Genomic DNA, 57,671 nt, shown 5'->3' with positions numbered 1-57,671 from the left:
CTTGGAACCATTCCTGCTTGAAAAGGGTTATATTCACATCATTTTTAGGCGCCGGATTCCCGCTTTGCACTTCTTCCGTAAAGGGAATCCACTGCGCATCCTCCGACACATACAATCCGGAGCTTGCAGCCGATACGGACAATACCTTCTCCGGATATAAAGCCATATAATCCACCGCAACCATCGAGCCCAGCGATAAGCCGATCAAATGCACCTTAGACAATTCGAGCCTTTGTATGAGCTGCGCCAAATCATCTACGTGGCGAAAAAAACGGCGGGGATCCGGCATCGCCGATTTGCCATACCCTCGCAAATCATAGCGAATGACGCGATAATGCTGCGCAAGCGCCTCTATTTGCGAATCCCACATTCTCAAATCGAAGGAGTGGGCATGCAGCAGGATAACCGTCTCGCCCGAGCCGCTCTCCTCGTAATAAAGCTGCGTTCCATTAATAGCTAATACACCCGCGTTATGTTTCATTCCAATTCCCCTTTTAAAAAGCTTATAACCCAATGCCTTCGGATGGAATGCTGTTTTTTAATGAATAATGTCCTTTTTTTAAGAAAACGGACTATGATGGGGTTCATTATAGTTCACTTGCCGTATCGAGATGCATAAATTCCAAGTAAAACAAAAAAACTTCATCGCGAGATGAAGGAATCGTCGCGATGAAGCTTCAAAGTGGAAGTGCCGTTGCTTTAAGAAAACCGATCTGGCGAGAAGGATTGATTGTAAGCGGACGTCTGCTTGTCCTCGATATAATCTGCTGCCAGCTTGGCGGTTGCCGGACTGAGCAAAATGCCGTTGCGGTAATGTCCGACAGCAAGCACGACACGGCTCGATTCCGCTATCCGCCCTATTAAGGGAAATCCATCCTGCGTAGCGGGACGAAGGCCGGCCCAGCTGTGAAACGGCGTTTTGTCCGCCAAAAACGGAAACAGCTGCTTATTCCAATTTTTCAGCCGCCCGATTCCTTTCTCCGTGACCGTCGTATCATAGCCGGCAACGTCCTCCGACGCGCCGCATACGAGCGTCGAGTTTGCTTTGCCTACCAAATAGCCCTGATTGCAGAAAACCATATGCGAAACGGGCTGCGCCTCTACTTCATAAGCGCAAATTTGTCCGCGAATAGGATAAACCGGAATGTTCATATGGAATGTCTCTGCAAGCTGCTGCGCCCAGGCGCCGGAGCAAATCAACAGCTGATCGCCGTTAAAAAAACGCCCGTCCGCCGCGCGGACGACAGCCTCGCGCTGCCATTCGACGATTTCAAGCTCATCCAAATGCTCATAGATTTGTACGCCGATATTTCTGCACGCCTGCTCAAGCGCGCTCACGTAATGGGGAGCATAAATATGGCTTTCCTCCGGCGTATATAAGGCTGCCTGAGCATCCCGCGTGAGCAGCGGCTCCCTGCTAAAGAGCGCGTCTCCCTCCAATATGCTGCCGGAAGAGCCGTATTGCCGCTGCCATAGCAGCCTGCCCTCCAGCGCCAGCAAATCAGCCTCATGATAGGCGATATAGAGACTGCCGGAGCTTGTATACTCGAAGTCCTGCTTAGAAACTTGCCTGATCGTCTGCTGCCATTCCGGATATAGATGCAGGCTTTCCAAGCAAAGCTGGAAAAAATCATCCGGCCCTTCTACATTTTCAGAATAAGGGGCGAGCATCCCGGCAGCAGCGCCGGAAGCCTGACCGCCGCAGCGCTTTGTTTCGAGAACAGTGACCTGACAGCCCCGGCTCTGCAGTTCAAAGGCGCATGATAAGCCGATAATGCCTCCGCCCATAACCATGATTTTCTCTCTCGTCACCGTTCCATCTCTCCCGTAAATCAGGTTATTTCAATTTGAATTGCTCAAGACCGCTGCTTGCCGAAGCGTAACGCTTCTTCGTAATTCTGCCCGATAAATAGGAAAGCCGCCCGGCTTCAATAGCGAGGCTCATCGCCTTCGCCATCCTTACCGGATCCTTCGCCTTCGCTACCGGCGTATTCATCAGCACGCCGCTTACCCCAAGCTCCATCGCCTGTGTTACATCGCTTGCAGAGCCAAGACCGGCATCGACAATGATCGGAACCCCGGCCTCCTCGACGATTAGTCCGAGATTGTACGGATTAAGGATGCCAAGACCTGTGCCGATCGGCGCCGCTCCCGGCATGACGGCTGCCGCTCCCGCTTCCTCAAGCCGCTTGCAGATGACAGGGTCATCCGACGTATAAGGAAGCACCGTAAAACCTTCCTTAACTAATATTTCCGTAGCCTTCAGCGTTTCGATCGGGTCCGGCAGCAGCGTCCGTTCATTTACGCTAATCTCGACCTTAATCCAATCGCTGAGTCCTGAAGCACGCGCCAAGCGGGCGATACGAACGGCCTCGTCTGCTGTCCGCGCACCCGATGTATTCGGAAGATAGATATACTTGTCATCCTCCAAATGCTGAAGGATCGAATCGTCCTCCGTAGAAGCCAAATTAATCCGCCTGATCGCGAACGTCAGCACCTGCGCCCCCGAAGCCTTGATCGCTTCCTTCTGGACGAACGGGTTAGGAAACAGTCCTGTACCGATAAAAAAACGGGAAGAAAGCGTGTGGCCGCCAATTTGTAAAACATCTGTTTTCATACAATCAGCCCCCTCCTACAAAATGAACCAATTCAATACGCATATTCGGATGAACAGGCGTGTCTGCCCATTGCTCCGCAGTCAGCACCTGGCCGTCCGCTTCCGCCACAACCGGCTTGCCCGTAAGTCCCAGCCGTTCAATGACGTCTTGAATCGTATTTACTTGATCCAGCTGCTGCTGTTCACCGTTGATGATAAGCTCCATAAGATCACTTTCCTCTCTCCAGCTTCCTGATGAACGCTTCGCAGGTACCCTTCACGTCCGCGCTGCCTACGATTTCGCTAACCGCGCATATCCTGCTTGCCCCTGCTTCGATGACTTCATCGACATTGTGCAGCTTGATGCCGCCGATCGCTACGAATGGAATTTTCACAGCTTGTGCGACCTCACGGACATAAGCAATCGTTACCGGATCAACAACGTCCACTTTAGTAGCCGTTGGATAGATGGGGCCTACGCCAATATAATCCGCTCCCTGCTGCTCAGCGAGCAGCGCTTCCTCAAGCGCATGGGTAGAAATACCGATTATTTTGCTGCCGACAATTTTTCGGGCTTCCGACAGCGGTACATCCCCTTGGCCCAAATGAATGCCGTCCGCATCCGCTTCCATCGCAATATCGATATAATCGTTGACGATGAAGGTTACTCCGTATTTTCTGGTCAGCTCTCTAAGCGCTTTAGCCTTGGCCAGCACCTCAGCTTTATCGCTCGTTTTGTCGCGCAGCTGAATAATATCCACGCCGCCCTTGATCGCTTCCTCCATCACTTCAATAAGATTCCGTCCCGGATGGAATTGCTCACCTGTTATCGCGTATAAACGAAAATCTTTCATCTCTCATCAAACCTCCGTTTTAAAGCCCGATATAACGGGCGTATAAAGTTTTGGCGCGTACGAAATCATCGGTACCCTGCACGAGCACACGCCCATCCGCGAACAGCACGAGCCGCTCGCCCTCGGGCAGCTCAGCTTTAAGAAGAAACGGATTCAAATTCACCTTTACCGCTACCGGTTCCAGCCGCTGCCGCCAGACTTCAAGATCAAGCGTTCCGCTGCCCGCAATTTGGATCGTTTCCCGACCGCATAAGGATAGCACGGTGTTCTCCCCGCTCAAATCAAGAGCCGGGTACTGCTTCAGCTGACAGCACGGACAGCTCTTGTCCGGTTCGCCCAGCTTCATCTCATAGTATTGATTTTGCCAAAGATCAAACGTGACTAAGCTTTTTCTTCTTTGCTTATCGTCATCCACCAAATATTTGAGCGCTTCAACCGCCTGATAGGAGCCGACCATATCAACAACCGGCGCAATCACTCCGATCATATCGCAGGTTTGACCGCCGGCATCCCCTGTTTTTATGAAACAGCGCAAGCAGGGCGTCTCGCCGGGAACGAAGATCGCGCTCATGCCCCGCGAGCTGACAGCGCCGCCGTACGTAAACGGAATTCCAAGCTTGAAACAAGCGTCGTTTAACAGAAAGCGGGTATGGAAATTGTCCGTGCCGTCCAGCACCAGATCCATTCCTTCGAGCAATGCTTCGATATTATGGGCGGTTACGTCGGCAACGATCGCTTCCAAGCGAACGGAGGAATTAATTTTTTTAAGCTTCTTCTCGGCTGCTACGACCTTCGGATATACATGCTGTACATCCTCCTCATCGTAAAGCATTTGCCGCTGCAAATTGCTTTTTTCCACATAATCTCGATCTACAAACCGTACGTGTCCAACTCCTGCGCGCACCATATGGTTAGCCAGCACCGTTCCCAGCGCTCCCATCCCTACGATACAGACCGCGCTGTCTATCAGCTTACGCTGTCCTGCCTCGCCAATCGGCGCAAAAAGCATTTGTCTTGAATATCTTTCCTCCATTTGCCGCTCCTTTCCGCGCGCTTGTTCGCTTATTTATAGGTTGCGGAAGGCATCCTCCGCCTTGATTTCTTTCTTCAATTGACCGTGCTCAGTCAGCCAGCTGATCACCGATCTCCACGATTCCTCGGATTGTGAGCCAAACGTCTCCGAACCCGCATCCATCAGCGGCAGCAGCGTGTCCAGGCTTTGCTTCTCGATTGCTGCATCAAGCGGGAAATTTGCATCTTGTTTTTCAAGCAGCGTATTCAATGCTTTATCCGGGTTATTAACAGTGTATTGCTGGCCTTTGGCAGCCGCCTCGATAAATTTCTTAATGGCTGCATTTTTGCTTTCAAGCCCCGTCTCGCTTGCGGTAAGCACAAGCTCATAATAATCGGGAACGCCGTAAACGGAAGGATCAAACGATGAGAGCTTCACGCCCTCCTTCTCGAGCAGCGGCTTCTCATGATTAACATAGCCGCCGATAATCGCATCGACCTTGCCCGTCATCATCGCCGGAATGAGATCCCAGCCAATGTCTACGTAATTAAGCTTGGATGAATCTCCGCCATCGGACTCCACCATCGTGTTGACAATAAGCTGATCGAGCGGAATGGACGGATAGCCGATTTTTTTGCCGATCAGATCCTTCGGGCTTTGAATGCCCGCCGCTTCAAGCGTCATTAGGCGATTAAGCGGATGACGCACAATAGACGCCACCGAAACTACCGGAATATCCTCGGCGCGGGATATCGCAACCTGCATCTGATAGCTGAGCGCGAGATCCGCTTTGCCGGTTGCCACTAATTTTAACGCATCATTCGTATCCGCGGGCGTTTTCAAATTTACCTTCAAGCCTGCTTCTTTAAAATACCCCTGCTCCTCCGCCGCATAAAGGAAGGAGTGTACGGCATTCGGATACCAGTCGAGCAGCACCGTAAGCTCCGTCTCGGCTTCCTTGCTGTTATTTGTATCCGCTGCTTGCTGCTTGGAGCCGCAGCCCGCCATCATCGTCAGAACTAGTACAAGAGCGACTGCTAACATCAAATTCTTTTTCCAATTTTGTAAGCTCATTTGTTTGTTATTCCTCTCTTATTTGCATTTATTATGCAGTATTCGATTCCTTATTGGCGGCGGGCAAGACTGATCCGCTCTATCCACTGCGCCGCCAGAAACAGCAATATGCCCATTGCGGACAGCAGCAGCACGCCGGAAAATACCGCCTCGCCCCGGAGCATGCTCGACGCCCGCTTCGTATATATGCCAAGGCCGGCCTCGCCGCCCAGCCATTCTCCGAGCGTGGCGCCGCCGACGCTAATCGTTGCGGCCATCTTGAGGCCCGTAAAAAAGCCGGGCAGCGCCGACGGCATTTTCCATTTCAGAAACAAGTCCCGCTTGCGGGCCCCCATCGACCGCATGATCTCGCCAATGCCGGCATCAGCCGAGCGGAAGCCGTCTGCCGTGTTTACCGCAATGGGAAAGAAGGTGAACAGGATGACGACGGCAACCTTGCTCCATATTTCATAGCCGAACCACATGACCATTATCGGCGATAAAGCAATAATCGGTATCGTCTGGGACGCGACAATGAACGGGTAGACCGTCTTCCTTGCCAGACCCGAGCCTTCGATCCAGACTGCGGCCAGCGTTCCGAATAGGATGGAAATGCCGAGCCCTAGCAAAGACTCTCCCAAAGTGACGACAAAGTGCTTACCCAGCAGAAGCCGATTATCCCAGGTGGAAATCAGCACGTCAGACAGCTTCGGAATAATATAATGCGGAATGGCCAAAAAGACCGTCGCAGCCTCCCACAGCACTGCAAGCAGCAGCACGAACAAAAACACAGGCATGCTTGCCCACAATCGCCCTTTCATCGGTCCGCTCCTTCCAAGCTGCCCGTGCCTCGCCCAAGCAGCTCCAGCGCCTGCCGTTTCAAAGAAATAAAGGACTCCTCCAGCACATGCTGATACGTCCTTGGCCTTGGCAGGTCGATCTTCAGCTCCTGCAATGCGGTAACCGGCGCCTTCGCCGCTATGAGCACGCGATCGGACAGCAGCAGCGCCTCATCGATATCATGTGTAATAAAAAGAATCGTTTTACGGTGCTGCTCCCAAACTTGAAGCAGCCATTCCTGCATGCTGACCCGCGTCATCGCATCGAGAGCGCTGAACGGCTCGTCCAGCAGCAGCAGTTCTCCGCCGCCCAAAATAGAGCGGAGAAACGACACCCGTTGGCGCATGCCGCCCGACAGCTCATGCGGACGCTTCGCCTCGGTCCCTTCAAGCCCGAAGTCCGGAAGCAGCTCAAGCACCTGTCTTCTTGCTACCCGCTTTGGCGTGCCGGCTAGCTCAAGGCCAAGCGCGGCATTATCAAGCACACTCCGCCATGGCATAAGACTGTCTCGCTGCGGCATATAACCGATGCGTCCCGGACGTATATTCCGCGCCCCAGTATGTGCTTCTCCTCCGGAACCAAACTTGATCGTCCCCGCCTGCGGGGACAGCAGGCCTGCCAGCAGCCGGAACAGCGTCGTTTTCCCCATTCCACTTGGAGCCAGAAACGAAACAAATTGTCCGGCTTGAATGTCGAATTCAAGTCCTGTGAACAATGGCAGCTCATCCTTAAAAGCATAAGTCAGACCGCTGACAGACAAAGCAAGCGGAGGGCCGCCCGGCTTTACATCGCTCAAATCGGCCACTCCTCTTGCCGGTAAGCCATATCCCAGAACATATATTCAAATTTGGACGTCGTCACAAACAACTCCTCCAGCCGCGCAAGCTCCCGCTCCGGCAAGCCTTCAGAGAGCCGGTTCATGAGGCCGATGGTCCACTCTGTAAGCTCGCCAAACTCCTCGGAGCTGTACATCAGAATCCATTCGCGGTAGAGCGGATGCTCCAGCGAGCCCGGATGGCTGGCAAACGCCGATCCGATTTCCCGGTAGCTCCACATGCAGGGAAGCAGAGCGGCAACCACCTCGGCGAGCGAGCCCTGCGCGGCATCCAGCATGTATTTCGTATAAGCAATCGTCGTCGGAGCAGGCTGCGTCGCCTCCAGCTCTTCCCGGGCAATGCCGAAGCGCTCGGCATATTGCCGGTGCAGCTCCATCTCCACATTCAGTGTCGAATGCAGCAGCTCCGCGAATTTGCCCATCGTCTCCAGATCATAGGCTTTAATGCTGCCTATCGCAAACATTTTGGCATAATCGATTAAGTACACATAATCTTGCTTCATATAATAAATGAACCGTTCAAGCTCCAGCGTTCCATCTCTCAGCCCGGTCAAAAACGGATGTCCATGACAATTTTCCCATACCTGCTGCACCGACCGGTACAGCCTATCGCTAAAACGCTCCACTGATCATTCCGCCCTCTCTGCATCATGGTCCTGACGTTTTTTTTCGCAGTCCGGCTTTGCTTGATTACACCAATCGGCAATAAAGCCGATCATGACTTTGACGTAATCGACAAGCTCCCGCATATCGATGCTCTCATTCACGGCATGAGCATGCTGCAGCTGCCCCGGCCCGTATATGACCGTTGGAATGCCGGCCCGTCCCAGCCAGCCCGCATCGGTAACGGTCGCACTCATACCGACGGCCGGAGCTGTTCCCAGCTGCTGAAGGTGGACAGAGGCAAGCGTCTTAAGCCCGTCTCCATCTTCATCCAGCGTAAGCGACGGAAAGATCTCGCCCCGCTCCTCAAGCATTGAACGTCCTCCCCAGCGGAAGGCCGGCGGGTGCTGGCGCATCCACGGGTCAGCTTCCGCTACCTTCAGCAAATGACTCTCGATTTCGGCAGCCACCGTTTCGTAATCCTCATCGGGATAAAAATGAACCGTGATCCACAATGCGCAGCGGTCCGCTATGAACGCCGCATGCCGGCCTCCTTCAATGACAGCCGGATTAATCGTATTCGAGCCCGGCGAAAAACCAGGATAGGATTTGGTCACTGCCCAGTGGCGCTCCAGCTCCTGAAGGCCTTCAATCAGCTTGACCATTTTCTCGATCGCACTGGCGCCCTGAATACCTCCGCCCGCATGAATCATCCGCGACCTGAGACCATCATGGTAAGTGACCGGACTTTGCACCGTCACCCATCCGGTAATGACCCCGCCCTGTCCCTGAATAGCGAGCTCGCTCGTATCGGCAACGACGGCAAAATCCGCGCTGCAGCCCCGTTCGGTGCAGGCTCTTGTTCCTGCCTCGCCAGCCTCCTCGCCAATGACCGATTGAAACAGCAGATCTCCCTTCAGCTCCACGCCCGCATCCGTCAGCAGCTTGACCGCAAACAGCAGAGCGGCCAATCCGCCTTTCATATCTGCCGTTCCGCGCCCGTAGGCTCTGCCTTCCTCTAAGCTAAGCTTGAACGGATCACGCTGCCATTCCCCATCGTCACCAACCTCGGCTACATCGATGTGGCCATTTAGCAGCAGGCTCCGGTAAGACTCCCGCTGCGTACCCGGCCTAATCGCGGTAACGTTCGGATCGCCGGGATACACCTCCCACAGCTCCGTCTCGAAGCCGCTTGCCTGCAGCTGCTTCTCGACAAACCGCTGCGCTTCAAGCGTATTTCGCGCCGGAGGGCTCACTGTTGGAAAGGCGATCAGCTGTGCCAGCAGGGTGAACAGCTCGCCTTGTCTTTCCTCAGCCTGCTGCTGCAGCTGGGCAATTAAAGCTTGCGGCATAAATATAATATCCTCCTTTTGGTACAAAGCAGGCTAGAGCAATAGAAAAAACCATTCGAGCATACACGAATGGTTACGATTCGATACGTTCTCTACGCCAGCATTACCTGGTTCAGATTAACGGTCAGGGACAGCAGGTCCCTATCTCAGCCGGACTTCATCCAGCACCCGAATTCTATATTAAGCTAAATCTACTATAACTTATGCCTATCTAATTGGCAACACGTAATTGATAATGCTTCTCACAATAATTTCCTGTTTGCGGCTTGCTGCAATCGGCTGTAAATGACTCCCGCCGCTTCGTTTATTTCATATTGCATAAATAACTATAATATTGTATATTTATGCAATAAAATAAACACTCGGGAGGCTCGTCATGATTCAATTGGAAAAATCTTTAACAGCATCTTTATTGAAAAAAGCGGAAAATTCGGTCTTAAATACGGCACACCGTCCCAGCCTCGTGATGGAGCGCGGTGAAGGGATGTATTTGTGGGATACGGATGGAAAACGCTACTTGGACTTTGTTGGCGGCTGGGCGGTCGCCAGCTTGGGGCATTCCCCTGCTGCCGTTCAGAAGGCCTTATCGCGTCAGGCTTCAACGCTCGTTCATGCCAGCCCCGGTTACTATAACCGGCCTATGATTGAATTCGCGGATCTGCTGACGAACGTAAGCAACATGGACAAAGCTTTCTTCGCCAGCAGCGGCGCGGAGGCGAACGAAAGCGCCATAAAGCTCGCAAGAAAGCATGGCGCGGTCAACCTGAACGGGGCGCATGAGATTATTACCTTAACGAATAGCTTTCACGGGCGCTCGCTGGCGACGATGTCAGCGACCGGTAAGGCGAAGTGGAAGGAGCTTTTTGCTCCCAAGGTAGACGGCTTTAAGCATGTCCCGATTAATGACCTTGATGCCTGCTTCGCTGCGGTCAACAATCATACATGCGCAATTATGGTTGAGCTCATACAGGGTGAGGGCGGCGTTCATGCTGTGGATGAATCCTATTTATATGGCCTTCGCAAAATATGCGATATGTACGGCATGCTGCTTATTTTCGATGAAATTCAGACAGGAATGGGGAGAACAGGCAAGCTCTTCGCTTACGAGTATTACAGTATTGAACCGGATGTCTTGACGCTTGGCAAAGGAATCGGCGGCGGCTTTCCGCTATCGGCCATGCTGACGAAAAGCAAATACGATCTGTTCGAGCCGGGCGATCAAGGCGGAACCTACACGGGAGCGCCGCTCGCAATGGCTGTAGGCTGTGCTGTGCTTAAGGAGCTGCTGGAGCAAAATCTGGCAGGCAACGCCAAGACGCAAGGGCAGTATTTGGAGAGCGGCCTGCACGAGCTTGCCCGCGACTTCCCGATTTCAGCCATTCGGGGCAAAGGACTGCTGCTCGCGTTCGACGTACCGGAAGGAGCAGGCTCGGAGCTGGCCGCTATTTGCCTGCGCGAGGGCTTGCTCATCAACTCGCCAAATCCAACAACGGTTCGTCTAGCACCTCCTTTAATCGTGACGCAGAAGGACACCGATGACATGCTTAGCATTTTGCGCCGCGCTTTAGGCCAGCTGCAAACCGCTTAAAACCATCAGACTTCGTAAATTAAGTATTAGACTGACCCCAATAATAGAAACAGCGGCAGCCAGGGACGTGAAAATAAAGTCCTAGACTGCCGCTGTTTTATTGAACTCCCTCGTTCTTCGTAAACGCAATAAAGAAATGATTTAATCAATGTTGTTTATAAACTCAACAATATCGTTATAAAATTTTTCTTTGTCTTGCCCCTTAAGACCATGGCCTGAAGTTGAATATTCCTTGATAATTAATTTTGGGCACATACTCTTATAACGCTCGATATCAGAGTCAGTAACTAGTGAACCTTCAAGTAGACCTCGTGCAACTAAAACAGGTATATCAAAATTCCCTTCAATATTGATTTGCCGCGATTCTCTTTGTATCCCTCTAACAGCTGTCGGTCTAATTTGCTCCGATCGGTTATATGGAACTAGATAGTTATTTATGTAATCTTCCGGCCACTCTTTATCCATTGCTCTGTGCTCTGGTGGGTAGTCTCCAACCATAATGGATTTAACTTTTGACCTTTGAAAGATCAGAGCTATTTACTGAGTCAAAATAATGTATAGTTAACTCACCATTTTTCGCATGCTTGGACATATACATAGAATTCCTCCTCTTTAACTATTCTGCATAAACCTATTTCTGCTAATCTAAAGTAACTGCATTACAGTTGGAAAATATAGCAACCCCATTATTGCAGTCAACAACCCAATAACTCGAATATTTTAGTCTGCCCTACCTTTAGCTTAATAAAAAGAAGGAGCAGCTGCCGCGGCAAACTGCTCCTTATGATCTGAAGTTCTTCGATATCTTAGCTGGAACATGAATCGTTCCTTGTTCGACTAGCTTTAACATATTTAAGCTGGGCCACAATGATGACGCTAATAATTACCAGAAGGAACCACGAGCTGATCTTACTGAAACTAACCAACTGCCAGGTTTGGTGCTGGTCAGGGTATTTCCAAGCATCGAAAAATGTGGATATATTCTCCGCTAACCAGATGAAAAAACCTACAATGATGAAAGCAAGCGTTAAGGGCATTCGATAAGTTGTAATACGTACCCGATATATGATCCATGTTTTCCAGAAGACAATAAACACAATCGCGGTCAGCCACCAACGAAAATCGGGAATAAAGTGATGTGTAAAAAAGTTGAAATAGATGGCTCCTCCTAGCAGCGCTGAAGGCACGAGTCCAGGCCAGCCGGTCATGTCCATACGCAGTCTCCGCCATACCTGACACATAAAACTTGCTACACTTGCATACATAAATCCGCTATAGAGCGGGACGCCGAGAAACTTCGTATATCCAGGCTCAGGATATGACCATGATCCCATCCGTACCTTATATAACTCCAGCAACAAACCAATAACGTGAAACATACAGATTACTTTGATTTCATCACGTGACTCTAATCCGCTGCGGTACATGAAGTATTGAACTCCAAGCATTGTAAGTAAAATGGCATCATAACGATGAATCCAAGGTACCACTATTACGTTAGAGAGAGCTAAAGTTCCAAAGATTGCAACAGGAAATATACAACTCATCGCCTGATGATAGCCAAAATGCAGTAGTTGTATGATTGGTTTCAAGTATTTTTATTTCCTCCTCCAGAATCGAAGATAGTAGATAGCTTTAATAGCTACTATTCCATTTTAGTCAATAAAATTAAATACATAAAGTGAAAAAATGTAATCGTTTTTTCATCTTATTCAATGTTTCAAGGTTGTCCGCAGCATCTTTTAATACTAATTCATCTATGATATTTGCTGCTTTAGCTTAATAAAAAATAATGAGCAGCTGCCGTGGCAAACTGCTCCTGTTGATGAACTAAAGTGCCTGAGGGAGTTCAACGCCCACCTATCGAAATTACCCCCATACTCCTACGATGATAACTCCTAGCGTAACTAAAATTGATGTAAGTAACCTTCTTGTACCTTGTTTTTCTTGGAGAATAATTATTCCCATGACCGTACCAAATACTGTTCCTATTTCCCTCATAGGAGCGAGCTGAGCTACAGGTGCAAGTGATAAGGCAAACAAGAACAATAGATAACCAGCGGGTGCTATAATCCCACCTAACAACATTATCTTCCAGTTTACGTTTAGTTCTTTTCGTATGCCTTTGGATTTAAAAGTTGCCCATGAAAGAGCTAGTAAATTTCCTATATTTATTGCTTCGTTTAAAACTACAGGTGAAACATAGTTTAATGCAACCTTATCAATAACAATGTAACTAGCGATGCATATCCCCACTGCCAATGCCAACAAAGGTGCCTTTAATGATGATGATGATGATTCATTACTCTTGAATTTTATGTTACTCAGCAACACGATTCCTATGACAATACAGGTTACACCTATCCATCCAAATGTAGTTAACTTTTCGTTAAGTAAAGTCACTCCTAAAAGTGGTACTAATAAAGGGCTAGTTCCTCTCATAATTGGATAAACCTGTGACAAGTCACCTACTGAATATGTAGCAGCGAGTAATTTGATATACAGTCCGTGCAGGAACATGGAAGCAAGTAATGCCCAACAACCAGTAATAGTTATGCTGCTATCCCATTCAACTATAGCCCACGGCAAAAATACTATAATTGCGACAAGTTGACAAAACCAAAGAAAAACATTTTTATTTATGCTTCTTTTAGTATAAAGGTTCCAAATTGAATGAAGGCAACCAGAACCGAGTACGAGTATTACAGCTAAACTAAACACTAGCTCTGCACCTTCCAATATCAGACTGACTAATTCAACATTTTACCATAGATCAGCACTACCTATAATTTGGATACTATTGAAAATCGTCGATCAACGAGAGTCCATTGATGATCCGCATCCGACTATCTTGCAGAAAATCGCGGGTCCAATCGTCTGGCTGACGTAAATCCCAGCTCCGGTACATACCGACGAATACAATAATTTCGCGAAGCCTAAGGAAGAGCGACAACTGATCCTTCCAGCCTTCGGGCAGCCGTCGGCCATCCTCTGTATAGCCTCGTTCGAAATGCTCAATGAAGTGTTCGTACTGCACCTTCCGTTCGGACTTCGAATCTTCTCCGAATACATAAAGCAAATAATAGAGTTGAATGGCAATATCCTCGGCATACCAACTATATTGGCATTCGTCGAAGTCGAAGAGTGTGATTTCACCTGTTTCATCGACCGTAAAATTGCCTACATTGATATCCCCGTGAATCAGACCGAAATTATCCGGAGTAATAGGCAGACTAGCCAATCGCTCTTTAAGTTCATCAAGTGCACGCAGGATTGGTGCATGCTCGGGCGGAATATACTTTCGGGCGCGTAAGAGGTATTCGTTGCGCTCCCACGAGTGTCTTCTGGCCAAAGGTTCGTAACGTTTGGTCAGTTTATGAAGATGGCTGGTCATTCGTCCGCATTGCTCATAGAGCAGGGGATTACCTAGGCATTCCGGGTATCCGATTTTACGGCCGGGAGCGTGTCTGAAGGAGGTCGCGTAGAAATCGACCATCTTTCCGGAGACACATTCGACGTCTCTTCCTTGAGCTGAAGGGATTGGTTCTGAGACTGACATTCCATTCTCCGCCAGATAACGGATCCATTCTAATTCGGCTTCAAGACCTTCCTGGGTACGCAGGGTGCTAGGCGTGAAACGGAGAATATATTTGCATCCTTCGCGAGTGTAGGAATAGATAAAATTTTGAAATCCTCCAATGAAGGACAGCTCCTCTTGTCTTACACCGAAACGCGCGGCACCTTCTATGGCGTGCTCGTCCAGGAACAATAATTTAATTTGTGGGTCCATGGGTTCTCCTTGGTAATTGAGTCGTGATCGAATAATTTATCTCTCGAAAGAACTTTTCCCAAATTCCCGCCTGTTACCTTAAGTTTTCCGTTAGTGCAACTATATACTGAATCTAACATTTACAAATCATCAACATGTTACCATCTGGATCTTTAAAATTAAACCAATGACCATTCTCTATATCGGTGACAAGTTCAATTTTACGGTCTTTCATGAATTGGTAAGCCTGATGTATATCGTCAGTGTTAAAATGGAAGGCAGGATTTCTAAAGTATGAATCTCCATTGTATATATTGCTGTCTAAGACAAGATTTAACCCATTATTATCCAATGGTATACAACAAAGATGGCCAGCGATAATATCAAACGTAGGTTCCAGACCAAGAATGGAACAATACCATTCCCTTGCTTCTCTAATGTTACTCACCGGGATAAAAACGGCTCCAACTTTACTTAAAATAATACTCACATTTTTCACTCCCCTTTATTATCGTAGTACCAAGATTTAAGATATATTGCACCAAAATATTTGGTAAAATAAGGGTATTCATTTATTGCTTTAAGCTGCCCGTTAGCGCAGCGAGGCTGCCGTTCCATGTCGGCAGCCTCGTCTTGGTGATTGTTAAGCTTGAGAATAGGCAGCCGATCAACTTAGGCCGGCTTCCCTTCACATCTTTATTAAGCTCTCGTTATACGTTAGTTTAATCCTCCAACTCCTGAATGTAATCCATTTCGAAGGGGAAAATAATTTTTAAAAATTGGGAGGGCAACTAATCCGTGAGAAAACAAATTTCCGTCTTTATTTTGTCGTTATTCTTAATTACCATAAATCCATTGCGAACATCAGCTGACTCAATAATGTATAAACCTCGGCAGGATTCAACAGAACTTCAACTTCAGGATATGCTTATGCTCCTATTAAGTCCAGCAGTCGACGATTCAGTAAACAATTACTACCGAAAATTTCTTAAGGAATCTCCACTTGTTTATCCGTATCAAAGCAACATAGTGCGAATAGAGAGAACAAACGGATTTCGTGGATTCATTTTCTTGATAACAGTGGAGGTTATGCCTGTTGTAGGACCCCGGAATTGATGATTACTACATGTTTTCTTTTATTCATTTCAAAAACCTCACTTCCTATTTTGGATATTTCTACAATACCGCAAAGGAAAAATTATGTATAGTGAAAGCGCTTGTCTTACTACTCAAAACTCCCTTTTAATTTTAACAACTCACAAAAATAAGTTAGGTTATGAAGGCATCTTACTGTTCGCATATGCAGCCGCGCCGATCATACCAGCTTGTCCACCTAATTTCGCTTGTTCTATCTTACAAGCATGGGAAGAAAGCTTTAAAGCATGATTTCCAACAGTATCACGTACTGAATTTAGCAAGCGGTCACCAGCTGCCGACATTCCACCACCAACTATAACTACTTCTGGATTTAATAGGTTGATTACATTCGAAAGACCAAATCCAAGAATCTTTCCTGTTTCATGCATAACCTCAATTGCAAGTGAATCTCCCAGATCGTATGCCTCTGAAATCATATGGGCAGTAATTGCCGTCTGATCGTCTCCTACCCATTGCAAAATGATACTTGACCGACCTTCCTCAAGCTTGTCTGTTAAGGTTTTAACCATTCCTATCGCAGAAACGTATCTCCCTAGACAGCCTGAGCTTCCACAACGACAAGGACGTCCTTCCCGGTACATATTCATATGCCCAATTTCGCCCGCACTAGATGTTGTACCGTAGAACACTTTTCCATCATTTACAATACCCGATCCTAAACCGGTACCTAACGTGATCAATACCAAGTTTTTGTAACCAGCGCCTGCACCAAACAGCCATTCACCATACATATTTACCCGCACATCATTGTCGATAAAAACAGGAAAGTCAAAATCACTTTTCATTTGATTCACAACATGAATATTTTCCCAATCTGGAAAGTTTGGTGAAAATATTGATAGACCTTCATCTGGATTAAGTAAACCAGGGATTCCCATACCCATGCACTTAATAGAAGTTTGATTGATTCCTTCGAATGCCATCATCTCTTGAACAATTTCCTTAATTCTGTTTAACACATGAGTAGGTCCTTTTGCTGCTTCCGTGGGGTCACTTCTTTCGTGAATTCTTTGAAACTCCGTATTGAAAATTGCGGACTTAATATTTGTTCCACCAAGGTCAATTCCAATAACATATTTACTCATAACTATCACCTCTCTCATATATTTTAAAATATTGTAAATTACTTGATTATTAAAATGAATGGACTTATGAGACTTTTATCATGGAAGTTTATCACATCGAATTTTACTACTGTAATCTCCCTTTAGTTCAACAAAGGACTAGTTAGTATTTATTTACTACAGCGCCCAAAGTTACTCCTCTCACGTATGGCTGGCCGCTTAGCATTTGAAGTTCTTTCGCTGTCCCTGTTACTACCACACCCAAAATACGAATATCACTCTCATCAGGTTTGGCTTTATCCTTTTTTAAATAATTGTAGATTCGGTTGAACTCATAATCATACTGTCCATTCAGTTGAACTCCCTGTTCCAAGGCATCCAGGAATTTCTTTTCCGTCACCTCTGTCGGATCCGGATGGAAGATACCAAAGCCTTTAACCCAATCTTCGTATTCGGGTATTGCATAACTCTTAGTTCCATTTCCGTCTATATAGGGATCATAAAATTCTTTGTTGTCATACGTATCCACCCAATACCAGGTCTGGGTTAACCCGGGAGGAGTTATCTTTTTCACTTCGCTTAACGAATAATCTTTGTCGAAAGATACTGCCATTTCCACCAGCTTGTCTTGATCCATTTCCTGAAGCAAGGGAAGATCGATAAGGATTTTGCCGTTATAATTCACCTTTGGAATGTAGAACAACATTTTTCTCTGCCCGTTTAAACCGTTATAGCTGCGTGTATACTCATAGCCTTGTTTTTCCATGGCCGCATCAGGTATTGAAACAGTCTGCATGGTACTTCCCGCCAAGGTAGTAAAAGAAAAAAAGGGAACAACTTGATAATTATTTTTTTTATTTGACCAAGGTATCGGTACGCCTTCAATCACTTTAGCTGTATAAAACTGATAGGTACCGTGCAAAAAGCCGCTTTCGCCGACATGTCCTGTTTCCACTTGATTAGGTCCACTGATCAGCTTCATGATTTGCTCATTGTTCATGGCACGGCTATAACTCCAGCTGGTCAAATGGAGATTGCCGATCATTACGCCGAAAAGAACGATTACAGATACAAGCAGCGAAATGACAGCCGTGCGAATCGTCGATTTCAACTTCGCTTTCTTGATAATTTTAGTTAAATTCATCGTATCTTCCTCTTTGTGCGGTCCGTTCATCTAACTTCACTCCCATACCTTTTTTTGAACTGCTGTCTTGCCTGGTATAACGCCGCTTTGACATGTTCCATTCGCATCCCCAGCAGCTTCGCTATTTCCTTGTACGGAAGTTCCATCTCATACTTCATGATGAGAAGCTGTTTATGAAGCGGTGCAAGCTGGCTGAGAACAACTTCCACTTCTTCTTTCTTTTCCTGTTGCAGCAGAGAGTCTTCAGGCAGCTTAGAATCTGGTAATTCCATAGTATCGATCGGAACCGTAATCCATTTTTTTCGGCGGCAGAGATCGTAATAGCGGTTAACAGCCACTTTATACAGCCATGCGCTGAACTTCCCGTTTTCTATTGAGTCTATGTATAGAAAAGCTTTATACACGGTCTCCTGCAAGATATCCTCCGCATCGGATGGAGAAGCGCCTAGTCGAATGAGGTAATTCCGGATTTCATTCAGCTTTGGCTGCAGTAGTTCGTAGATCTGTCCGGCGTCCATGCTTCACCACCTTTCATAGGTATAACGGGCAGAAATCTGAAATGTTAACAGTCCTACAAAAAATCGAGCAAAAAAATTAGGCTGCCGATTCACGCACCGTCGGCAGCCTTGTATTATTTTCTTCCACCAACCCGGCGCAGAGACATGCACGGAAGAGGATTTATTTTTACAATTTAGAAAGCTAGAAAAAAATGAAGTGATACAACAGCAACAGAAGCATGAAGTAAAACATTCATCCAAACCTTTCGGGATACCTTTAAATCTTGAACCAACATTATGATCGACCATATGAAAATAATTAAAAAAGCGATTTGAACTAGAATACTAGGCATTATATAAGTACCTCCCACACTTGTCTTAGTTCAATATATTATGAACATGCGGGAATCGTGCTTCTTTCTCTCTACTATTTTAGCTATATTTAATCGGTTTTCTAATGCCAAACGGTCATGATCGCCTAGCCGCGGCAGCCTCCCTGTTCCCAGCTATCCAGAGCTTCTTCAACATCAAACGTTTCCATTCGACTGGGCAAATACGTCCATATTTCATTACTGTCTATTGCTCTGTATAAGTCCTCTGTGTGCTCACGTTGTAGCGGAACTAGTTGAACTCTCTCACCTTCCAACATACCTACTTCTACTTTCAAAAACTGGCTCTCCCTTCAATGATCGTTTTCAATTTTACTGCCCGAGGGCCTCCGATCATCCGCAGCAATCTCGTGGTTTTGTGTTATTGAACTAAGCAGCATTTCTTTTTCATCTTTATACATTTTCGCCGCACTTTGTCGCTCTTTTGGTTCCACCAAAGAGGTCAACCTGAACCTCATCACCAGTAAAGACTACTTTTCCTTGCATTCCTCTTATAAAGAAGCTTACAGTGTCCTCATGCTTGGAGAAGGGACATATTTCGAACATAAACCAATGATCGTCCGATAGATATAGTTTCCCATCCTGGATAATCACTTTGATGGTTGCACCTGGCTCTTCGTGTATTCGATATTCTCCCGCGTAAGACTCATATTGCTTATAGTCCATATCAATCACTGCATAGCGCTCCGGCAGTTCAACCTTCTCTCCTAAAGTGATTCTAGCTATTGCATTCGCTATGAAGCCAGGCTGAGTAGCGGGCACCACATTGGTAAGAACAATTATGGTCAGCTCCTCATTGACGTATCGTCTATACTCCGATGCGAATCCATTAATACCGCCGCCATGGCCTATTACTTTTCTCGACACGTTATTGATATCTTCGTGATATACAAACACCCCATACCCATAAGTATCTTGATGGGCTGTTACCATGCTCTCGTAGGATTGCTTGCTCAATATCTTATTCGAATGAAGAGCCTGATCCCATAGGAATAGATCCTCTGTTGTAGAATACATGGCTCCTGCACCGGAAGGCACAGACATATCAATATATTCAGCGTTAAGAACTTCTCCCCACACCTCATAACCGGAAGCTCTATTCTTCAGCACTCTTCGATGATTATCTTGGCAGGATTGACTCATACCCAGCACATGCAGAATTGTTTCTTCTAAACTAGACGCGAAAGTACGACCCATAACCACTTCAATAATCTGACTTAATAGCAGATATCCCGAGTTACTGTATTCAAACTTCCCCCCAGGTTCAAAGTTAAGCGGCAGATCCTTAAACGCATGGATTGTATCATCAAGCGTAGTAGGGAGCTTCATACTTTTCTTGTAGTCAATAAAGCTTGTAAAGCTGGGAATTCCTGAGGAGTGGTTCAGCAAATGATGAATTGTTATTTTTTCGCCATTGGGGTAATCAGGCAAGTAATTAATAATAGGGTCCGTGATCTGCAGCAAATTCATCTCTTGAAGGCGCAATATGATGGCAGCAGTAAATTGTTTCGTTATCGAACCGATACGGAAGATGGTTTGTGGTGTATTCGACACATTTTTTTCTATGTCAGCCATGCCGTATGCTCTATTAAAAATGATTTTTCCCTCATAGGCAACAAGAACAGATCCACTTAAAGATTCCGCTTCTGACAGTGCACTGCAATAATCGTTTATTTCCTTCTCCAAAGCTTCGAATAACATCAAGATTCCGGGCATTTGATCATCTCCAATACGCGAATTATTCACTACACTAGACTTTCATTCCCAAATTTACCCTTTATCAATACTTCAACAGCCCTATTTAAATTCCTTTGTTTATTCAACTCCACCTGAGATACTCAAGAAATTCGAGTCGATTTCCAAATGGATCTTTTAGATAAAAACGTTTGATGCCTTCATCGTTACGTGCATCATCATCAATTATTTGGGTATTCATTTGAAGTAAGTATTCCTTTAGGCTATCTAAATTTTGAACATGAAATGCTGGGTGAGCTTTGGTTGCGGGTACAAAATCTTTTTGAACCCCAATATGAACTTGATGATTACCACATTGAAACCAAACGCCACCACGTTTTTTTAAATTTTCAGGTTTCGGTACTTCCGTCCAGCCTAACAACTCTTTAAAAAACGTTCTGGCCTCTGCCTCACAACCTTCTGGTGCCGCTAATTGAACATGATCAACTCCAATAAAACTAAATGACATGTTAAACCCTCCTTCATTATAATTCCACCAGATAAAACTCTGTTTCATTACATAAACACAATAATATATCAAATAGTTTCAAAAATATACCACCTATATCTGCATTATCCTGCCGGTTAGCCATCCATGCCGCTTACGCGACACCACAGATTATGGAAGTAATTGCGTTCTTCCATGGGAGCTTAATGACGCATCGTTAGTCTAAGACAACTTTTATTTTTCAGTCTAATACTTTATTTTCTTTCCCAATAGAATACCCTAGCTCTGAATCATAGGTAATGATTATAAAGGATGTCAATTTAACTATTTCACAAATATCGTAAGGGAGACCATAATAGAAGAAAATGGAAAGGCGATGATCGCTTATGGGGAAATCATTCGAAGCGCTGCTACCGGAACATGAGGCATTTATCGCGAAGCAGCACATCTTCTTTGTGGGGTCAGCACCACTGTCGGAGGAAGGGCACGTTAATCTTTCTCCGAAGGGTCATGATGTGCTGCGTATTTTATCAGTGAATGAAGTGGCATATCTGGACTTAACCGGAAGCGGTAATGAGACAAGTGCGCATCTTGAGGAAAATGGACGAATTACATTGATGTTCACTGCTGTGGAAGGACCTCCTATGATTCTGCGCCTGTACGGAAAGGGGCATGTTGTTTTGCCAGGGACCCCGGAGTGGGAGAAGCTATCTCCGCGTTTTACTCTGCTGCCTGGAGCTCGGCAAATCTTCGTCGTCCATGTTCATGAGGTCAAAACATCATGCGGCTACAGTATTCCCTTTTATACCTATGAAGGAGAGCGGAACACCCTGCAGAACTGGGCGACGAAACAAGGCGAGCAAGGGTTGATTGACTATAGGCAAGAAAAAAACGTGACAAGCATGGACGGACTGCTGACGACCATCGGTCAAAAATTATCCACAAACACTGTGTAAGATCGCACTGTCCTAAGGCCATGAAAAAAAGCTGGTTTTTCCTATGCAAGGAATTACCAGCTTCTGTGTTTTGGATAAGGCGTGGCCGTAATACATTTGGGTTATTCAATTATCGTTCTGCTGCAAACCTGCCATTTAGTTGAGCGAAGGGCCACCACGCGATCAATGTCATTTAGTTTAGTTCAAAGACAAGAACAGGAATAAAAATGAAATCTGAAATGGCATGGGAAAAGTCCTGTGCCGTTTGTTTTTTTTGTGAAATCAATGTCATTTAGTTTAGTTCAAAGACAAGAACAGGAATAAAAATGAAATCTGAAATGGCATGGGAAAAGTCCTGTGCCGTTTGTTTTTTTTGTGAAAGCAAAGAAAAAGCGCACAGCAAACAAAGCGGATGGAGTGTCCGCTTTAAAAAATGTTAAGGTGAAACGAATTATGCTACTCTATAGACGAAGCTCACGACTGATTTCCAACGGATTTTGCGCGTATTCTGCTGCCCTTTGCGAACGGGTCGAATCGGCGTAAAAAATGTTAAGGTGAAACGAATTATGCTACTCTATAGACGAAGCTCACGACTGATTTCCAACGGATTTTGCGCGTATTCTGCTGCCCTTTGCGAACGGGTCGAATCGGCAAAATGTTTTTGCGAATCAGTGCTTCAACATTAGGCAGGGGTTCATCACCTCTTGAGCGCAGGAAATGTCTACAAACGTGAACGGCGACCGTGAAGTTAACTTGGTATTGGTGCCGTTTATCCATTTGGGAAATGACGACGTGCGAGGTCATCATTTCAGCGAAATTGTACATAATCATTCTTGCAAAAATCTCTTGGATGATGGACTCTCGTCTCTTCGCGTGAAAACTCGTCAGACCGACAGTGTATTTTAATGCTCTAAAAGAGGTTTCAATGCCCCAGCGCATGTTATAAATGGACTTGAGTTCCTCGGGTGGGAAATCATCGGCAGAAAGATTCGTAATGACGGTTTCATAAGTTCCACTCGGCAGGACGAAACGAACAACCCGAAAGGAAATCGGGTGAAAAAAGTTCTCATGCAAATCTAAAAAATCAAAGGTAGACGAGGAAGGGACGTACTTGTAAATCTCGGGATGAGCCTTGACCGCTTTTGTTTGTTTTTTGGTGAGTGTCAGATGAATGTTTTGATCAAATTCTCCGCCAGAGGGCAAACACAAGCCCGAAAGAATACCACTYGAATCCAAATCCTTTACCCGTATGACATAGTTCCATCCTTTGCGTTCAATATGCGCGAAATTGTTGTAACTTTCATAACCTCGATCGGCAATAACTATGGTTTTGCCCTTGATAGGGGAACGGTCGACCATAGCAGCCAGCGCCCTTCCCTCGTTACGCAACCTTCGCGGCTGAACATTGGCATCTACGTACAGTCTGTTGCAGAGGTCATAGGCTGCGTTCAAATGCAGAAGGTTATACCCTTTCGTGTTGGGTTGGCTTTGAAAGTAGGTTTCTGTGTCCGCAGGGTCCGTTGCGATATGCAAATCCGAACCGTCAATGGCAATTAATCGATACCCTCGGTAGTCCTTGATATCCGTATGCGATTGCGTAAATTTGTGAAACAAGGATTCCACAGCAGACGGCAGGATTTTATTTCTCTGCTGGACAAAAGCAGAAGTGGTTGCGGTATTTACGTCATAGCCTTGTGATTCCAAGATTTCCTTGTATAAGCTGTTGCCACCCATGGAGATCAGGAACTGCATGACCGTTTCAAAGGGAAGCTTTTTCTTTCGGGTAAAATCTTTTTCAGGGTTTTTGACATAAGGTGCTGGTGCGGCTGACATTTCTCGTATAAGGGATGTCAGCGTTTGTTTTAGCGAATTTGCGTACTCATTCATTGGCGTAACCTCCTCGTTTTTCAAGGGGCTTCGCCACACATTCACACCTACTTGTCAAGTCTTATTTCTCTTTTTCGTACAAAAAAAAGAGCGGGCTATCTTTTTCGATAACCTGCTCTTTTTCTTGATATTTGGACCTGCACCTTAACTAAATGACATTGTTATTTCTCTTTTTCGTACAAAAAAAAGAGCGGGCTATCTTTTTCGATAACCTGCTCTTTTTCTTGATATTTGGACCTGCACCTTAACTAAATGACATTGCCCGCAAGGGACGGCTTATTCTTCAGTTTGCTAATAAGGCTTGCGGAGCAGTCGTCACCGAATTCTCAAGCGTCAGCTTGCCTTCACGGGTCAGCACGGACAGGAATGCTTTTACAGCTGCCGGATCAAATTGCGTTCCGCTGTATTTTACCAACTCTTCGGCTGCGGTATCTGCAGATAATTTTTGGCGGTAAGAACGATTGGTCGTCATGGCATCGAATGCATCTGCCACTCCGATAATACGTGCACCCAGCGGAATGACATCTCCCCTGAGCCCCTTTGGATAGCCTTTGCCGTCAGGCCGTTCATGGTGATAACGGACCATATCCGCGATTCCCAAATCCTGAAGCCGCTTCATGTCTTTGACGATCTGATAGCCTGCTTCGGAATGTTGTTTCATGATGTCATACTCTTCCTCCGACAGCCTGCTCTCTTTGTGCAAAATACGGTCAGGCGTGCCGATTTTCCCGATATCATGAATGAGTCCGGCCAAATATACCGAATCCGTTACCCTTGCAGACAATCTCATTTCCTTAGCCATGCTGCGCGCATACTCCGCTACATTATTGGAATGGAATGCCGTGTAATGATCGCGTGCATCGATCGTTTTGGCTAAGGATAGCATCGTGCTCATAAGCGTATCCTCCTGGACGGTTTTCTCATTATAATTGCGTTCAGACACCCACACTACTCTTCTGACAACTAAGATAAGAACAGCATAAGCCGCAATAACCGCAAGCAATTCGGGATTAAATGACTTCAGCAATAATACCGGTCCTAGCAGCGCTGAGCTTAATATCGTAAGCAGTGGATAAGATATTCGCAGCATTGCCAAAAAAACGACCGGAAAAGCATAAAGTACAAGCAGCATATCCGAATCAAAATAGAATTGCAGTGCAATGGCAGCACTTGCGGTCAGAAAGAAGAGGCTCCAAAATATACGGCCATACTTCTTAAAATGAACCGGGCAAAAATGATCCTCGTCTTTACATCGCGTCCATTCGTCCTTCATAGGAGACTCTCCCTTCCTAGTAATTAAAAAATTTTAGCTATGCTACCAAATAAAGCACACAAAAAACAGCATGTAAAATTTTGTCGTTTTCTTCTATACCTCGACGGGCCTCCAGCTTTTGCCATTGAGTCGAGCTTCAATTTGCACGCAACTAAATATATTTTGTGAATTAACTTTATTATTTTCCGAAACTTATCGAAAGTACTTGACTAAAAGATAACACTGCGGTATTTTTTAAACAAAGTATACAACAAAGAAACTCCATGAGATATACTCCCTCACTTACAAATTTCACTTCTATGCGGTGGATTCGACATCATTCGTCAAACAATCCCACAACTCACACCTATCGTTTGACATACTTTTTTAACGAAATCATATATTCTTGTTTTGTTCTTGTGCAATTAATACTTACATATTCTAATATTTTTATAAAGAAAGAGGAGATTGATGATGCTGATTAAGAAAAAAACGGACATTACATTTATTCTGGAAAATTTTAACTCCTTAGCTCAATGGGATGCAGAAGGGGAGAAGTTTTACCTTGTGTTTAACGATCGCAAACGCGGAGGCCAATGGACTTTTATGAGCTACGCCGAGAACCGTTTTAGCGTACATGGGCTTGGTGATGACTACAAGGACGAAACAGAACATTTTTTCGAGGATCACAATGAAATCCTCTCGTTTCTATGGGAAAATCGAGCCGCTTTCAATGCTGCATTAAAGCCTACCACGATGTGCAGCTGAACGCCTGGATACAATAAAATTTAAATTTATTTATTATGATTATATATTTTCGGTAAAAATAAAAAACACACCAATACTCGCGTGTGTTTTTTGCTGTCTCTATATGATCGGTGGTTACTGCTCTCAGGAGTAAATCACCTTATAGCTCAATCTCTGCTGCAGCATCTCTACTAACTCCTCCGTAGTGTCCCAAACAAATGGCCGAATGGGATGAGATTGGACGAACAACTCATCCGCTGTGCTGCGGTTTACCGTCCAAATAACAGGGATATTTTTTCCGAGAGCGTAACCTGCTGCTAAATAAACGTCAGGCGAAGGTTTAGTTAAATCCGCAATAATAAGCTTACAATCTGAAATTAGCTCAATCGAATGATTTTCACGACTGCCCATTTCCGATTGATGAAACAAACGCGGCAAATACCCGCACTGCTCTATTTTTGGAAATACGCTCTCCGACCATTCGGTACGAGTGTCAGCGCAGTCTGAAAGCAAAACGAAGCATGACTTTAACTTTCTTCCTCCGGCTCTTGCAGCCGCTTCGCTCCACCCTTTCTCCGTCAGCATAAAGGTCATTCCTTCCCTTATGATTAACCGCTCCTCTTTTAGCTTCTCAATAATATAAACAAGCTCCTGCAAATTTGGAGAATAGGTTATATTATAGCTCTGAGACAACGGATGAATAACGACGGGATCGTCCGGCCCTTCGGAATGTCTATATAAGTACTGCAGAAGTCGGCCTTCTTTCTCCTCAATTGTCACCGGAATGTTCGGAGAATTTTCTATCGCGGCTAAATCTCCGATCGACAGCATTACAGCTTCACCACAATCGGACTGTTCCCGGATATAAGCTGATATGATAGGAAATCGTTTGCTTTTGATTTGATAAGAGAATGCGTTAATTGTATTGTAACTATCTCTCAACAGACTGTAAGAGCCGCCAGGTGCGCAATAACAGCCTAAATAATGATCATGCATACCTTTTTCTTCTATTTGCACGATCTCAGAACAGAACAAACACCGTTTCTTTTCCATTCTCGTAAATCACCCCTATAAGCTTATCATTCGCACATCTTATCGGAAATTAGGGGTTTTGTGTGATTAATATTTTTTAATCCGGCATGGTAATTTTTTCTTAAGCGTCATTTTCTCTTCAATGAGCTGATTTTCATTTTCTAGTTCTAGAATGGTCTTGTATAATAAATCGTTTTCCCCGTACTGTAAATCGATTTCACGATAAATGTCACTTAGCGGCGGCGGAGCCTGATTCCGTAACTGCGTTTCCAAGTAATAGCCGCCCTCCCTCCTTCTTGACGCGATCTTATTCCTCGATCGGGATGGAGAAGGTTGGCTTATATAATTAAAATGCATCATCATTTTGAGAATTAAAGCTGAAATTAGCATTACGGTTCCTGATTTCCAAGAATCCGTTAATCCCATGACAAGAACCGAGAAGATGATGGCTGGAAAAATAAAAAGGAGTGTAAAAATCGCTATAAAAAGCTTTATAACTAATCTCCCTATATCCTTCATTATTTTGCTCCTTTAAAAATAATTCATCTCCATTCATGATATGCTGCAACAGGTTATCCTTATTTTATTTAAAGATTAACGGATCGTTGATTCGATTTACAGCTAAAATTATTCCAATCAATCGGATAAACATATACCATGTCCTTTTCTCCAAGAAGCAAAAAAGTGATAAAATAGATGAAGAAAAACAGAAAGGCGGAAATTACATGATACATACATTCATTATCGAACCAAACACGTATACATCCTTCGAGAATGAAGCGGAGCAAATAGAAAAATGTAAGGAATGGGGCTTATTGTCCGAGAAAGCTTCCAAAACAAAAGCGTTTTTCTATAAAGGCAGCGGCACAAATCTAGCATGCAGCATTGTCGGCTATGTCGATCGGATGACAGCGGTTATCTCATTCGACAACGAACAAAAACATTGTATCCACCCCTCATACCTGAAGGAAATGCAAGCTTCGAATTACAGCCAGAAGAGCTCAGCTGCTGCAGAAGAGTCGTCCATTTTAGAAACGATGAGTGTTGAGGCAGAACAACCATTAACGCAGGTTTTGGAGCAAAAGCCGGCTGTTGAGAGCGCACTGCCTGCCGAGGATAACTTGCCTAAAGAGCCTGAGGCAGAACCGCCGACAAAAGCCAAAACCAAAAAAGAAAAAGCACCAAAGCTTCAGCTTCCTGAAGAAAAGGTCAAAATGATCGCTACTGTCAAAGATTTTACTACTGTACCGAACAATTTTTCCGATACGGAGGATGAAGTGGTCATCTACGAAGCGGTTGCCATAGCAGACCCGGCCACCGATATCGGCGCAGCCTGGTCCAGCCACAGCGCCACGCTTAAAAAATTGGAGTTAGAAATAGGGGACACCATTCATTTCGAAGGTAAAGTAATAGCTAAGAAGCTCACGAAGCACCCTATTCCTTACAAAATCAATAATCCTGCAAAAATTCAAAAAGAAAAATCCGAATAGCAATCCGTCAACAGGAAGAGGCTGCTGCTTTAAACCTTCGTTAGGTTTAAAACAGCAGCCTCTTATTTTTTTAAAATCAACCTGTATGTTTATTAACGAATGCGGTAGCTAAGATCATTCCAACGCAGCTCATTGCGAATGCCGCGGACTGTCGATTTTTGATCGATGACGACCGTTTCAATGCCAACCAGGTCAGCCCAATCCACAAGCTGCTCCGTCGTAACCACATAAGAAAATACGGTATGGTGTGCGCCGCCAGCATAGATCCAGCTCTCCGCTGCATCACGAAGCGATGGCTGCGGCTTCCACAATACACGTGCTACAGGAAGCTTCGGCATTTCGTGCATCGGCTTTACGGCATCTACCTGGTTAATGATCAGGCGGAAACGGTTGCCCAGATCGACTAGCGATGCATTCAGTGCTGCGCCGGAACGTCCGTCGAATACGATACGCGCTGGATCCGCTTTGCCGCCGATACCTAGCGGATGAACTTCGATTTTCGGACGGCTATCCGCAATCGTAGGACACACTTCAAGCATATGTGAACCTAGTACAAGCTCGTTGCCTTCCTCCAGATGATAAGTGTAATCCTCCATGAAGGAAGTACCTTTATTGTTTGCAATCAGCTTCATCAAACGAGTAAGCGCAGAGGTTTTCCAGTCACCCTCGCCGCCAAAGCCGTAGCCTTGCTCTATTAAACGTTGAACAGCCAAACCTGGAAGCTGCTTCATGCCATGCAAATCTTCGAAAGAAGTTGTAAATGCGGAGAAACCGCCCTCTTGCAGAAAAGCTTTAAGGCCCAGCTCAATGCGGGCTTGCTCGCCGATCGAAGCCCAAGCTGCTGCATTTCCGCGTGTCGCTGATGAAATGTCGTACTGATCACTGTACTCTTCCAGAAGCTGCTTCACTTCTGCATCCGAAACCTCATTTCCCGGATAAATTTCAAATCGGTCATGAAATTTGCTCCAAACGATACGTATAGCCGCAAAAGGAGCAGCGAAACAGGACGCTTTTGTCACCTATCGTAATGTTCAGCCTGTCATCATCCTCGACTTCAATATACTCTCTTCCATGCTCGTCCCGGTCTCCCGTTGCAAACATTGACGTCTTATTCCCGCACTCGCACTCAAAGTTCATCATTTTAAAGTTGCTCCTCTATTTTTATTGATTGTTTACTCAATGATCATAATCAAACAAATGACTGCCATCCCTGATACGAAAACAGCTTAAAGGCAGCAGTTGCCCCTTCACTCTTCATGTCTGCCATGAGCGCCTCCGCTGATCGATTCTGCTCCGGGACAGTCGCCGTTAAAACTGCAAGCAGCATCAAGCTTAAAATTAGCGAAATAACCCACCCGTTCCTTTGCTTACGAATAAATACCAGTCTCCATTACCCTCGGTTACATTGCTTCATTGTGTCAGCTTCGATATAATTATCGATGACATTATTATATTACAAAAACAAGGTCAAGGAAGGGTAACGATTAATATGTACATAGCTGATAAATGGATGGATTATGAGGTCATAGATACAGGGGACGGGGATAAGCTCGAGCGCTGGGGCAATTACACGCTTCGCCGGCCTGACCCGCAAATTATTTGGCCGATTGTAAATGAAACAGGACTTTGGAAAAAAGCGGACGGTCACTATCACAGGAGCAACTCCGGCGGCGGTCAATGGTCAATGAGCCCGTCCCTTCCCGAACGCTGGACGATATCTTACGGAGAGCTTAACTTTCACATCAAGCCGACCAATTTCAAGCATACCGGCTTATTTCCTGAGCAAGCGGTGAACTGGAGCTGGATGATGGACAAAATCAGATCAGCTGGACGACCGATCCGCGTCTTGAATCTATTCGCTTATTCCGGGGGCGCAACAGTAGCCTCTGCCGCTGCAGGCGCTGAAGTGTGCCACGTGGACGCAGCCAAGGGCATGGTCCAATGGGCCAGGGAGAATGCCCAGCTGTCCGGACTGGAGTCCGCACCCATCCGCTACATTACGGATGATGTATTTAAATTCGTTCAACGCGAGCAGCGCCGGGGCAAGCAATATGACGCGATCATTATGGACCCTCCTTCCTATGGACGCGGACCGAACGGCGAAACGTGGAAGCTGGAAGAAAATTTGTTTCCGTTTCTTCAATCCTGCACCTCTATTTTGTCCGACAATCCGTTGTTCCTGCTAATAAACTCTTATACGACCGGGCTATCGCCTTCCGTTCTGCACAACCTGCTGCATATGACGATGAATGCCAAATACGGCGGTGAGATCCATTGCGGGGAAATCGGTTTGCCGATTAGTAAATCCGGCCTTAATTTGCCTTGCGGTATATTGGGTCGTTGGGAGTCTAAGTAATGCCGATCACCGTTTTATATGAGGATAATCACCTACTGGCTGTCGTGAAGCCGCCTGGCATTTTGTCGCAAGAGGATGATACAGGCGATGCTGACATCCTGACGCTGCTAAAGCAGGATTTAAAGGAACGGCATAATAAACCTGGAAACGTATTTCTCGGCCTCGTTCACCGTCTTGACCGTATGGTTGGCGGCGTTATGATTTTTGCCAAAACTTCGAAAGCTGCCTCCAGATTATCCGAATCGGTGCGTAACCGCCAATTTGGCAAGACTTATGTCTGTGTTGTGCAAGGCAGCCCAAGCAAGCCGAAAGCCCGTTTAACGCATTATATCCTCAAGGATAATAAGCATAATCAGGTTACCGTCTATAACAAGCCAACGATTGAAGCAAAAGAAGCCATTTTGGAATACGAGGTTGCAGTCATGTCCGGGCGTTATTCGCTGATCGCGGTTAAGCTGCATACGGGAAGACCTCATCAAATTCGGGCACAGCTCGCGCATATCGGCTGTCCGCTAGTAGGTGATCTTAAATATGGTGCAAAGCCAGCAGGCGGTATCACCGATATCGCGTTATGGTCGACTTCGGTTTCAGCTCCTCATCCGGTAACGAAGGAATGGATCAGCTTCCGGTCGATACCAAGCGGCTCTGATGCCTGGACCTGGTGGTCCGGCGAGCAGCTTGAAGCCGCCTCCAACATGCTGAGCAATACGTAACAAGGAAGGACAAAGACATATGCGCCGAAAACGGCATCTTAAATTTCAAGCCGTTCTATTAGTACTTTGTTTTTTCGGTTTACTTTTTATTTTTTTGATGCCCTCTATTTTTGATAGGGCGTCAGCGCCACCTGATTCTTACCTTCCAGAGACAGCCGGGACTACGCCGGATGAACAGGCAGCGATCACGCCATCACCATCACCTGCCGCCACCAAACCGCCTGTGCCTCCAAAGCCTGTATTTGCCGACGCGGTATGGATGGCTGTAGGCGATGTCATGATGCATACGCCGCAGCTGCCCGGCGCTTTTGACAAAAGGACGAACCGCTACAACTTCAATCCTTTTTTTGCAGAGGTTAAGCCTATTTTAGCGCAAGGGGACTGGGTCATCGCTAACCTGGAGACGCCTATTGCCGGCGCGGAGTACGGCTTTGACGGCTATCCGCGGTTCAACGCGCCAATCGAGCTCGGGGAAGCGCTAAAGAAGGCTGGATTTAATCTGATAACAACTGCCAACAATCATTCGCTGGATCAAGGTGAAACAGGAGTGCTGCGCACGCTTAAAAACCTGAGGGCGCTTAATATTCCGACTAAAGGAACAGCTGCATCCCAAGAGGAAGCGGAGCACATCGTTTTATCGGAGAAAGCCGGCATCGTCATGGGATTGCTTGCATACACTTATGGAACGAACGGTATTCCGATTCCTGAAGGCAAGCCCTATCTGGTTTCGCTAATCGATGAACAGAAAATAAAAGCGGATATTTCAAAGCTTCGTAAAGCGGGAGCCGATTTCATTACGGTATCCCTTCATTTCGGTACCGAATATCAAATTACGCCAAATGATGAACAGAAGCGTCTTGCAAGAGCGCTTATAGCAGCAGGAGCGGATATTATTGCCGGCTCGCATCCACATGTTGTTCAGCCGTATGAGGTCGTCGAAACAACTGATGAGAATGGCCATGTTAAAAAAGGACTTATTATTTATTCAATGGGTAATTTTATTTCTAATCAGCGGGGCGATACGAAGGATTGCGGGGTTATTTTTAAAGTAAATGTGCGTAAAAACATGACGGACGGCACCGTTGACCTAACCGAAATTGAAACGATTCCGACATGGGTTCACCGATACAAGCCAGATCGTTCCTACCGCTATCGCATACTGCCTATCGAAGATACGATAACTGCTTCAAATGACAGCTTGCTAAAGAAAGCCGACTACGATTTGCTTCAAAAAAATTACGATTTGCTGCGCAATCGGCTCGATTCCATGAATTAAACGGCGTCTCCTGCAGCACTTACAAGTTTGCTACCTTGCCTAATAAGTAAACCAGCAGCTGCTGGTTATGAGAGGAAATGCGGTCCAGCGATTGTTCGATCATTTCGGTCCGAATCGTTGAACCGCGCTCCGCTTCCGCTTTGCCCTTCTCCGATACAGAAACCCAAACAATTCTTCGATCATTATCGTCCCTCGTGCGTTCAATAAGCTCGTTTCTTTCCATCCGATCAAGCAGCGTCGTAATCGCAGCAGGAGTAGTAGCCAAATACTGAAGCAAATCCGATGGCTTCATTGGCTGATGCTGCAGCAGCAGCTCGAGCACATTTAGCTGCCCTTCCGTCAAAGGAGCCAGCGACTGTTCCAAGTTATTTTTCCAATCCCGCGAAAGCCTCGTCCATAATCGGGTAAATTCTCCAGATACCATAGCTCACACCAGCCCTCTGTCAATTTCCACCTATTTGATATTTATTATAGCAGTCTTAATTGTCGAATAAAAGATTAACCCAATTAATAATTTGCGATACTAATCGATACAATAATGAACATTATGACAGGGTTAGACATACAATGAGGCGAAGGCCCAGCGCCATCTCTGTTTTTTCTTAATGAGTAAGGAGCGTGAACCCAGTGGAAGAAAGAAAAGCTTTAATTATTCAAAAAATTAAAAACTACGGTATTCTAAAAGACCCACAATGGCTGGACCGCCCGGATGAGCTGGTACCGTTGTGGGTCATGCTTGAAGCTATTTTAGAAGTGATTGAACGGTTTGATCCGCCTAATCGCCCTTTTGATTAACATCTGACAGAGAGCGTGCAAGCGTGTTCGTGATGACATCATTTTTCTCTACCGGGAACACCAGCTTGCCTACCGCTTTACGCTCTTCGATTGGCGCTTTATCCGATACAGCGGCCAGCTTCGCTCCAGAAGCTGTGACCGCAACGATTTCTTTCGCTTCCTTGCAATAATAAGCTCCGACCAGCGAAGCGCCGTTTGGACGCACTCGCTTGCCTTCTTTGAACTCAAACGTTTGAACGCCCTTGCCGCCTCTGCCCTGAATCGGATAATCGAGCAGAAGTGAACGCTTTGCGAATCCAATATCGGTAATGACGAGTACTTCGCCTTCATCCTCAGCAACCCATTCCGCGGCGATAATCTCGTCTCCATCCTTAAGCTGTATGCCTCTTACGCCCGTTGCCACTCTTCCCATCGGATTAACCTCAGTCTCCGTAAACCGTATACTCATGCCTTGCTTCGTGATGAGCATGATTTGCTTCGAACTGTCGCTAAGCACTACACGGATGACCTCATCGCCATCGGAAACTTTGCAAGCTGCGACAGCGGTTGACCTCGTCGTTGCATATTCCTTAAGCTCGGTCCGTTTAACTTGGCCTCGTTTGGTTACGAAGACAAGCGAGGCGGTCGAGGCTAATATATCTTTAATCGGAATGACGCTTACGATCGAATCATCCTTCGGAATCGGAACGACGTTAACGATAGCGGTTCCCGTATCCTTCCATTTGAACTCCGGTATTTGGTGAACCGGCAATAAATAATATTGGCCCTTCCGCGTAAACAGAAGCAAATTGTCAATCGTATTGACCTCAAACAGCCCCCGCACGAAATCGCCTTCCTTGACTCCCGCGTTTTGCAGCTCTCCGCCTGATCTCGTGAACGACAGCATGCTCGTCCGTTTCACGTAGCCTTCATGGCTTAGCGTTACAAGAACATCCTCCGGCGTAACCAGCACTTCGAGGTTAACCTTCAGCTCCTCAATTTCACCGACAAGATCAGACCGGCGGTCAATTCCATATTTCGTCCGGATTTCCAGCAGCTCATCCTTTATGACGCCAATCAGCTTCTTATCGCTGGCCAAGATCGATTTCAAGTAAGCGATTTTTTTCAACGCTTCCTTAAGCTCTTTCTCAAGCGTAGTAATCTCCAGATTCGTTAAGCGATAGAGCTGTAACGTGAGAATTGCGTCCGCTTGACGGGCTGTAAAGCTGTACTTAGCGATCAGATTATCCTGCGCATCCGCACGGTTCTTGGATGCTTTGATCGTTGCGATGACTTCGTCCAAAATATTAAGCGCCTTAACCAGGCCCTCCACCACATGAGCCCGATCCTCTGCCTTCTCAAGATCGTATTTCGTCCGGAACGTAACGACTTCCTTCTGATGCTCGATATAAGCGGATAAAATTTGCTTTAATCCAAGCTGCATAGGTGTTTTGTTCACAATCGCGACCATATTAAAACTATAAGCGACTTGCAGATCCGTCTTCTTGAAAAAATAAGCTAAAATCCCTTGTGCATCCGCGTCCTTCTTGAATTCCACCACGATACGAAGTCCGTTGCGTCCGCTCTCATCGCGAACTTCAGCGATACCCTCGACCTTTTTCTCTAGTCGAATGTTTTCCATAGCGGTAACCAGACGCGATTTCACGACCTGATAAGGAATTTCTGTAATGACAAGCTGCTGCTTGCCGCCACGCATCTCCTCGATGGCTGTTTTTGCGCGTAAATAGATACGGCCTTTTCCGGTGGCGTAAGCATCCCGAATGCCTTCCTCGCCCATGATAATGCCTCCGGTCGGAAAATCGGGGCCTTTTACGAAGGTCATAAGCTCCTCAAGCGTAAGCTCAGGGCTTCCCATAAGTGCAATACATGCGTCAATGACCTCGCGCAGGTTATGGGGCGGAATTTCCGTGGCGAAGCCGGCAGAGATCCCGCTCGTTCCGTTTACGAGCAAATTGGGGTACCGCGACGGCAGCACCACAGGCTCCTTCGTCGTATTATCGAAATTATCTTTAAATTGTACGGTTCGCTTCTCGATATCTCTAAGCAGCTCCATCGCGATCGGAGACAAGCGTGCTTCCGTATAACGCATCGCTGCTGCAGGATCATCATCCTGTGAGCCCCAGTTGCCGTGACCGTCCACGAGCGGGTGCCCCATCTTCCACGGCTGCGCCATCCGCACCATGCCTTCATAGATGGATGAATCGCCATGGGGATGATAGTTACCCATTACGTCGCCGACCGTTTTGGCCGATTTACGGTATTGCTTGTCCGGCGTATTACCCGAATCATACATCGCATATAGAATACGACGCTGCACCGGCTTTAAGCCGTCACGAACGTCAGGAATCGCGCGGTCCTGAATTATATACTTTGAATAGCGTCCGAAGCGGTCTCCTACAACCTCCTCCAAAAACGCCGGTAAAAATTGTTCCAGCATACTCATGCAGAAATCCCCCTATTCCTCATATTCCATAAAGTCGACATTCTCGACAATCCAGCGTTTGCGCGGATCAACCTTATCTCCCATAAGCGTCGATACTCTGCGCTCCGCTTTTGCCGCATCCTCGATTTGCACTTGTAAAAGCGTCCGTTTCTCCGGATCCATCGTCGTTTCCCATAGCTGATCGGGATTCATCTCTCCCAGACCTTTATATCGCTGCAGCTCATAGTTCTTGCCATATTCCTTCAAATAATTTTGCAGCTGCTCGTCCGTCCAAGCATAACGAATCGTTTCCAGCTTACCTGATTTACGAGTAATTTTATACAATGGCGGCTGTGCGATATATACGCGTCCCAAGTCGATTAACGGCTTCATATAACGATAGAAAAAAGTAAGGAGCAGCACTTGAATATGGGCGCCGTCTGTATCCGCATCCGTCATAATGATAATTTTATTATAGTTGCATTCCTCGGCTGCGAACTCCGAGCCGACGCCCGCACCGATTGCCGAAATAATCGCTTTATACTCGTCGTTTTTCAAAATATCAATAAGCTTTGCTTTCTCCGGATTCATCGGCTTGCCCTTAAGCGGCAGCAGCGCCTGTATTTTTGAATCACGGCCTTGCTTTGCGGAGCCTCCTGCGGAATCCCCTTCCACAATGAACAGCTCCGTGCGCGTAACGTCTTTAGACTGCGCCGGGGTTAACTTGCCATTAAGATTGGAGCTCTCGCTTTTTTTCTTGCCGCTGCGTATTTCTTCACGGGCTTTGCGCGCGGCTTCACGCGCTTTCGATGCCTGAAGCGATTTCTTTAACAGCATTTGCGCGATTTGGGGGTTTTCCTCCAGAAATACCTGCATCTTCTCGGAAACGATCGCATCTACCGCGCTCCGGGCCGATGAGCTGCCGAGCTGGTCCTTCGTCTGGCCGACGAATTCCACCTCGGACATCTTAATATTAATGACGACCATCATCCCTTCGCGCAAATCATTGCCCTCAAGGTTTTTGTCTTTATCCTTCAGCATAGCCGCTTTGCGGGCATAGTCATTCATCACGCGCGTATAAGCGGTTTTAAAACCGGTTTCATGCGTACCGCCGCCTCGCGTCGGGATCGAGTTAACGAAGGAGGCGATCGTCTCAGTGTAACCGTCGTTATACTGCAAAGCCACCTCTACCTCAATTTCATCCCGTTCGCTTGCAAAGTGAATCACGTCATGCAGCACTGTCTTATTCTCGTTCAAAAATTGAACAAATTGGCGCGCTCCGCCTTCATAGTGAAACATATCCTGCTTGCCGCTGCGGTCGTCTTTAATCGATACCTTAAGACCGGAGTTCAGAAACGCGATCTCCTGCAAGCGTTCGGCAAGCGTATCGTAGTTAAGAGTTGTTCCATTCTGAAACACGCGGCCGTCGGGCTTGAACGTAACCTTTGTGCCTGTCCGATTTGTTGTCCCAATGATCTCTAATCCGCGTACCGGCTCCCCGACATGCTCCCGGCCAGCCTCATCCACCCAGTATTCAAAGCGCTGTCTATGAATTTTGCCGTCACGGAAAATCTCAACCTCCAGCCATTCCGATAAGGCATTCGTAACCGAAGCGCCTACGCCGTGCAAGCCGCCGGATTTTTTATAGCCCCCGCCGCCAAACTTGCCGCCCGCATGCAATATGGTAAAAACAACTTGCGGAGTCGGAATACCGGTCTTATGCATGCCGGTTGGAATTCCCCGCCCGTTATCATGAACAGTTACCGCGCCGTTCTTGTGCAGCGTTACTTCTATTGCCGAACAAAATCTAGCCAAATGCTCATCGACCGCATTATCGACAATTTCCCAAACGAGATGATGCAGTCCTGAACTGCTTGTACTGCCTATGTACATGCCCGGCCTTTTCCTTACTGCAGTTAAGCCCTCAAGCACCTGTATATCATCGGCCTCGTAGTTCCGATCTGCGGCCGCTGTATTTGTGAAGAGATCTGTTTGCTCTGTCATGAGCGTCCCCCAATCTGTAGTCACGTTTCCGTATCTTCAAGCTATTTTAATTCAAGATGTCCTGTTTCGTAAAGACACCAAAGGAGACGACCAGTGCGAACGCCCCCCAAATCACAAGCACCGTAAGGGAAAACGGCAGTGTCATTCCGTCTATAGGAGGCGGCGATCCATCGAGATAGCTGGTGAGTTTTAGATTAACGGCAAATAAATATTTAGCGCCCGTCCAAGTCGATGTCATGCCTGATAAAATCGTTCCTGTAAGGACAGCGGCCATCATCGTTACTATGCTTGCAGCTGTACTGCGAATGAGCACGGACACCATAAAAGCAAGAATCGCAACCGTCATAGCTGAAAACCATGCCAACCCTGCTTGCATCCATATATATTGCCACTGGGGTACGGCATGCGCATGCGTAAAATCAATAGCCGACCCGCTTATTTGGAACCCGGTAAACACGGGCATCGTCCAGCCTTCATACCCAAAAAACAAGCCAGAAATCAAATAACAGAGTATTGCCGTTGTGACAACCGTAAGCGATACGTATAAAACCAGTACAATTAGCTTGCTTAGCAGTACTTTCCACCGTTTAATCGGTCTGGTAAGCAGCATTTTAATCGTGCCCGACGTTCGTTCACTTGATACAATGTCCGATCCCAGCGCTAAGACCAGAAGTGGAATAAATAAGGTAACTGCGTTGTCCAAAAAGCTTCTTGTAAACGTTACACCGTTCGGGGCGTTAGGATTAACATCATGAACCAAATAATATTGAAGCTGCTGTACAGCTGCGCGCCTGCTGCGCTTCCACTCTTCCGGAATACGGTCGCTTGCGAGCGTGTTTTCTAAATCGGTCATTTGCTGAAGCACCTGATTGCGCCAATCCGAAAATTTGGCAGCGTTGTTCTGTGCGACCTTTAGCTCAGCGTAAGTAAAAATAGGAATAAGCGCAAGCAAAATGAGAACAATTACGAAAAATCTTTTTTTCTTCCAAACTTTCAGCATCTCGTTTTGGATGAGCGGCAATAAGCTAACCATATGTTTCACCTTCCGTCAATGTTAGAAATAGCTCCTCCAGCGATGGTCCGATCTGATGGACGGACATGACGCCGATTTGCTGCTCAACAAGCTTCTCTACACTGCCAGGTATTTGATCGGCGGACATCGTTGTAATAATGGCATCCGCCATATTGGCGATCAAGCCTTCATCAAGCTGATGGACATCGCTTCCAATCATTTGAATGGCATGATTGCCAGCTAACACTTGCTTGCCCAATTCCGGATTATCAAGCTGCCAAACCACGTAGCCTCTGGCCTGCTTAATAAGGTCGGATACACTTCCTTCCGCAAGCACTCGTCCGCCGTTAATAATAGCGACACGATCACATAGAAGCTGGATTTCGCTTAATAAATGGCTGGATATAAAAACGCTCATACGCTGGTCCGCAAGCATTCGGACAAATTCACGGAGCTCCTTCATTCCTTTTGGATCAAGCCCGTTCGTCGGTTCATCCAATATGAGCAGCTTCGGCCTGCCAAGCAGCGCTTGCGCGATTCCGAGCCTTTGCCGCATGCCTAGCGAATAAGTCATGACCTTATCATGAATCCGCTCCTCAAGTCTAACGATCGATACGACTTCTCTAATACGGGCCTCATCCGTTCCTTCAAGCATTCGAGCAAAATACTCCAGGTTCTCGTAACCGGTTAAATACGGATAAGCCTCCGGATTTTCAACGATACATCCGACATGCCGCAGAGCCTTCTCCGGCTCCTTTTGTACGTGGTTTCCGCAAATATAAACGTCGCCCGAGGTTGGTTTAATCAGATCGACCAGCATGCGGATTGTCGTCGTTTTGCCGGAGCCGTTGGGACCGAGGAAGCCGAATATTTCTCCTTCATTTACCTCGAAGCTTATGTCGTGTATAATTGTTTTTCCACGAATTTTTTTGTGCAGCCGCTTCACGGATAGAACAGGTCTCACCATCATTTCCTCCTATCTTCGTATTTCGTATCAGATTGGTCAACTCTGCAGCATGCTAAACCGATCTAGTTCAACGAATCCAAAATACGTGATGCCACTCTTTTATAGCCATTATGATTGGGGTGGAAATGATCGTCTGAAAGATAGTCGGCAATTTTCCCTTCAAACAAATCAAAGGTCGGCACCATAATCATATTCGGATAGTTATGCAGCAGCGTATACGCCTTCTCGTTCCATTGCTGTACCTCCAGGCTTCCGCTGCGAAGCTCTTTGATATCATAAAAGGGATTGTATAAGCCGACATATACGATTTTGGCGGAGCTGTTGATTGCATAAAGCTCTTTAATGATCCGCCCGAAGCGCTCTAGAGTTGCAGGAAGCTCTTTCGAGAGTCCTTCCATGCTGTAAGCCGACAGCTTGCGGCCTGCATTCCGGGCACGAGCTGTATGAAATAAATCGTTGCCGCCGATCGTCAGAAGAATTAAATTAGCTTTCTGCAGCGCATATGCAAAGCCTTTATCTCTGTCTAGCCGTTCTGCCAGCTGGTCGGTGCGAAGACCGTTTATCGCTAGATTGTTTAAAATTTTAACCGGCTTGTTCGTTGTTTTACGGAGACCTGCGGCAACTTGCTTTACATACCCGTCTCCGGTATTATCGCCTGTTCCCTTCGTGAGTGAATCGCCAAGGGCGACGACCCGAATTTCCGACGTTTTTTCAAGGGAGCCTGCTTCTGTCCAAACTGCTTTCGGTTCTGCTGCAATCGCAACCTGCCCCCGATAAGGGAAAAGCATATCCTTGACCGTACAGCCGAAGCCAATCAACAATATTGCAGTGGCGCATAGGGAAGCTGCTGCTAAACATCGCCACAATCCATTCGTTTTCACGCTATGACCCGCCTCCTAACCTTGCAGTACAAGCAAACATTATCTAAATAGTTGTTGTTAGCATGTTTTGCAGATAAGTGGGATTTATGTATGCCGCAGTGAAATTCATAAAAAAAAGTGGATGCCCGCACGAGGCATCCACTTTCTTCATGAATGATAAAGTTTGACTTTGCTCCTCATCCTTCGTAAAATGATTAACGATTAATAAGCAATTAAATCCATTTATTGAGGTAGCCAAATGAACGCGAATGAACGTATTGATTGCATGAAATGCAAGTATTTCTTCATTACCTGGGAACCGGGCGCACCTAAAGGCTGCAAAGCCTTTGGCTTTAAAACGAAGATGCTGCCGAGCAGTATTGTTCTGCACTCCTCCGGCAAGCCTTGTATGCATTTCGAGCCTAAACAAAAGCAACAATCCTAAAACTTGCCGTTCTATTTATGCTTAGACCAGTTCGGATCGCTATTTTCTAACAAATAAGCGAAATCATTTTCCAACCGCTTCTGTTCTAATTTCTTTTTTTCTACTTCCTGCTTACGAATGTCTTCCTTGCGTGTCTCCTCGGCTTTCTTTAATTCCTCTGCCTGTGCTTTAAGCTTTGTTACAATATCTGCGCTGAGTAGCTCATTGAGCAAAACAGGTTTATCCTTCTCGCTTCCCGGAGTGAATTTGGCCGGTGAAGAGACAGCCGGTTTCCTTTTCTTACCCATAATAACGTTCCCCAATTCTTTAAATGATTTCTGATTGAGCTATGTATTCAAGAACATATTTATTTATAATAACACAAATCATTCGTTTACCTGCTTTTGAACCGCACCTGCCACTCGTAAACATTTTAACAAGCAGGAAAAGGATGAATCCTTATTTAAGAATTCATCCTTGATCATCTTTACATCTCCGATACGAAATGGTTCAGCTCATAGGTATATCAAACCAATGCATTAATAAAACAACAATTACAATCGAAACCAGATATGCCCAAAGCGGTTTCTTATGATGAAGTAACAGCATAGGAAACATCATCATATCAAATAACAACGAGTGGAATAAATTCCATCCATGTTGATATGAAATACGTCCAAAGGAATGCAAAATGGTTTCAACAAATACATATATGAAAACCCATTTGGTTAAATATATGAGCTGTTTCCTTATCGTTTGCGGGTACCGGGATAAGAAGATCAATACGCTAAGAGGCATAGTGACTAAAGCATATATAATGACTGTTATTTTCTCGTTAAACAGTAAATCCGGATAAAAATACCACATCGTATTATCTCTTGTTAAGTACTCATATAACAGTCCTCCTGCTGCTATGTAAAACATAGTGGGGTGATATTTTCTCCAATTCTGCCAATCTCCCCAGCGCCAAGCAGCGAAGATTGTAAATAAACAAACGATTAAATGCACAGAATCACCAACGTTTTCATATTTTTATCTTTTTTATATTCACCTCATTCACTTTAATTTATTCTTGTTTTGTTAATTTATCAATATTTTTACATTTATTACTTTGCGATTGCTGAAGAATGTATAAAATCATTCAACAGAACAATAATACTGGAATAATCTAGGGAAATGAGGTGTTCGTTTGAATTTCAATTCATATTGGTATCTGGGATTAGGTATCATTAGCCTCCTTCTGGTGGTTTATGTATGTATAAAAAATAGAAGCATTCGAAGCCTTTTGCTATTTTTCGCAATGATTGGAATTGGTTATCTCATTGAGATCGTTATTTATATTTTCTTGGGAAGCTATCAATACTATCCAAAATTTATTGCTCATGATCCATATTATGATAGTAATACGGGGGCGATTGCTTCAAATGCGTTAGCTTTACCTGCGGCAGCAACCTTCATAGCCGTTTTTCGATTAAGGTGGATTTGGTTGATTTTTATTACAGGTTTTTTTGTAGGGATAGAGTGGATATTTTTAAACCTTGGCATCTATACGCACAATTGGTGGCGACTTGAATATACAGCGCTTAGTCTTCCGGTATATTTTGCTGCGGCAATCATGTTGTACCCGCTAATTTTAAAACCCATAAAAGGAGTCATTCATTTTTTGCTCCTCCAATTGATTATAGGACCTGTTACAGGTACTTTGCACATTCTGCCCATCATGTTCTTCTCTAACAGATATTACCGTCCTGGCTGGTTTGAAAGCCAGGCTCATGATACAACCGCTTTTTCAGCCGTTTATTATATGTGTGCAAGTACCCTCCTTATTGTGATGGTGAAGCTCCACTGGAAATATGGATGGTTGAAATATGTGCTCATCCTAGCTGGTGTAACGGTCATGACGATTATCCTAAAAGCAGCAGGAATACTTTACAGCTTTGTTTGGTGGGACCCATTCTATTATGTTCTTTTGCCTATAGTTGTTTTAATCATTGCTGAGGCTGTCAATAAACGCCTTTCTATAGGGCCAGTTTCAAGGAAGCATTAAGTCTATCTAGACCGTTTAGATGCCGTATACAACATGGATCACAAGGAAATAATTAGTGCTATGAAAATGATAAAATACTTCAAATCCTCCATACAAAACGGACAACACAAGCAATTGGCGAAAAGGGAGCCGTTAAATGAAAGTCTCGATGAAAATATACGGAAAATAAAAAAAGATCTAGGCAGCAGCGACGATATTATTATCCGAGAAATCCGGATCGGCAATGAGGGGAGCATAAAGATAGCCGTTCTATATACAGATGGATTAGCAGACAAAAAAGTAATTACGGATTTTATTTTGGATACCCTTATGCTGGATACGAATACGGAATCGATTAAGCAGCTGCATGAAGACGACAAACGATTGGATGGTTTAAAATCCTTGGCCCTTAAAATAGGGGACAACAAAGAAATCGCAGACTTCGAAACCGTATACGCCTCTCTCCTATCGGGAGATACGATCATTTTATTGGATGGTTACCCGCAAGGTATTGCCGCCAGCACCCAAGGATGGAAAGACCGTGCTATGTTTTGAAAGTCTTGACACCGGTTGAAAAAATTCCCGCGAACAACATGTATCTCTCTCTCGAAACGTCGCAGAAGGTGTGGGCGCCTACTGCGGCTGTTACGCTGGATAAGCTCATGACGGACATTATCAGTGAAGGGAAAAATCCTGTGTTAACGGCTGTTAAAGTGGCGGGAGTCGGTAAAGGCCAATCCCAGCAAAATTTGGAGAAAATTGAGCCTCCCGGCCGTTTGAAATATTCGGACTTAGCGGTATTTAAAAAAGATAAATTAATCGGTTGGTTAAACGAAAAAGAAAGCAAAGGGTATAGATACATAAAAAATAAAGTGACGAACACTGTCGGGTCTCTGTCTTGTCCAGAGGGCGGAAATATTGCCGTCGAGGTTATGAAATCAGAAACGAAAGTCAAAGGAAGGATGAATAATGGAAAACCTCAAATTGATATCTAAATACAGTTGGAAGAAAATGTGGGCGAGGTAGAATGTCAAATCGATTTGACGGAAAGAAAAACAATTGAGGAGCTGGAAAAAAGAGCGGAACAAAAAGTAGCCGCTATCATGCTCAGAACCATCCATAAGGTGCAGAAAAGTTTAAAGGTGGATATTTTCGGATTCGGCGAGGAATCATGTTTTGATTGTTCTTGCCAATTTTCAAAGGATGGATTCAAACCTGCATGGACATAAATATGTTCTTTGTCTTCGTAGTAAAATGGAAGGCTATTCAAAAAAGATATATTCTGATTGTTCTTGCCAATTTTCAAAGGATGGATTCAAACCTGCATGGACATAAATATGTTCTTTGTCTTCGTAGTAAAATGGAAGGCTATTCAAAAAAGATATATGATGGTTGAAGTGCTTGTTAATGTACTCTTTTCCAAATTGTAATTTTTCTTCATCTGACATACCCACTAGAGATAAACCACAATAGCTTTCTAATGTAATAAGTCCACCATGTTGAAAAAATTTCATTTTAACGGTTTCATCTTCGCTGGTCATAACGTCAATGAATCGTTGGTCATGGTTTCCTCGAATCGCAATAACATTTCCTCCCTGTTGAAAAAATTTCATTTTAACGGTTTCATCTTCGCTGGTCATAACGTCAATGAATCGTTGGTCATGGTTTCCTCGAATCGCAATAACATTTCCTCCCTGAACCAGTTGCAGAACTTTCTCAACAACATCTTTACTTCGTGCTCCTCTGTCTACGTAGTCACCAAGAAGCAACAGTAAATCCTCGTTCTTTTTAAAATCTACCAATGCCAATAAGTTAATAAACTCGTCATAACAACCATGAATATCGCTTATAACTAATGTTCTTCTCAATCTCTACATTCCTTTCGTGAACCACTGAATCTCAATACCCTTAGAAAAATATTCTTCTATACACTGCTATTTCCCTTTTTAAGTAATTGGACTGTCTACGTAGTCACCAAGAAGCAACAGTAAATCCTCGTTCTTTTTAAAATCTACCAATGCCAATAAGTTAATAAACTCGTCATAGCAACCATGAATATCGCTTATAACTAATGTTCTTCTCAATCTCTACATTCCTTTCGTGAACCACTGAATCTCAATACCCTTAGAAAAATATTCTTCTATACACTGCTATTTCCCTTTTTAAGTAATTGGCAATTTCGTTATCCTGCCAGTTAACGGCGTTTTCAGTAAATAACTTTTCACGGTCCGAAGTAACGCCTTCAATAAAGTTAGGATCACGAATGTCGAGCTTATTGATAAACACTTCTGTTTCTGGATAAAGGAGCGACTGATAAATTCTTTCCTCGCCATTGGCGCACCGAGGAGAGCGGAATTGTTTTTTAACATGGAACGAATGAGACAACCATTGCCTAAAGCTGCACAAGAACTAACCTATAAGGGATATCTTGCGCTCCATCATCATCTGTTTCAGGACATTTACACTTGGGCTGGACAACAGAGAGAGTATACAACAGGCCGTGATGCAGCTCCCTTTGCTCCGCCCGAAAACATACAAGTTTGGTCCCTTGCCCGGTACTATCGGCGCAAATACGCCGGAAAAAAAAGGATATCCAAATTGCTTCGCGAATTCTCTTAAAATCATAAGGAGGAAAACTCAAGCATGAAGCAAAAAGCATTTATTTTGGCTGCATTGTTTTTATCGACAGGGGCTGCCCTGCTGGTCTTTGTTTTTTCGGGTATTTCCATGCTGTACACTTTGATTGGTATTCTGATACTGGCATTTATTATTGGAAGTATGATTTGGAGAAGAGTGTCACCCCACAAACGTGCGGAAATCAAGCGGCTTATAGGTTACGGTACGATAGCCGGCTTCCTGGCGACATGTCTTTACGATCTTTCCCGATTCCTATTAATTAAAGTGACCGGCATTCAATTTTGGCCGTTCGATATTTTCGGAATTTTCGGCAAAGCGCTCGTCGGCGATCATGCGACCGGTCTATGGGTCAGCATTCTCGGGGCAGCGTTCCATATCGCCAACGGTACTACATTCGGGATCGCTTATACGGTTGCGTTCGGACGCAAAGGCATTCTGGGGGGCTTGGTCTGGGCGATGGTTCTTGAACTGGCGATGGTTACCGTATATCCGGGTTGGCTTGACTTGAAAGTGCTTGACGAGTTCATTTCGGTTTCAATGGTCGGCCACTTCGTATATGGGATCGTGCTCGGGTATACGGCCAGGAAACTAATCTTGAGAAAGGAATTCTCTAATCATGTCTCAGCCTGAATCTCTTCTTCACTGGTTTGTACGTTTTTGGTGGGTTCAGCAGCCTGTACGGGCAAGCCGGTTCTCCAAAAAGCTCCCGTACACGTTCCTGGACGGCCTCTACTTGGCAGCCTGGCCGGCAGTTGCTGCTTCGGCCCCGGTGCTGGCGTTGTTCTCCGGTCTGGTGATCGGGTGGTGGCATCCGGATTTCGACAGCGTCTTCAGCGAATCACTGGTGGTGCTTATGATTGCGGCAATTGTGGGAATGAGCAGCGCGCATCTCGGCCTGCTTTTTATCGCCGGTTTTATATTCGGTGATTTTTTTCTCCATCACACAAGCTGGACTCAGGTCGGATGGAGGCGGAACGAGGGGGTCTTTGAGCATGTCATTAAGGTGAGGCTCCCGCTTTTGATCGAGTACGGACTATTATATTTATTAGTAGTGAAAATTCCCATGATAACCAAGGCGTTGTCCGCTCAGCTCAGATTTTCCTTCCTGCCATTGAAAGCCGGTTTCAGCGTAGCGGCAGCACTGTATGTGCTGCTTACCGGAGTGCTTGTTTATTTTTGGACGCAAACCGTGCCGATACTCATCCGGCCTGTATTTACATGGGTTTCAGCCCGTCCTCCGGCGGAGGCAGTCGTTCCTTTGCAACAATACGAATGGGTCATCGTCTTTGTCGCGGTTGTGACCGCCGCCATTCGAATGCTACTGCAGGGGATGACGGCGTTTCGCAGCGAAGTTGGAATGCCGCTTGACCGGCTGGAGCAGGAGTTAAAGGAACACCCACCGGTCGAATCGCTCGGAGACCGGATAAATCCTTGGTTTACTATGGCGGTCACCGCGTTGTGGTCGGTACTGCTGATTGCGGGTGTATACAAGTCATGGATCGATCCTGTCCTGATCGGAGCGTTGGTTTTTGTGCTTCTGGCGGTCCGTCAGCAGTTAATTCCCGTTCCTCTCGGTGCCTGGCCCAGTCTGATGGAGAAAATTCCGCTGCTGATCCGTTTGGTTATCGGATTTACTCTTATTAAAATCATTTCTTCGGCGATGTTGGAAAATGTGATGCGCTCCACGAATACATTCCGTCCGCTGCTTCTGATGACCGCACTTTCGATGCTGATTATATTCCTGCTGACTCCCCAGCTTCCGGTCGCAGAGCCGAAGGAGGGTGAGCCGTCAAAATGAAACATTGTTCTCCTTTTGGCATTCTGATCGGATTGTGTTTGTTTTTCGGGTTTCCGGACATGGCATTCGCCGACAATTGCGGGAGCTTTAGCGATTGTTTTAACACGCAGAGAGCTGCGGTCTCCGCTACCGTCGGTTTGGGGATATTTGCCACATTGCTTAGTATCGGGCTTAATTTTGTCCCCGTCGTCGGTCAGGTGAAGGGCGTCATCGAAGCGGTCACGGGCAAAGACTTGATCACAGGCGAAGAGCTCGAAACGTGGGAAAGAGCGATGAATCTCGTTCCTTTCGGAGCGATTGGGAAAGTGGGCAGAATCGGCGATATATTGGATACCAGCGGGGATCTTGGCAGAGGCGTACGCCATACCGACGATGTCGGGGGACTGGTTAATGCCGGCAGAGCGGGGCGGTCGGATATCCCTTCGGGCGGTTTGCGCGATGACATCGGCGGCAGCGGTTCAAGGCGCTCGCCCAATGAAACGCCGGAACGTTCTCCCGGCAGCGATCCCGCAAGCTCCGGTGCGGGAGGCGGCTCCAAACCGCCCCGCGATCAAGGCGGCGGTTCCGGGAGCCGCGGCGACGATGGCGATGGTCCCGGTAATCCGAGGGACGAGGGCCGCTCTGGCAAACCGCACGAAGGCGAAGGCAATAATTCCGATGAGGGGACGGGACAAGGTAGTAAAGGTAATATAGATGTAGGCAAAGCAGATTTAGACGCATATAGAAACAAACTTGGAGTTCCTGAGACTGATACAGTAGCGGTTGGTAAAACAGACGTTAAAGGATTAGAGGATTTAACGTTTACTGGTGGATCCCCTAAGGTAAGGAAAGAAGCTGGGTTACCAGATTTAGATTCAGCTATGCCAGATAGACCTATAAAGTCACCATCAAGTCATCCTCTCTCTACTAGACATGCTGAAGAAGGTGTAATAAACGAATTTGTCGAACAAGTTGAAAAAAAGGGATTAAAACCAGAAGAAGTAGTTGGCACATTAAATATACACCAGTCTAATCCAAAAGGTGTTTGTACTACGTGTATTCAAGGTATTTCAAACCCAAATGTAGAACCAGGTATATTTATGCAACTTAGTTTGAAAAATCCAAACCTCACGATTAATGTGACAACCGAAATAGTTGAAGGAGTTAAACCAGCGGGAAAACTTTCTTTCACTCTGCAAAATGGTAAAATTATTGATTAAGGAGGGAATCATTTGTCCAATATTAATAAATTAAGTTCTGATACGCAGGTAGTGTTCCTCTTGATATTATCAAGTAAGATTATTGATATTATTTCTACTTCAGATGGTTATCAAGAAGCTAAAGAAGCTCTAGAAGTTTGTTGGAAATGGGTTGAAAATAAAAACGTTTCAGGGGATAGCATATATGAGTACTTAGACAATGGAGATGAAACAGGCCTTTTGATACAGATGCAATATGAAAAAGACGAACAGAAAGTGAATGTATGGAATTGCGTAATAGATGCAATTGCATTTACTAACTGGAAAGCATACCAAAATGATGGTGAAAAATATTTACCTGCCCCAATCGAGGCAGTTGATGAAGATCTGATTAACCATTTTATAACTTCCTTTAATTTGGTTGATTCATCTGATGCTTTGATAATAGAGAGAGTAGAAAATTATCTGCTTACAAATTTCCCAAGTAGCAATAGTAGCCTTATTGTAAAAAGTGAAATTATGAAAGCTATTTTCGAGTAGTCAAATTCAATTAATACTGAAGTTTCCAGAGCTGCTCGCGTGGGTGGACGTAAATACGGACGCACCGCAGGCGGCTATCGGGGCATTCGTGGTCCGGAAAGTGCTGCTCGAGCAACCGGCGGTTCAAACGCTTCTGGAAGGCGAAAAGATCTCGGATGCTGTCTGCTTCCTTGTTAGGCCACTGCTTACCCCCTTGTTTCCTTGATCAAAGTTACCATATTGAACTAAACTCCCATTAGCGAAGTGAAGGGCCATTACCATTTCTCCCCTTCATCTGTTTTCTTCGTTATAATTTCTCCTTAAAGCCCGCAGACGTGGCTTCCGGCGGTCTCGTATAAACGGTTAAATATCGTTTATTCCGGTGCCGCAACAGCCGCTCCAAATCTTGCTCCGTCACATCCGGATGTTTCGCCAACTCATTTGCAAAGGTATGACGCAAATCATGCGGCCGCAGCGGCGAAATGTGACGTTCCGGATCTTTCAGCTCTGCATCGTACCATTTACCGATTTGTTCTAAGATTCGGTTAATGGAGCGAGGATACAGCCGGCCATCTATTTTTCGAGCTGGTGTTCCTTTCGCAATTAAGAACAAGGCAATCGTTTCCTCCGCATAATCCAGATGCCTTTCGAATTCCAAATAATCGGCCAGGGCAGCCCTTACATCGGCCGACAAGTACTCGGTTCCTTCCGTTTTTCCCTTTCCGCGTATCCGGACGATCTTTGCACTGCGAGCTGCACGGGATCACTGGGTTCCACTTGATCCAAGTTCAGATTTACAAGTTCCTCCCGGCGTAGCCCCGTAGAAAGAAGAACGTAAACAATCGCCCGATCGCGCCGCGGGCGCGCGTGCGTTTTGAGTTCCATTTTTCCCTTCATTCGGCGCCGGTCCTTTTTGAGGTGAAACCGCTCCAGCCGGTCACAGATGTTTTTCAGGGTCAGAATCTGCTCGGAAGTAAGTGTTCTGGGTTCAGGGTCCGGCAGCAAAATCTCTCGGATCCCTTTGGTCGGGTCTTCCGACAACAGATGCGGTGCTCGAATCCGAAGCCACTTCATAAATCGGGACAGTGCGGCCTGGTGATTGTTCACGGTGGCGGGCGCATACCCCTTCCCTCCCTTTTCGGGAGGATGATACAGCTGCTCGAGCCACGCCGTAACTCCCCTGCTTCACCTAAAAAATACAAAACGGCTTCATGCGGCTTGATATCGGGAACGGCCCATTGTATCTCTATGGGATCCCACCACATGCCCATCAAGCTAAGAACTTTCATTTTGGAATCAAGTGATGAACTCTCTTATTTTCATGAGTAGTCGATTTGTTTACTTACAAATAAACATGATGCTAAATAAGCCTAAACCACTAGGCTTTTTTTAAAAACGTAAGCTATGCAACCTTCTTGGTAGAGAAGTATACTCGTATTTTTTCCAACAGATAAATCAGACGAGACAGGTATTGCGAAAGCTTTTATCTAAACGTGAGCTGGAGCAACTGGCAAAAGAAAGTTTTGAAATAGCTAAAGAACTCAGCCTTCCACTAAAGAAGAAAAAGAGAAAACAAGTTTCAAAAAAATAGTTAAGTAAATTAAATCAAGAGGAATCACAAGCGGAATCAGTAACGTGGGGGCGGCATCCGTTGCCGCAAACTCATCAAGTTCAAGTTCAAGCGGGGGTTCGGACGGCTCATGTCTGCATAAAAAACGACGAAAGCGTTAACCCTCGTCGTCTGGCACTCCACTTCGATTTCTACGTTCATACAATTGCAATGCTTTTTCCTATATAAACATTCGAGTCTTCCGGATCAAGAGGTCCGCAAGCGACTAATTGAATTTGTAAAGCACCGCCGCTTTCGGTTACGTTTAACGGTTAGCAAAGCGAGGGTTTCGTTTCTTTAGAAAATTAACGAGGTCTGCTATATGTTCCATATCGTTTGAAGCAATACGGAACCATTGTAGGGGTGCCTTTTTTTGTTGTTGTCGGGTTGACGATAATTCGCCTGTTTTTTGTTGAGAAGAAGTATAAATAAAATCCGTTTGTAAAAAACTGTTGAGACGATATTAATGCGTCAGGGAATTTACACGTATGGAACTCATTTATTTCATCGGATCAATATCTCATTGAATTTGGAATTTCTTTTGATGATAAAGCAAAAAAAAAATTTCCCGAATGAAGGGAAGGTAAACTTTTGTACGATTTCATAAACAGTGGAATAGGTGTTATTACAATATTGATTCTCTGCATAGGCGGTCTTTGTTTACTCGGTTATTTACTATGTAAAGTGGATGAAAAAACGAAACCCGCTGAATCAAGTGATAATACAAAATACCGTTACGTTCGAGCAAAGGACGCTTTCCAAGTGAGTGATTCCCAAGTAAATAACACTCACCGAACCGACGGTTTTTCAAATGTCGATACGAATACTAATACCAACAGCAATGCAAACTGCGCTGTAGGAAGTAACTCTACATTTAATAACAGCGGAAATGGCGGTTCCAATTCGAGTACAGGTGGAAGCTCAAGCGGAAGCAGTAACATGGGAACTGCATCCGTTGCCGCAAACTCATCAAGTTCAAGCAGTGGTTCGTCTGGCGGGGGTTCGGACGGCTCATAGAAAAAACGACGAAAGCGTTAACCTTCGTCGTTTGGCTTTCAAATTAAGTTTTCATTCAAGTGTATTCTTCATTATGTTTCTTACTCTTGTAATTGTTGCTTTTCCTTTGGACAAGTCAACAATTCTATTAAGTAATTTCCATCTTAGACAAGCTATTTCCTCAAATAATTCTAATTCATCAATCGTATATTGATTCAGATGCAAAAAGGATTTATGGGCAGTCTCCGTACTGACAATCTCAGACATATGTACAAAATTTCTTATTTTGTGAATATGTAAAAGAGCTGCCGCGGCAGCACCTTTATCGTTTGTATAGAGTTGTCGGTTGACAAGAACTTGATGTCATAAATGACAAGAACTTTATCTCATTCCTGACTTTTCTCTTTAGTGCCGAAAAATTGCAAATAAAAAGCCACCAATTATTTGGTGGCTGTCTTTAAAACCTCAGTTTCGATACAAAACGATCTATAATTAATCGGAGTTGTTTATTTTCTTCGGTCGGGTTATTAAAAACATTCATTGCAACATTCATTGGCGTAAACGATTTCATACGATTTATTTTTCTCTTACTTTTAAGTGATCGATTCGGGCATTCAAGATCTTGAATCTTTTGTTTGCTCTGTTCATGAAGAAAGTATTCAGTCTAACTTCCCTAAGAATCCACTTGCCATTATCATGTTTCAATTAAGTCCGCTTTAGGGTTCCTAATTTGGAAAATCAGGGGGTATGGGAGTTTAATTAAAAACGATTCCATTGATGAAAATGGAGTTAATTTTCATGGGAGCTCAATGAAGTGTATCTAAAATTTTTCGTAAATCTGAGCATAAGCCTTAGTTATGCCCCTTACTTCGGTGAAAACGAGAGGTTTCCCTCTAATGCATTCTGATGCGGCCCTGTGGCGAATAAATAAAGAGGCCACCCTGATTAGAGCGGCCGTCTCTCATCGCCTATTTCGTGTCACCTGCGTAAAACAGCAAATAATTTTCCGCCTGGCTGGACCAATACGCCGCATCGTGTGCGCCACCCGGAATGTAATGGAATTGATAATTTTTCAAGTTCTGATCCTGCATAATTTCATTGAATCGCAACGCACCGTCTTTCAACCAATCCGCATCCCCGATATCTACATAAATATCCAACATGTTCTGCTTCTCATGCATTGCAAGCCATGTTGGGTTATTTTGCTGCCTTTCCTCGTCCGTGCCTCCTGCCATCTGCTTGAGCGGTTCCCACATATACTCGAACAATGCCGGAGCATGACCGCCTACCTTGCTGTACAAATTATGGTGTTTGAATGCTGCAAGCAGTGCCGAATACCCGCCCATAGACGTTCCCCCGATGTATCGGCCGCTTCTCGATTTCTGGGTGGAATAAGTGGAATCGATAAATTCGATCAAATCTTTCGTAATATAATCTTCATAACGGCCTACGTGCCAGTAGTTGTTGACCATACCGACTTCATCTGCCGAGTTCAGACCCCAGCTGCGGTCATACTGAGGAGAAACGATTATTAAGGGCCGTATTTTCCTTAAACCGATCAACCGGTCAGTTTGTTCATCCAGCAACACTTGATCAAACCAGAAGTCCTCGTCCTCATCCAGTTTGTGCAAGACATACAATACTGGATATTTTTCGTTTTCGTTATAGCCTGGCGGTAAATAAACGTTCACGTTCATTTCTTTTTGTAAAGATGTGCTGAACAGACTTGTTTTTACGATGCTGGATGTTGCCTGAGCATCCTCGCCCGGCGCAGCGAAAACATTACTGTACAGCATCGTGACTGCCAACATCAAGCCTAGAACCAAGAGCATTGACTTCCTTCTCATCTTTCATCCTCCTTAACGAAATCTTGATATCAGGGTGAGGTTCTTCCTCGTTCCAACCTAATTCTAGCTAAATGCCGACCTCAGAAACATAGACGATCTGCATCGATCAACTGACAATTGGAAACGCCAAACAAATAGTATAAAATGGAAAGTGACGATGCGGGAGGTGATAGTCAATGGAATTGGCAACGGTCGGACAGGTGGTATGGGGGCAGTTTCTTCATGAAATGAAGTGTTTCCCGAACGAAGATTTCGTGATCGATCGGGGGCTTCACACCCGTTATCGACTATTGTTTATAATGGAAGGAAACGGCATCTTGCAGATCGGGACGATCCGGCACTCTATTATTTCACCGGCCTTTTACTGTATTAACGAGAGGGAGCCGTTACAATTGGCTGCACACTCCGGGGTGAAAGCAAGCTCGGTTTATTTCCACCCGAAAGTGATTAACAATAAGCTTTCGTTACGGGAAAATTTGTTCGATAACGAAGGCCTCGCCACTTCGGACATTCAGGATGCATGGTTACTGGAGACTTTCTTCAACCGGTCGGACGGATATTACGGATGTGTGCCTATCGATGTTTCTTTTGTGCACCACGTTCAACGAATCATGGAGGAAATTCATCATATTCTCTCTACAAGTTCGCCCAATTGGCCTTGCCAAAGCCGGTCCTATCTACAGGAATTGCTTTTTCTCATCCGAAGATTGTACCGGAAAAGCAAGGAAACGGCGCACCGCATTCCTCAAGCTCCTCCGGATATCGATGAAGTCATTCAATACTTGCATGTTTACTATAATAACAAAATCGGATTAGACGAGTTGGCCAAGAGGTTTCACACCAATCGCACGACGTTGAACCGCAAAGTAAACTCGGTAACAGGCATGTCGATCGTCACCTATGTAAACAGTCTGCGAATCCAATTAGCCTCTTCCATGCTGTGCAATACTACTCTGAAGGTGACGGAGATTATGGATCGGGTCGGGTTTACCGACGACGCATATTTTATCCGGGTGTTCCGCAAACAAACCGGCTACACGCCGGCGGAGTACCGCAAACAATTCGGTTCCCTATAGTTAATCCGGTGTTTCCGGACCTCGTTCCCACTTCAAAACGGGCTCACATGATCATTTTTTCGGTCGCCGCATGATCGAGGTTGTGGCAATGATCCTTCTACATCCCCAGAATTGTTTGATTTGTAAAAAACAGCGACAGCCAGGGACGTGAAAATAAAGTCCTAGACTGCCACTGTTTTATTACACTTCAGTTCAAATTGGCACCGGACCGCAGCACTTGCCCATCCATGCGTTATTCAACTATACCTGATAGTCGAACATTGGTTGGCCCTTCCTCTATAATTTACCTTTTACCTAACTAAATCTATAATTAAAACAAAAGTCAAAGGTGGTGTTTTATGATTTTACAAACCGATCGTTTGATTTTGCGTGAGTTTACCTCGGAGGATGTTCAGGCAGTTCACAACTATGCTTCCGACATTGAAGTTTGCAGATACACGGACTGGGGGCCGAACACGCTTGACGACACACGAGCATTCATCGAGGACGTTATTGCCTCTCAAAGTGAGCATCCAAGAAATCAATTTACGGTTGCAATTGTGGTCAAAGAATCAAATTCGTTAATTGGAGCGAGCAGTATAATCAAGAAAGAAGTATTACAAGGTGAAGTGGGTTACGTCCTGAACCGAGACTATTGGGGTCATGGTTTTGCGTCCGAGGCTGCTAAGGCTATGCTGAACTTCGGTTTTAAAGAACTGAAACTTCATCGCATATGTGCTACTTGCAGACCTCAAAACAAGGGCTCCTTTCGTGTAATGGAGAAACTCGGTATGCGCAAAGAAGGTCACTTCCGTGAACATCTATTTTTCAAAGAGAAATGGCACGATTCGTTTCTATATAGTATTTTGTCTTCGGAATATTAGTCTGAAGTAGCATTTCTGTAGCAAGAATTAATCACATTCTTTATGGAGTATTCTGCCAGTTACTTCAATGAGCATCAAAAAGGAGCTGTCCTCGCGGCAGCTCCCCCACTATCGTTCCCGTTAGCTCAATGATTGGTGAAGTATTTACATTCCTACCTGTATTTCGTCAAGCAAAATTACTCGAAAAAATCGTGCATTTTTACCCATCGTCGTCAGGGATATTTTTCAATAATGGGTCAGCTATTTCTGTCCTCCCCAGCGACGGGTGCGAAAAATCCATTCTGCACAGCTTGTTTCACCCACTCTATGAGCGAAGTGCCCGGTGCGGCAGAACGCAGCTCGTCGATGACTTGGTCTGGCTTCGGAAGTAAATGAGTATTTAATCCAAGCCATTTGTACGAGTCGGCCAGGCCTTCTGCTGTTTCCTTGCCCAGTACCGGAGATAACGCTTCTTCGAATGCTTCCACTGGGAGAGAGAAAAACTGTATCTCACGATCCAATGCAGCACTGAATTTCTCAGCCAGTTGAGTGCCGGTCATCGCCTCAGGCCCTACGATAGGCAATGCCTGCCCTGCCAGTTCTGGATGGTTAAGCGCATATACGCCATAAGCAGCCGCATCTTCCATGCTGATCCAGGTGATTGCAGAATCGGCTGGTACAGGATAAGCCAGTGTTTGGTTGCCTACAACGCCGGGGATTAGGAAGTTTTCCATATAAAATGTAGGTTGAAGGATGATAGACGGAATGCCGCTTTGCTTCACATAAGCAATCAATTCTCTCTTAATATCATAGGCAGTGACACCTGTAATATCATCCGGAACGAAACCGCTGGTATTAAAAACGAGAAGCTTAATATTGGCACGTTTGGCGGCATCGACGGTATTGCGGATGAATTGGTGATTACGCTCCAGGTCATAGTCCACCGGTAACAGCAGGAACACTTTGCTGATTCCATCATGAGCTGAAGATAGACTGTCTACATCTGACAGATCGCCAACAAAGGCAGTAATGCCTTGCTTTTGAAGCTCGGCTGCCTTGTCCGAACTTCTTACGATCGTATGAACGGTGTATCCTTCATTCAAAAGCTTACGAGCGACTGCACCTCCTTGCACGCCTCCAGCTCCATAAACCAATACTTTATCCTTAGTTGCCATTGATCATCATCCTTTCGTTTACTAAAAGTAATTTACTGATTATAGTTAAATAATATAGGCTTAAATTCAATTATGTAAGTACGCACATGTAGGATATATAGTATCCTTTAGGATACCTTAAATAAGGAGGGAAACAGAGTGGATGAACAACACTCACAGTGCTCACCATGTCCGGTTGAATTTACGGTCAATATGGTTGGAGGCAAGTATAAGCTTGTCATTTTACACAAGCTTTCGATTCATGGGGTGAGACGGTTCAATGAATTAAGAAAAGATTTTCCAAATATTACACAGCGTACACTCACTCGCCAGCTGCGTGAGCTCGAAAGCGATGGGCTGATTAACCGACAAGTGTATTCTGAAATTCCACCCAAGGTAGAGTATTCACTATCAGAGACCGGGAAGAGCCTTCATTCTATACTTCATCAAATAGAGAATTGGGGCTTGAACTATATCGCAAATAATCCAAAATAATGATAGGCAGTAACAAGTATGTGCCGGTGGGCGTCTCGAACGGTTTCCCATGATAATAGTACGATAGTTTAAAAAAGATTGGATTAAGCCTGAACAACGTGCTTAACCAATCTTTTCTTATATGATTAAACCTTCCTTATTTTGCTCCGCAAATCTGCCCGTTAGCCATCCTTGCCGCTCACGCGACATCATAGATTATGGAAGTAATTACGTTCTTCCATGGGAGCGTAATGAAGGGCTACCACATGGCCAATGTCATTTAGTTAAGGTGCAGGTCCAAATATCAAGAAAAAGAGCAGGTTATCGAAAAAGATAGCCCGCTCTTTTTTTTGTACGAAAAAGAGAAAAAAAGATAGCCCGCTCTTTTTTTTGTACGAAAAAGAGAA

General features: G+C 45.4%; 59 protein-coding genes and 2 pseudogenes (1 of these 61 running past the window's edge). 20 read left to right on the top strand and 41 right to left on the bottom strand.

Annotated elements, in window-relative coordinates:
* The 11 genes from ASG81_RS19760 to ASG81_RS19710 all read right to left on the bottom strand — a co-directional run.
* On the bottom strand, window positions 1-481 hold the 5' portion of the coding sequence (locus ASG81_RS19760; protein WP_056638096.1) for an alpha/beta fold hydrolase. Its footprint begins 338 nt before the window's first position; the window shows 481 of its 819 coding nt (coding positions 1-481); it begins with the start codon at window positions 479-481; the stop codon falls past the left edge of the window.
* A gap of 218 nt (window positions 482-699) precedes the next feature.
* Entirely contained in the window at window positions 700-1,794 is a 1,095-nt protein-coding gene (gene thiO, locus ASG81_RS19755; protein ID WP_056638130.1) for a glycine oxidase ThiO, read from the bottom strand.
* A gap of 43 nt (window positions 1,795-1,837) precedes the next feature.
* Window positions 1,838-2,617, bottom strand: a complete 780-nt coding sequence (locus tag ASG81_RS19750) for a thiazole synthase (protein WP_056638093.1) — start codon at window positions 2,615-2,617, stop codon at window positions 1,838-1,840.
* A gap of 4 nt (window positions 2,618-2,621) precedes the next feature.
* A complete protein-coding gene (gene thiS, locus ASG81_RS19745) occupies window positions 2,622-2,822 on the bottom strand; it encodes a sulfur carrier protein ThiS (RefSeq protein WP_056638090.1) in 201 nt (66 codons plus the stop codon).
* Window positions 2,823-2,826: 4 nt separating this feature from the next.
* On the bottom strand, window positions 2,827-3,450 hold the full coding sequence (gene thiE / locus ASG81_RS19740) for a thiamine phosphate synthase (protein ID WP_056638087.1): 624 nt from the start codon (window positions 3,448-3,450) through the stop codon (window positions 2,827-2,829).
* 19 nt (window positions 3,451-3,469) lie between these two features.
* Entirely contained in the window at window positions 3,470-4,483 is a 1,014-nt protein-coding gene (locus ASG81_RS19735; RefSeq protein WP_056638084.1) for a ThiF family adenylyltransferase, read from the bottom strand.
* Between the two features lie 33 nt (window positions 4,484-4,516).
* Window positions 4,517-5,536, bottom strand: a complete 1,020-nt coding sequence (locus tag ASG81_RS19730) for an ABC transporter substrate-binding protein (RefSeq protein WP_081417449.1) — start codon at window positions 5,534-5,536, stop codon at window positions 4,517-4,519.
* A 50-nt stretch (window positions 5,537-5,586) separates the two neighbouring features.
* Window positions 5,587-6,336 (bottom strand): ABC transporter permease, encoded by a 750-nt coding sequence (locus ASG81_RS19725; protein ID WP_056638081.1) that lies wholly within the window; start codon window positions 6,334-6,336, stop codon window positions 5,587-5,589.
* On the bottom strand, window positions 6,333-7,151 hold the full coding sequence (locus tag ASG81_RS19720; protein ID WP_056638078.1) for an ABC transporter ATP-binding protein: 819 nt from the start codon (window positions 7,149-7,151) through the stop codon (window positions 6,333-6,335). The genes ASG81_RS19725 and ASG81_RS19720 overlap by 4 nt, the downstream gene beginning before the upstream one ends.
* Window positions 7,148-7,816, bottom strand: a complete 669-nt coding sequence (gene tenA / locus ASG81_RS19715) for a thiaminase II (protein WP_056638074.1) — start codon at window positions 7,814-7,816, stop codon at window positions 7,148-7,150. Before tenA ends, ASG81_RS19720 begins: the two co-directional genes overlap by 4 nt.
* A 3-nt stretch (window positions 7,817-7,819) precedes the next feature.
* A complete protein-coding gene (locus tag ASG81_RS19710; RefSeq protein ID WP_056638071.1) occupies window positions 7,820-9,145 on the bottom strand; it encodes an acetylornithine deacetylase in 1,326 nt (441 codons plus the stop codon).
* 376 nt (window positions 9,146-9,521) lie between these two features.
* Here ASG81_RS19710 and ASG81_RS19705 point away from each other — a divergent pair, with 376 nt between their 5' ends.
* Entirely contained in the window at window positions 9,522-10,733 is a 1,212-nt protein-coding gene (locus tag ASG81_RS19705) for an aspartate aminotransferase family protein (RefSeq protein ID WP_056638069.1), read from the top strand.
* A gap of 141 nt (window positions 10,734-10,874) precedes the next feature.
* Here the strand turns inward: ASG81_RS19705 and ASG81_RS19700 are convergent, their stop codons facing one another.
* From ASG81_RS19700 to ASG81_RS19680, 5 genes are all read right to left on the bottom strand, one after another.
* Entirely contained in the window at window positions 10,875-11,198 is a 324-nt protein-coding gene (locus ASG81_RS19700) for a hypothetical protein (protein ID WP_056638066.1), read from the bottom strand.
* A 341-nt stretch (window positions 11,199-11,539) separates the two neighbouring features.
* Window positions 11,540-12,325, bottom strand: a complete 786-nt coding sequence (locus tag ASG81_RS19695; protein WP_081417447.1) for a DUF817 domain-containing protein — start codon at window positions 12,323-12,325, stop codon at window positions 11,540-11,542.
* A 277-nt stretch (window positions 12,326-12,602) separates the two neighbouring features.
* A complete protein-coding gene (locus ASG81_RS19690) occupies window positions 12,603-13,454 on the bottom strand; it encodes a DMT family transporter (protein WP_056638063.1) in 852 nt (283 codons plus the stop codon).
* A 76-nt stretch (window positions 13,455-13,530) separates the two neighbouring features.
* On the bottom strand, window positions 13,531-14,523 hold the full coding sequence (locus tag ASG81_RS19685; RefSeq protein WP_056638060.1) for a phosphotransferase enzyme family protein: 993 nt from the start codon (window positions 14,521-14,523) through the stop codon (window positions 13,531-13,533).
* Between the two features lie 112 nt (window positions 14,524-14,635).
* Window positions 14,636-14,992, bottom strand: coding sequence for a VOC family protein (locus tag ASG81_RS19680; RefSeq protein WP_056638057.1), 357 nt, complete (start codon window positions 14,990-14,992; stop codon window positions 14,636-14,638).
* Window positions 14,993-15,381: 389 nt separating this feature from the next.
* Here ASG81_RS19680 and ASG81_RS34055 point away from each other — a divergent pair, with 389 nt between their 5' ends.
* Window positions 15,382-15,618, top strand: a complete 237-nt coding sequence (locus ASG81_RS34055; protein ID WP_442952926.1) for a DUF3888 domain-containing protein — start codon at window positions 15,382-15,384, stop codon at window positions 15,616-15,618.
* Between the two features lie 158 nt (window positions 15,619-15,776).
* On the opposite strand, the gene ASG81_RS19670 is transcribed toward ASG81_RS34055, so the two are convergent.
* From ASG81_RS19670 to ASG81_RS19645, 5 genes are all read right to left on the bottom strand, one after another.
* Window positions 15,777-16,745, bottom strand: a complete 969-nt coding sequence (locus ASG81_RS19670; protein WP_056638051.1) for an ROK family protein — start codon at window positions 16,743-16,745, stop codon at window positions 15,777-15,779.
* A 142-nt stretch (window positions 16,746-16,887) separates the two neighbouring features.
* Window positions 16,888-17,898 carry an anti-sigma factor gene (locus ASG81_RS19665; protein WP_056638048.1) on the bottom strand — a complete coding sequence of 337 codons (1,011 nt, stop codon included), beginning with the start codon at window positions 17,896-17,898 and terminating at the stop codon, window positions 16,888-16,890.
* Window positions 17,895-18,386 carry an RNA polymerase sigma factor gene (locus tag ASG81_RS19660; protein WP_056638045.1) on the bottom strand — a complete coding sequence of 164 codons (492 nt, stop codon included), beginning with the start codon at window positions 18,384-18,386 and terminating at the stop codon, window positions 17,895-17,897. Before ASG81_RS19660 ends, ASG81_RS19665 begins: the two co-directional genes overlap by 4 nt.
* Before the next feature lie 761 nt (window positions 18,387-19,147).
* Entirely contained in the window at window positions 19,148-20,470 is a 1,323-nt protein-coding gene (locus ASG81_RS19650; RefSeq protein WP_056638039.1) for a serine hydrolase domain-containing protein, read from the bottom strand.
* Window positions 20,471-20,573: 103 nt separating this feature from the next.
* Entirely contained in the window at window positions 20,574-20,957 is a 384-nt protein-coding gene (locus ASG81_RS19645) for a VOC family protein (RefSeq protein WP_056638036.1), read from the bottom strand.
* A gap of 365 nt (window positions 20,958-21,322) precedes the next feature.
* On the opposite strand from ASG81_RS19645, the gene ASG81_RS19640 reads away from it, so the two are divergent.
* Entirely contained in the window at window positions 21,323-21,892 is a 570-nt protein-coding gene (locus tag ASG81_RS19640) for a pyridoxamine 5'-phosphate oxidase family protein (protein ID WP_056638033.1), read from the top strand.
* Window positions 21,893-22,435: 543 nt separating this feature from the next.
* Here the strand turns inward: ASG81_RS19640 and ASG81_RS19635 are convergent.
* Together ASG81_RS19635 and ASG81_RS19630 are read right to left on the bottom strand one after the other, a co-directional pair.
* Window positions 22,436-23,758, bottom strand: a complete 1,323-nt coding sequence (locus ASG81_RS19635) for an IS4 family transposase (RefSeq protein ID WP_056638030.1) — start codon at window positions 23,756-23,758, stop codon at window positions 22,436-22,438.
* Between the two features lie 283 nt (window positions 23,759-24,041).
* Window positions 24,042-25,031, bottom strand: a complete 990-nt coding sequence (locus tag ASG81_RS19630) for an HD-GYP domain-containing protein (RefSeq protein ID WP_056638027.1) — start codon at window positions 25,029-25,031, stop codon at window positions 24,042-24,044.
* Window positions 25,032-25,481: 450 nt separating this feature from the next.
* Here ASG81_RS19630 and ASG81_RS19625 point away from each other — a divergent pair, with 450 nt between their 5' ends.
* Complete coding sequence (locus ASG81_RS19625) at window positions 25,482-25,778, top strand: hypothetical protein (RefSeq protein WP_155971680.1); 297 nt, start codon at window positions 25,482-25,484, stop codon at window positions 25,776-25,778.
* Between the two features lie 123 nt (window positions 25,779-25,901).
* Here ASG81_RS19625 and ASG81_RS19620 read toward each other — a convergent pair whose 3' ends face one another.
* Window positions 25,902-26,810, bottom strand: coding sequence for a hypothetical protein (locus tag ASG81_RS19620; RefSeq protein WP_056638021.1), 909 nt, complete (start codon window positions 26,808-26,810; stop codon window positions 25,902-25,904).
* 66 nt (window positions 26,811-26,876) lie between these two features.
* Entirely contained in the window at window positions 26,877-27,308 is a 432-nt protein-coding gene (locus ASG81_RS32905; protein WP_056638018.1) for a hypothetical protein, read from the bottom strand.
* Between the two features lie 206 nt (window positions 27,309-27,514).
* Between ASG81_RS32905 and ASG81_RS19610 the strand changes: the two genes are divergently transcribed.
* Window positions 27,515-28,279 carry a hypothetical protein gene (locus ASG81_RS19610; RefSeq protein WP_056638015.1) on the top strand — a complete coding sequence of 255 codons (765 nt, stop codon included), beginning with the start codon at window positions 27,515-27,517 and terminating at the stop codon, window positions 28,277-28,279.
* A gap of 92 nt (window positions 28,280-28,371) precedes the next feature.
* Here the strand turns inward: ASG81_RS19610 and ASG81_RS19605 are convergent.
* Together ASG81_RS19605 and ASG81_RS31080 are read right to left on the bottom strand one after the other, a co-directional pair.
* Window positions 28,372-29,205, bottom strand: a pseudogene (locus tag ASG81_RS19605) (L-arabinose isomerase family protein); the annotation flags it as partial.
* Between the two features lie 25 nt (window positions 29,206-29,230).
* Window positions 29,231-29,419, bottom strand: a complete 189-nt coding sequence (locus ASG81_RS31080; protein WP_155971674.1) for a hypothetical protein — start codon at window positions 29,417-29,419, stop codon at window positions 29,231-29,233.
* A 349-nt stretch (window positions 29,420-29,768) separates the two neighbouring features.
* Between ASG81_RS31080 and ASG81_RS19600 the strand changes: the two genes are divergently transcribed.
* Genes ASG81_RS19600 through ASG81_RS19590 form a run of 3 tightly spaced genes read left to right on the top strand, consistent with a single transcriptional unit; the run spans window position 29,769 to window position 32,624 of the window.
* Window positions 29,769-30,635 (top strand): class I SAM-dependent methyltransferase, encoded by an 867-nt coding sequence (locus ASG81_RS19600; protein ID WP_056638012.1) that lies wholly within the window; start codon window positions 29,769-29,771, stop codon window positions 30,633-30,635.
* On the top strand, window positions 30,635-31,348 hold the full coding sequence (locus tag ASG81_RS19595) for an RluA family pseudouridine synthase (protein ID WP_056638009.1): 714 nt from the start codon (window positions 30,635-30,637) through the stop codon (window positions 31,346-31,348). Before ASG81_RS19600 ends, ASG81_RS19595 begins: the two co-directional genes overlap by 1 nt.
* A gap of 19 nt (window positions 31,349-31,367) precedes the next feature.
* Window positions 31,368-32,624, top strand: coding sequence for a CapA family protein (locus tag ASG81_RS19590; RefSeq protein WP_155971670.1), 1,257 nt, complete (start codon window positions 31,368-31,370; stop codon window positions 32,622-32,624).
* 19 nt (window positions 32,625-32,643) lie between these two features.
* Here the strand turns inward: ASG81_RS19590 and ASG81_RS19585 are convergent, their stop codons facing one another.
* On the bottom strand, window positions 32,644-33,048 hold the full coding sequence (locus ASG81_RS19585; protein WP_056638006.1) for a MarR family winged helix-turn-helix transcriptional regulator: 405 nt from the start codon (window positions 33,046-33,048) through the stop codon (window positions 32,644-32,646).
* A 203-nt stretch (window positions 33,049-33,251) separates the two neighbouring features.
* Between ASG81_RS19585 and ASG81_RS32170 the strand changes: the two genes are divergently transcribed.
* Window positions 33,252-33,419 (top strand): hypothetical protein, encoded by a 168-nt coding sequence (locus ASG81_RS32170; protein WP_200961550.1) that lies wholly within the window; start codon window positions 33,252-33,254, stop codon window positions 33,417-33,419.
* Here the strand turns inward: ASG81_RS32170 and gyrA are convergent.
* The 7 genes from gyrA to ASG81_RS33730 all read right to left on the bottom strand — a co-directional run bounded on the left by gyrA (window position 33,400) and on the right by ASG81_RS33730 (window position 42,116).
* A complete protein-coding gene (gyrA, locus tag ASG81_RS19580; RefSeq protein ID WP_056638003.1) occupies window positions 33,400-35,862 on the bottom strand; it encodes a DNA gyrase subunit A in 2,463 nt (820 codons plus the stop codon). The genes ASG81_RS32170 and gyrA overlap by 20 nt on opposite strands.
* A gap of 12 nt (window positions 35,863-35,874) precedes the next feature.
* Window positions 35,875-37,845 carry a DNA topoisomerase IV subunit B gene (parE, locus tag ASG81_RS19575; protein WP_056638000.1) on the bottom strand — a complete coding sequence of 657 codons (1,971 nt, stop codon included), beginning with the start codon at window positions 37,843-37,845 and terminating at the stop codon, window positions 35,875-35,877.
* A gap of 46 nt (window positions 37,846-37,891) precedes the next feature.
* Entirely contained in the window at window positions 37,892-38,878 is a 987-nt protein-coding gene (locus ASG81_RS19570; protein WP_056637997.1) for an ABC transporter permease, read from the bottom strand.
* Window positions 38,871-39,827 carry an ABC transporter ATP-binding protein gene (locus tag ASG81_RS19565; protein WP_442952924.1) on the bottom strand — a complete coding sequence of 319 codons (957 nt, stop codon included), beginning with the start codon at window positions 39,825-39,827 and terminating at the stop codon, window positions 38,871-38,873. The genes ASG81_RS19570 and ASG81_RS19565 overlap by 8 nt, the downstream gene beginning before the upstream one ends.
* A gap of 59 nt (window positions 39,828-39,886) precedes the next feature.
* On the bottom strand, window positions 39,887-40,705 hold the full coding sequence (locus ASG81_RS19560; protein ID WP_056637991.1) for a GDSL-type esterase/lipase family protein: 819 nt from the start codon (window positions 40,703-40,705) through the stop codon (window positions 39,887-39,889).
* 435 nt (window positions 40,706-41,140) lie between these two features.
* Window positions 41,141-41,416, bottom strand: a complete 276-nt coding sequence (locus ASG81_RS19550; protein ID WP_056637985.1) for a YqkE family protein — start codon at window positions 41,414-41,416, stop codon at window positions 41,141-41,143.
* 202 nt (window positions 41,417-41,618) lie between these two features.
* Window positions 41,619-42,116, bottom strand: coding sequence for a CBO0543 family protein (locus tag ASG81_RS33730; protein WP_056637981.1), 498 nt, complete (start codon window positions 42,114-42,116; stop codon window positions 41,619-41,621).
* Between the two features lie 181 nt (window positions 42,117-42,297).
* Between ASG81_RS33730 and ASG81_RS19540 the strand changes: the two genes are divergently transcribed.
* The 3 genes and pseudogenes from ASG81_RS19540 (at window position 42,298) to ASG81_RS32895 (ending at window position 44,363) form a co-directional block, all read left to right on the top strand.
* Window positions 42,298-43,155, top strand: a complete 858-nt coding sequence (locus ASG81_RS19540) for a hypothetical protein (RefSeq protein ID WP_056637978.1) — start codon at window positions 42,298-42,300, stop codon at window positions 43,153-43,155.
* 60 nt (window positions 43,156-43,215) lie between these two features.
* Window positions 43,216-43,689 carry a spore germination protein gene (locus ASG81_RS19535; protein WP_056637976.1) on the top strand — a complete coding sequence of 158 codons (474 nt, stop codon included), beginning with the start codon at window positions 43,216-43,218 and terminating at the stop codon, window positions 43,687-43,689.
* Window positions 43,665-44,363, top strand: a pseudogene (locus ASG81_RS32895) (Ger(x)C family spore germination protein). The gene ASG81_RS19535 and the pseudogene ASG81_RS32895 overlap by 25 nt, the downstream one beginning before the upstream one ends.
* Window positions 44,364-44,396: 33 nt before the next feature.
* Here ASG81_RS32895 and ASG81_RS19520 read toward each other — a convergent pair.
* Window positions 44,397-45,002 carry a metallophosphoesterase gene (locus ASG81_RS19520; RefSeq protein WP_056637966.1) on the bottom strand — a complete coding sequence of 202 codons (606 nt, stop codon included), beginning with the start codon at window positions 45,000-45,002 and terminating at the stop codon, window positions 44,397-44,399.
* 78 nt (window positions 45,003-45,080) lie between these two features.
* A complete protein-coding gene (locus tag ASG81_RS33525; RefSeq protein ID WP_081417441.1) occupies window positions 45,081-45,218 on the bottom strand; it encodes a metallophosphoesterase in 138 nt (45 codons plus the stop codon).
* Window positions 45,219-45,777: 559 nt separating this feature from the next.
* Here ASG81_RS33525 and ASG81_RS19510 point away from each other — a divergent pair.
* From ASG81_RS19510 to ASG81_RS19495, 4 genes are read left to right on the top strand one after another with little or no spacing between them, the layout of a single operon-like run.
* The gene (locus tag ASG81_RS19510) at window positions 45,778-46,401 is read left to right on the top strand and encodes a DUF6789 family protein (protein WP_056637960.1); all 624 of its coding nucleotides are present in this window, start codon (window positions 45,778-45,780) and stop codon (window positions 46,399-46,401) included.
* The gene (locus ASG81_RS19505) at window positions 46,388-47,569 is read left to right on the top strand and encodes a hypothetical protein (protein ID WP_056637957.1); all 1,182 of its coding nucleotides are present in this window, start codon (window positions 46,388-46,390) and stop codon (window positions 47,567-47,569) included. Before ASG81_RS19510 ends, ASG81_RS19505 begins: the two co-directional genes overlap by 14 nt.
* The gene (locus ASG81_RS30035; protein ID WP_081417440.1) at window positions 47,566-48,768 is read left to right on the top strand and encodes a pre-toxin TG domain-containing protein; all 1,203 of its coding nucleotides are present in this window, start codon (window positions 47,566-47,568) and stop codon (window positions 48,766-48,768) included. The genes ASG81_RS19505 and ASG81_RS30035 overlap by 4 nt, the downstream gene beginning before the upstream one ends.
* 12 nt (window positions 48,769-48,780) lie before the next feature.
* A complete protein-coding gene (locus tag ASG81_RS19495; protein ID WP_056637954.1) occupies window positions 48,781-49,287 on the top strand; it encodes an Imm6 family immunity protein in 507 nt (168 codons plus the stop codon).
* A 286-nt stretch (window positions 49,288-49,573) separates the two neighbouring features.
* On the opposite strand, the gene ASG81_RS32885 is transcribed toward ASG81_RS19495, so the two are convergent.
* Together ASG81_RS32885 and ASG81_RS32880 are read right to left on the bottom strand one after the other, a co-directional pair.
* On the bottom strand, window positions 49,574-49,960 hold the full coding sequence (locus tag ASG81_RS32885; RefSeq protein WP_056637951.1) for a site-specific integrase: 387 nt from the start codon (window positions 49,958-49,960) through the stop codon (window positions 49,574-49,576).
* Window positions 49,945-50,373 carry a hypothetical protein gene (locus tag ASG81_RS32880; protein WP_056637949.1) on the bottom strand — a complete coding sequence of 143 codons (429 nt, stop codon included), beginning with the start codon at window positions 50,371-50,373 and terminating at the stop codon, window positions 49,945-49,947. Before ASG81_RS32880 ends, ASG81_RS32885 begins: the two co-directional genes overlap by 16 nt.
* Window positions 50,374-51,764: 1,391 nt before the next feature.
* Here ASG81_RS32880 and ASG81_RS31065 point away from each other — a divergent pair.
* A complete protein-coding gene (locus ASG81_RS31065; RefSeq protein ID WP_155971662.1) occupies window positions 51,765-52,085 on the top strand; it encodes a hypothetical protein in 321 nt (106 codons plus the stop codon).
* A 754-nt stretch (window positions 52,086-52,839) separates the two neighbouring features.
* Here the strand turns inward: ASG81_RS31065 and ASG81_RS19480 are convergent.
* Entirely contained in the window at window positions 52,840-53,718 is an 879-nt protein-coding gene (locus ASG81_RS19480; protein WP_056637946.1) for an alpha/beta hydrolase, read from the bottom strand.
* 176 nt (window positions 53,719-53,894) lie between these two features.
* Between ASG81_RS19480 and ASG81_RS19475 the strand changes: the two genes are divergently transcribed.
* Both ASG81_RS19475 and ASG81_RS19470 read left to right on the top strand, forming a co-directional pair.
* Window positions 53,895-54,794: a helix-turn-helix domain-containing protein gene (locus ASG81_RS19475; protein ID WP_056637942.1), complete on the top strand. Its 900-nt coding sequence runs from the start codon at window positions 53,895-53,897 to the stop codon at window positions 54,792-54,794.
* A 338-nt stretch (window positions 54,795-55,132) separates the two neighbouring features.
* A complete protein-coding gene (locus ASG81_RS19470; RefSeq protein ID WP_056637939.1) occupies window positions 55,133-55,657 on the top strand; it encodes a GNAT family N-acetyltransferase in 525 nt (174 codons plus the stop codon).
* Window positions 55,658-55,893: 236 nt separating this feature from the next.
* On the opposite strand, the gene ASG81_RS19465 is transcribed toward ASG81_RS19470, so the two are convergent.
* Complete coding sequence (locus ASG81_RS19465; protein WP_056637936.1) at window positions 55,894-56,811, bottom strand: SDR family oxidoreductase; 918 nt, start codon at window positions 56,809-56,811, stop codon at window positions 55,894-55,896.
* A 138-nt stretch (window positions 56,812-56,949) separates the two neighbouring features.
* Between ASG81_RS19465 and ASG81_RS19460 the strand changes: the two genes are divergently transcribed.
* Window positions 56,950-57,285, top strand: coding sequence for a winged helix-turn-helix transcriptional regulator (locus tag ASG81_RS19460; RefSeq protein ID WP_056637933.1), 336 nt, complete (start codon window positions 56,950-56,952; stop codon window positions 57,283-57,285).
* Window positions 57,286-57,671 lie beyond the last annotated feature (386 nt).

Origin of the sequence: Paenibacillus sp. Soil522 (assembly GCF_001428245.1) — a bacterium.
GTDB lineage: Bacteria > Bacillota > Bacilli > Paenibacillales > Paenibacillaceae > Pristimantibacillus.
This window is presented reverse-complemented; position numbering and strand designations above follow the sequence as displayed.

Excerpts from the sequence above, each read along its gene's own strand:
- thiO (WP_056638130.1), bottom strand. The coding sequence starts at position 1,794 with ATGGTTATGGGCGGAGGCATTATCGGCTTATCATGCGCCTTTGAACTG.
- ASG81_RS19750 (WP_056638093.1), bottom strand. The coding sequence starts at position 2,617 with ATGAAAACAGATGTTTTACAAATTGGCGGCCACACGCTTTCTTCCCGT.
- thiS (WP_056638090.1), bottom strand. The coding sequence starts at position 2,822 with ATGGAGCTTATCATCAACGGTGAACAGCAGCAGCTGGATCAAGTAAAT.
- thiE (WP_056638087.1), bottom strand. The coding sequence starts at position 3,450 with ATGAAAGATTTTCGTTTATACGCGATAACAGGTGAGCAATTCCATCCG.
- ASG81_RS19735 (WP_056638084.1), bottom strand. The coding sequence starts at position 4,483 with ATGGAGGAAAGATATTCAAGACAAATGCTTTTTGCGCCGATTGGCGAG.
- ASG81_RS19730 (WP_081417449.1), bottom strand. The coding sequence starts at position 5,536 with ATGAGCTTACAAAATTGGAAAAAGAATTTGATGTTAGCAGTCGCTCTT.
- ASG81_RS19725 (WP_056638081.1), bottom strand. The coding sequence starts at position 6,336 with ATGAAAGGGCGATTGTGGGCAAGCATGCCTGTGTTTTTGTTCGTGCTG.
- ASG81_RS19710 (WP_056638071.1), bottom strand. The coding sequence starts at position 9,145 with ATGCCGCAAGCTTTAATTGCCCAGCTGCAGCAGCAGGCTGAGGAAAGA.
- ASG81_RS19705 (WP_056638069.1), top strand. The coding sequence starts at position 9,522 with ATGATTCAATTGGAAAAATCTTTAACAGCATCTTTATTGAAAAAAGCG.
- ASG81_RS19700 (WP_056638066.1), bottom strand. The coding sequence starts at position 11,198 with ATGGATAAAGAGTGGCCGGAAGATTACATAAATAACTATCTAGTTCCA.
- ASG81_RS19685 (WP_056638060.1), bottom strand. The coding sequence starts at position 14,523 with ATGGACCCACAAATTAAATTATTGTTCCTGGACGAGCACGCCATAGAA.
- ASG81_RS34055 (WP_442952926.1), top strand. The coding sequence starts at position 15,382 with ATGTATAAACCTCGGCAGGATTCAACAGAACTTCAACTTCAGGATATG.
- ASG81_RS19670 (WP_056638051.1), bottom strand. The coding sequence starts at position 16,745 with ATGAGTAAATATGTTATTGGAATTGACCTTGGTGGAACAAATATTAAG.
- ASG81_RS19665 (WP_056638048.1), bottom strand. The coding sequence starts at position 17,898 with ATGAACGGACCGCACAAAGAGGAAGATACGATGAATTTAACTAAAATT.
- ASG81_RS19660 (WP_056638045.1), bottom strand. The coding sequence starts at position 18,386 with ATGGACGCCGGACAGATCTACGAACTACTGCAGCCAAAGCTGAATGAA.
- ASG81_RS19650 (WP_056638039.1), bottom strand. The coding sequence starts at position 20,470 with ATGCCCGGAATCTTGATGTTATTCGAAGCTTTGGAGAAGGAAATAAAC.
- ASG81_RS19645 (WP_056638036.1), bottom strand. The coding sequence starts at position 20,957 with ATGTCATTTAGTTTTATTGGAGTTGATCATGTTCAATTAGCGGCACCA.
- ASG81_RS19640 (WP_056638033.1), top strand. The coding sequence starts at position 21,323 with ATGGGGAAATCATTCGAAGCGCTGCTACCGGAACATGAGGCATTTATC.
- ASG81_RS19630 (WP_056638027.1), bottom strand. The coding sequence starts at position 25,031 with ATGAAGGACGAATGGACGCGATGTAAAGACGAGGATCATTTTTGCCCG.
- ASG81_RS19625 (WP_155971680.1), top strand. The coding sequence starts at position 25,482 with ATGATGCTGATTAAGAAAAAAACGGACATTACATTTATTCTGGAAAAT.
- ASG81_RS19620 (WP_056638021.1), bottom strand. The coding sequence starts at position 26,810 with ATGGAAAAGAAACGGTGTTTGTTCTGTTCTGAGATCGTGCAAATAGAA.
- ASG81_RS32905 (WP_056638018.1), bottom strand. The coding sequence starts at position 27,308 with ATGAAGGATATAGGGAGATTAGTTATAAAGCTTTTTATAGCGATTTTT.
- ASG81_RS19610 (WP_056638015.1), top strand. The coding sequence starts at position 27,515 with ATGATACATACATTCATTATCGAACCAAACACGTATACATCCTTCGAG.
- ASG81_RS31080 (WP_155971674.1), bottom strand. The coding sequence starts at position 29,419 with ATGATGAACTTTGAGTGCGAGTGCGGGAATAAGACGTCAATGTTTGCA.
- ASG81_RS19600 (WP_056638012.1), top strand. The coding sequence starts at position 29,769 with ATGTACATAGCTGATAAATGGATGGATTATGAGGTCATAGATACAGGG.
- ASG81_RS19595 (WP_056638009.1), top strand. The coding sequence starts at position 30,635 with ATGCCGATCACCGTTTTATATGAGGATAATCACCTACTGGCTGTCGTG.
- ASG81_RS19590 (WP_155971670.1), top strand. The coding sequence starts at position 31,368 with ATGCGCCGAAAACGGCATCTTAAATTTCAAGCCGTTCTATTAGTACTT.
- ASG81_RS19585 (WP_056638006.1), bottom strand. The coding sequence starts at position 33,048 with ATGGTATCTGGAGAATTTACCCGATTATGGACGAGGCTTTCGCGGGAT.
- gyrA (WP_056638003.1), bottom strand. The coding sequence starts at position 35,862 with ATGAGTATGCTGGAACAATTTTTACCGGCGTTTTTGGAGGAGGTTGTA.
- parE (WP_056638000.1), bottom strand. The coding sequence starts at position 37,845 with ATGACAGAGCAAACAGATCTCTTCACAAATACAGCGGCCGCAGATCGG.
- ASG81_RS19570 (WP_056637997.1), bottom strand. The coding sequence starts at position 38,878 with ATGGTTAGCTTATTGCCGCTCATCCAAAACGAGATGCTGAAAGTTTGG.
- ASG81_RS19565 (WP_442952924.1), bottom strand. The coding sequence starts at position 39,827 with ATGATGGTGAGACCTGTTCTATCCGTGAAGCGGCTGCACAAAAAAATT.
- ASG81_RS19550 (WP_056637985.1), bottom strand. The coding sequence starts at position 41,416 with ATGGGTAAGAAAAGGAAACCGGCTGTCTCTTCACCGGCCAAATTCACT.
- ASG81_RS19535 (WP_056637976.1), top strand. The coding sequence starts at position 43,216 with ATGAAAATGATAAAATACTTCAAATCCTCCATACAAAACGGACAACAC.
- ASG81_RS19510 (WP_056637960.1), top strand. The coding sequence starts at position 45,778 with ATGAAGCAAAAAGCATTTATTTTGGCTGCATTGTTTTTATCGACAGGG.
- ASG81_RS19505 (WP_056637957.1), top strand. The coding sequence starts at position 46,388 with ATGTCTCAGCCTGAATCTCTTCTTCACTGGTTTGTACGTTTTTGGTGG.
- ASG81_RS30035 (WP_081417440.1), top strand. The coding sequence starts at position 47,566 with ATGAAACATTGTTCTCCTTTTGGCATTCTGATCGGATTGTGTTTGTTT.
- ASG81_RS31065 (WP_155971662.1), top strand. The coding sequence starts at position 51,765 with ATGGCGGTTCCAATTCGAGTACAGGTGGAAGCTCAAGCGGAAGCAGTA.
- ASG81_RS19480 (WP_056637946.1), bottom strand. The coding sequence starts at position 53,718 with ATGAGAAGGAAGTCAATGCTCTTGGTTCTAGGCTTGATGTTGGCAGTC.
- ASG81_RS19475 (WP_056637942.1), top strand. The coding sequence starts at position 53,895 with ATGGAATTGGCAACGGTCGGACAGGTGGTATGGGGGCAGTTTCTTCAT.
- ASG81_RS19470 (WP_056637939.1), top strand. The coding sequence starts at position 55,133 with ATGATTTTACAAACCGATCGTTTGATTTTGCGTGAGTTTACCTCGGAG.
- ASG81_RS19465 (WP_056637936.1), bottom strand. The coding sequence starts at position 56,811 with ATGGCAACTAAGGATAAAGTATTGGTTTATGGAGCTGGAGGCGTGCAA.